General features: G+C 71.6%; 39 protein-coding genes and 1 pseudogene. 12 read left to right on the top strand and 28 right to left on the bottom strand.

Annotated features, from left to right (window positions below):
- Positions 1–803: pseudogene (locus tag ABZ887_RS46820) on the bottom strand (cytochrome P450); the annotation flags it as partial.
- 244 nt (positions 804–1,047) lie between these two features.
- Positions 1,048–1,449 (bottom strand): carboxymuconolactone decarboxylase family protein, encoded by a 402-nt coding sequence (locus ABZ887_RS46815; RefSeq protein WP_361305033.1) that lies wholly within the window; start codon positions 1,447–1,449, stop codon positions 1,048–1,050.
- A gap of 178 nt (positions 1,450–1,627) precedes the next feature.
- Here ABZ887_RS46815 and ABZ887_RS46810 point away from each other — a divergent pair, with 178 nt between their 5' ends.
- Entirely contained in the window at positions 1,628–2,491 is an 864-nt protein-coding gene (locus ABZ887_RS46810; protein WP_361305031.1) for an NAD(P)-dependent oxidoreductase, read from the top strand.
- Positions 2,492–2,577: 86 nt separating this feature from the next.
- Here the strand turns inward: ABZ887_RS46810 and ABZ887_RS46805 are convergent, their stop codons facing one another.
- From ABZ887_RS46805 to ABZ887_RS46795, 3 genes are all read right to left on the bottom strand, one after another.
- Positions 2,578–4,188 carry an FAD-dependent oxidoreductase gene (locus ABZ887_RS46805; protein ID WP_361305029.1) on the bottom strand — a complete coding sequence of 537 codons (1,611 nt, stop codon included), beginning with the start codon at positions 4,186–4,188 and terminating at the stop codon, positions 2,578–2,580.
- Between the two features lie 285 nt (positions 4,189–4,473).
- Complete coding sequence (locus tag ABZ887_RS46800) at positions 4,474–5,319, bottom strand: mycofactocin-coupled SDR family oxidoreductase (RefSeq protein WP_361305027.1); 846 nt, start codon at positions 5,317–5,319, stop codon at positions 4,474–4,476.
- Positions 5,319–7,166 carry an NAD(P)/FAD-dependent oxidoreductase gene (locus ABZ887_RS46795; protein ID WP_361305025.1) on the bottom strand — a complete coding sequence of 616 codons (1,848 nt, stop codon included), beginning with the start codon at positions 7,164–7,166 and terminating at the stop codon, positions 5,319–5,321. Before ABZ887_RS46795 ends, ABZ887_RS46800 begins: the two co-directional genes overlap by 1 nt.
- A gap of 264 nt (positions 7,167–7,430) precedes the next feature.
- Here ABZ887_RS46795 and ABZ887_RS46790 point away from each other — a divergent pair, with 264 nt between their 5' ends.
- Together ABZ887_RS46790 and ABZ887_RS46785 are read left to right on the top strand one after the other, a co-directional pair.
- Positions 7,431–8,447, top strand: a complete 1,017-nt coding sequence (locus ABZ887_RS46790) for an LLM class flavin-dependent oxidoreductase (RefSeq protein ID WP_361305023.1) — start codon at positions 7,431–7,433, stop codon at positions 8,445–8,447.
- 48 nt (positions 8,448–8,495) lie between these two features.
- Positions 8,496–8,750 (top strand): NifU family protein, encoded by a 255-nt coding sequence (locus ABZ887_RS46785; RefSeq protein WP_361305021.1) that lies wholly within the window; start codon positions 8,496–8,498, stop codon positions 8,748–8,750.
- A gap of 73 nt (positions 8,751–8,823) precedes the next feature.
- Here the strand turns inward: ABZ887_RS46785 and ABZ887_RS46780 are convergent, their stop codons facing one another.
- The 7 genes from ABZ887_RS46780 to ABZ887_RS46750 all read right to left on the bottom strand — a co-directional run bounded on the left by ABZ887_RS46780 (position 8,824) and on the right by ABZ887_RS46750 (position 15,457).
- Entirely contained in the window at positions 8,824–9,387 is a 564-nt protein-coding gene (locus ABZ887_RS46780) for a flavin reductase family protein (RefSeq protein ID WP_361305019.1), read from the bottom strand.
- A gap of 30 nt (positions 9,388–9,417) precedes the next feature.
- On the bottom strand, positions 9,418–10,599 hold the full coding sequence (locus ABZ887_RS46775) for a hydroxylase (RefSeq protein WP_361305017.1): 1,182 nt from the start codon (positions 10,597–10,599) through the stop codon (positions 9,418–9,420).
- Between the two features lie 124 nt (positions 10,600–10,723).
- On the bottom strand, positions 10,724–11,638 hold the full coding sequence (locus ABZ887_RS46770) for an alpha/beta fold hydrolase (RefSeq protein ID WP_361305015.1): 915 nt from the start codon (positions 11,636–11,638) through the stop codon (positions 10,724–10,726).
- Positions 11,639–11,832: 194 nt separating this feature from the next.
- A complete protein-coding gene (locus ABZ887_RS46765; protein ID WP_361305013.1) occupies positions 11,833–12,657 on the bottom strand; it encodes an IclR family transcriptional regulator in 825 nt (274 codons plus the stop codon).
- A 134-nt stretch (positions 12,658–12,791) separates the two neighbouring features.
- A complete protein-coding gene (locus ABZ887_RS46760) occupies positions 12,792–13,562 on the bottom strand; it encodes an SDR family oxidoreductase (RefSeq protein WP_361305011.1) in 771 nt (256 codons plus the stop codon).
- Positions 13,563–13,571: 9 nt separating this feature from the next.
- Positions 13,572–14,363: an SDR family NAD(P)-dependent oxidoreductase gene (locus tag ABZ887_RS46755; RefSeq protein ID WP_361305009.1), complete on the bottom strand. Its 792-nt coding sequence runs from the start codon at positions 14,361–14,363 to the stop codon at positions 13,572–13,574.
- A 74-nt stretch (positions 14,364–14,437) separates the two neighbouring features.
- Positions 14,438–15,457 carry a GDSL-type esterase/lipase family protein gene (locus ABZ887_RS46750; protein WP_361305008.1) on the bottom strand — a complete coding sequence of 340 codons (1,020 nt, stop codon included), beginning with the start codon at positions 15,455–15,457 and terminating at the stop codon, positions 14,438–14,440.
- A gap of 264 nt (positions 15,458–15,721) precedes the next feature.
- Here ABZ887_RS46750 and ABZ887_RS46745 point away from each other — a divergent pair, with 264 nt between their 5' ends.
- On the top strand, positions 15,722–16,504 hold the full coding sequence (locus tag ABZ887_RS46745) for an SDR family oxidoreductase (protein WP_361305006.1): 783 nt from the start codon (positions 15,722–15,724) through the stop codon (positions 16,502–16,504).
- Positions 16,505–16,818: 314 nt separating this feature from the next.
- Here the strand turns inward: ABZ887_RS46745 and trxA are convergent, their stop codons facing one another.
- From trxA to ABZ887_RS46715, 6 genes are all read right to left on the bottom strand, one after another.
- Complete coding sequence (gene trxA, locus ABZ887_RS46740; RefSeq protein WP_361305004.1) at positions 16,819–17,145, bottom strand: thioredoxin; 327 nt, start codon at positions 17,143–17,145, stop codon at positions 16,819–16,821.
- A gap of 34 nt (positions 17,146–17,179) precedes the next feature.
- Positions 17,180–18,883, bottom strand: a complete 1,704-nt coding sequence (locus ABZ887_RS46735) for a hypothetical protein (RefSeq protein WP_361305002.1) — start codon at positions 18,881–18,883, stop codon at positions 17,180–17,182.
- A gap of 18 nt (positions 18,884–18,901) precedes the next feature.
- Positions 18,902–20,287, bottom strand: coding sequence for an MFS transporter (locus ABZ887_RS46730; protein ID WP_361305000.1), 1,386 nt, complete (start codon positions 20,285–20,287; stop codon positions 18,902–18,904).
- A 60-nt stretch (positions 20,288–20,347) separates the two neighbouring features.
- On the bottom strand, positions 20,348–21,283 hold the full coding sequence (locus ABZ887_RS46725) for an alcohol dehydrogenase catalytic domain-containing protein (protein WP_361304998.1): 936 nt from the start codon (positions 21,281–21,283) through the stop codon (positions 20,348–20,350).
- Between the two features lie 13 nt (positions 21,284–21,296).
- Positions 21,297–23,234, bottom strand: coding sequence for an NAD(P)/FAD-dependent oxidoreductase (locus ABZ887_RS46720; RefSeq protein ID WP_361304996.1), 1,938 nt, complete (start codon positions 23,232–23,234; stop codon positions 21,297–21,299).
- A gap of 376 nt (positions 23,235–23,610) precedes the next feature.
- Positions 23,611–24,405 carry an FCD domain-containing protein gene (locus ABZ887_RS46715; RefSeq protein ID WP_361304994.1) on the bottom strand — a complete coding sequence of 265 codons (795 nt, stop codon included), beginning with the start codon at positions 24,403–24,405 and terminating at the stop codon, positions 23,611–23,613.
- A gap of 196 nt (positions 24,406–24,601) precedes the next feature.
- Here ABZ887_RS46715 and ABZ887_RS46710 point away from each other — a divergent pair, with 196 nt between their 5' ends.
- The 4 genes from ABZ887_RS46710 to ABZ887_RS46695 all read left to right on the top strand — a co-directional run bounded on the left by ABZ887_RS46710 (position 24,602) and on the right by ABZ887_RS46695 (position 29,153).
- Entirely contained in the window at positions 24,602–25,729 is a 1,128-nt protein-coding gene (locus ABZ887_RS46710) for an acyl-CoA dehydrogenase family protein (protein WP_361304992.1), read from the top strand.
- Positions 25,726–26,913 carry an acyl-CoA dehydrogenase family protein gene (locus tag ABZ887_RS46705; protein ID WP_361304990.1) on the top strand — a complete coding sequence of 396 codons (1,188 nt, stop codon included), beginning with the start codon at positions 25,726–25,728 and terminating at the stop codon, positions 26,911–26,913. Before ABZ887_RS46710 ends, ABZ887_RS46705 begins: the two co-directional genes overlap by 4 nt.
- A 67-nt stretch (positions 26,914–26,980) precedes the next feature.
- Positions 26,981–28,171 carry an acyl-CoA dehydrogenase family protein gene (locus tag ABZ887_RS46700; RefSeq protein ID WP_361304988.1) on the top strand — a complete coding sequence of 397 codons (1,191 nt, stop codon included), beginning with the start codon at positions 26,981–26,983 and terminating at the stop codon, positions 28,169–28,171.
- 52 nt (positions 28,172–28,223) lie between these two features.
- A complete protein-coding gene (locus ABZ887_RS46695) occupies positions 28,224–29,153 on the top strand; it encodes a cyclase family protein (RefSeq protein WP_361305035.1) in 930 nt (309 codons plus the stop codon).
- A gap of 75 nt (positions 29,154–29,228) precedes the next feature.
- On the opposite strand, the gene ABZ887_RS46690 is transcribed toward ABZ887_RS46695, so the two are convergent.
- Both ABZ887_RS46690 and ABZ887_RS46685 read right to left on the bottom strand, forming a co-directional pair.
- Positions 29,229–29,999 (bottom strand): crotonase/enoyl-CoA hydratase family protein, encoded by a 771-nt coding sequence (locus ABZ887_RS46690; RefSeq protein WP_361304986.1) that lies wholly within the window; start codon positions 29,997–29,999, stop codon positions 29,229–29,231.
- Positions 29,996–30,763 (bottom strand): SDR family NAD(P)-dependent oxidoreductase, encoded by a 768-nt coding sequence (locus ABZ887_RS46685; RefSeq protein ID WP_361304984.1) that lies wholly within the window; start codon positions 30,761–30,763, stop codon positions 29,996–29,998. Before ABZ887_RS46685 ends, ABZ887_RS46690 begins: the two co-directional genes overlap by 4 nt.
- Positions 30,764–30,912: 149 nt before the next feature.
- On the opposite strand from ABZ887_RS46685, the gene ABZ887_RS46680 reads away from it, so the two are divergent.
- Positions 30,913–32,481 (top strand): class I adenylate-forming enzyme family protein, encoded by a 1,569-nt coding sequence (locus ABZ887_RS46680; protein WP_361304982.1) that lies wholly within the window; start codon positions 30,913–30,915, stop codon positions 32,479–32,481.
- On the top strand, positions 32,478–33,719 hold the full coding sequence (locus tag ABZ887_RS46675; RefSeq protein WP_361304981.1) for a MaoC family dehydratase N-terminal domain-containing protein: 1,242 nt from the start codon (positions 32,478–32,480) through the stop codon (positions 33,717–33,719). Before ABZ887_RS46680 ends, ABZ887_RS46675 begins: the two co-directional genes overlap by 4 nt.
- 88 nt (positions 33,720–33,807) lie before the next feature.
- Here the strand turns inward: ABZ887_RS46675 and ABZ887_RS46670 are convergent, their stop codons facing one another.
- Positions 33,808–34,611 (bottom strand): enoyl-CoA hydratase/isomerase family protein, encoded by an 804-nt coding sequence (locus ABZ887_RS46670; protein WP_361304979.1) that lies wholly within the window; start codon positions 34,609–34,611, stop codon positions 33,808–33,810.
- A gap of 128 nt (positions 34,612–34,739) precedes the next feature.
- Here ABZ887_RS46670 and ABZ887_RS46665 point away from each other — a divergent pair, with 128 nt between their 5' ends.
- Positions 34,740–35,825, top strand: coding sequence for an acyl-CoA dehydrogenase family protein (locus tag ABZ887_RS46665; RefSeq protein ID WP_361304977.1), 1,086 nt, complete (start codon positions 34,740–34,742; stop codon positions 35,823–35,825).
- Here ABZ887_RS46665 and ABZ887_RS46660 read toward each other — a convergent pair.
- The 4 genes from ABZ887_RS46660 to ABZ887_RS46645 are packed head-to-tail and all read right to left on the bottom strand — an operon-like array spanning position 35,806 to position 40,891.
- Positions 35,806–36,861 carry an LLM class F420-dependent oxidoreductase gene (locus tag ABZ887_RS46660; protein WP_361304975.1) on the bottom strand — a complete coding sequence of 352 codons (1,056 nt, stop codon included), beginning with the start codon at positions 36,859–36,861 and terminating at the stop codon, positions 35,806–35,808. The two genes, ABZ887_RS46665 and ABZ887_RS46660, sit on opposite strands and share 20 nt — an antisense overlap.
- Positions 36,862–36,904: 43 nt before the next feature.
- Positions 36,905–38,584, bottom strand: coding sequence for an AMP-binding protein (locus ABZ887_RS46655; RefSeq protein ID WP_361304973.1), 1,680 nt, complete (start codon positions 38,582–38,584; stop codon positions 36,905–36,907).
- 1 nt (position 38,585) lies between these two features.
- Complete coding sequence (locus ABZ887_RS46650) at positions 38,586–39,734, bottom strand: thiolase family protein (protein ID WP_361304971.1); 1,149 nt, start codon at positions 39,732–39,734, stop codon at positions 38,586–38,588.
- A gap of 59 nt (positions 39,735–39,793) precedes the next feature.
- Positions 39,794–40,891: a CaiB/BaiF CoA-transferase family protein gene (locus ABZ887_RS46645; RefSeq protein ID WP_361304969.1), complete on the bottom strand. Its 1,098-nt coding sequence runs from the start codon at positions 40,889–40,891 to the stop codon at positions 39,794–39,796.
- A 56-nt stretch (positions 40,892–40,947) separates the two neighbouring features.
- Between ABZ887_RS46645 and ABZ887_RS46640 the strand changes: the two genes are divergently transcribed.
- Positions 40,948–42,135, top strand: coding sequence for an acyl-CoA dehydrogenase family protein (locus ABZ887_RS46640; RefSeq protein WP_361304967.1), 1,188 nt, complete (start codon positions 40,948–40,950; stop codon positions 42,133–42,135).
- 90 nt (positions 42,136–42,225) lie between these two features.
- On the opposite strand, the gene ABZ887_RS46635 is transcribed toward ABZ887_RS46640, so the two are convergent.
- The 3 genes from ABZ887_RS46635 to ABZ887_RS46625 all read right to left on the bottom strand — a co-directional run bounded on the left by ABZ887_RS46635 (position 42,226) and on the right by ABZ887_RS46625 (position 44,775).
- The gene (locus tag ABZ887_RS46635) at positions 42,226–43,167 is read right to left on the bottom strand and encodes an SDR family NAD(P)-dependent oxidoreductase (RefSeq protein ID WP_361304965.1); all 942 of its coding nucleotides are present in this window, start codon (positions 43,165–43,167) and stop codon (positions 42,226–42,228) included.
- Between the two features lie 204 nt (positions 43,168–43,371).
- Positions 43,372–43,566, bottom strand: coding sequence for a ferredoxin (locus tag ABZ887_RS46630; RefSeq protein WP_361304963.1), 195 nt, complete (start codon positions 43,564–43,566; stop codon positions 43,372–43,374).
- A gap of 21 nt (positions 43,567–43,587) precedes the next feature.
- Positions 43,588–44,775, bottom strand: a complete 1,188-nt coding sequence (locus ABZ887_RS46625; protein WP_361304961.1) for an FAD-dependent oxidoreductase — start codon at positions 44,773–44,775, stop codon at positions 43,588–43,590.
- Between the last annotated feature and the right edge of the window lie 334 nt (positions 44,776–45,109).

Here is a 45,109-nt window from a genome sequence, read left to right as displayed (position 1 = left end):
GGGTTCTCCAGGAGGACCGCGGTACCGAGGGTGATCATGTTGGCGCTGGTGTCGTGACCGGCGACCAGCAGGATGTGCCCGAGCGGAGCCGCCTCGGACATGGCGAGATCGCCCGCCTTGACGCGCTCGGCGAGGTCGGACAGCACGTCCTCGCCGGGGTTGTCCATCTTGGCCTCGATCAGCCCCGCGATGTACTCGCGCAGCACCCGGGTCGTCTCCGCCGCCTTCTCAGCGCTCTCGAACCGCGCGTTGGTGACGCCGGCGTGCTCCTGGAAGAAGCCGTGGTCCTCGTACGGGACGCCGAGCAGGGCGCAGATCATCAGCGACGGCAGGGGCAGCGACAGCGCCTCGTTCAGATCGGTCGGGTTCGGGCCCGCCAGCATCCTGTCGATGAGGTCGTCGGTGATCTGCTGGATCTCCGGGCGCAGCTTCTCCATCCGGTGCCGGGTGAAGGAACTCGTCAGCATCCGGCGCCAGCGCTGGTGCTCCGTGCCGTCGGTGTTGTTGATCGACGGCTGCATCTCGGCCGCGTGCGCCTTCATCGCCGCGGTGGTGTGCGGGTAACCGGCCCCCCCGATGTTGGCACTGAGCCGCGGATCGGCCAGCAGCTGCCGCTGCGCGGCGTGGGTCGTGGCCACCCAGGGGGTGCTGCCGTCCCAGGTCTCGACCCGGCGGACGGACTTGCCCGAGTCATGCAGCGCGAGCAGGCCCGGAGGCGGCGCGAAGGGGCACTCCGCCGCTCGCGGCGACGGGTACTTCGGAATCTCCTCGGCCACGTCGACGCCGGTCGTGTTCTCAGCCATGTCCGCACTCCTCTTTCTTGACTTCGTCATCAGACGGCGATGGTCCACGCGCGTTCGTCATGACGTCGGCGGAACTGCCCGCCTCGCCCTGCCGCGGTAGACGGCGGCTGCCCCAGGACGGCCTTCGAAAGTCATGCGCGGTTCCTGGCCCACGGCACGGCGATGTGCACGGCATGAATCTTACGTCGACCGATCGGTACAATCAATGGCGCCGCCCCTTTCCCGCCAGTCCCTTGCGCACCTCCTACCTGCCCGCTTCCTTTTCCTTCTCGTGATCCGCGATGGCGTCCTCGATGCCCCGGTCCACGGCGGTCGCATTGCCCCAGCCCGTGTAGTAGGCGAGTTGCAGGACCCCTTCGCGCAGTTCCCCGGGGGTCAGTTCGCCGTTGCGCAGCGCACCGAGGGCCTGGATGCGGACGAGGTCGGCCCGCCCCAGCGCGGCGGTCGCCCCGATCACCAGCAGCCTCCGGTCCCGGATCGCGAGACCCGGCCGGGACCAGACGTCGCCGAAGAGATGCTCCACCGTCTCGCGGTGGTACGGCTGCGTGCGCTCGACCGGGTAGTACGTGGCGGAGAAGCCCTCTCCGTACACGTCGTCCATGCTGTCCTTGCCACGGCCCCAGCGGTCGCCCTCGTCCGTCGCCACTGCTCCCACCTCCGGTCCACTGGCCCTCCGGTCCGCTCCGTGGGGCCGTCGCCCCGGAAGCTAGCCGAGGGGCGCCGCAGCATCCCAGTACCTGTCTCGCTGGCAGGGACAGCCGATCCGGCCGGCGGCCGGCGCCGACTACCGTGCCCTGCACACCACGGGTGAAGGAGGGGCCGAGTTGAGAGCCCAGTCGGATACATCACACAGGGACACCGTCGCCGTGGGCGTGATCGGCCTGGGGATGATCGGCGGCGGCGTGGCACGCAACATCGCCGCCGCGGGCCTGCCCCTGGCGGCCTACGACATCCGTCCCGACGCCGCCGACGGGCTCGACGGCGTGCAAGCGCCCCTCGGCTGCCCGGCCGACGTCGCGCGTGCCAGTGACGTCGTGCTGATCTCGGTGGTCGACGCCGGGCAGGTCCGGGAGGTGCTGGCGGGCGAGCGCGGACTGCTCAGCACCGGCAAGCGGGGACTGGTCGTCCTGCTGCTGTCCACGGTGGCGCTCTCAGCCGTGCGGGAGTTCGCCGCACTGTGCGCCCGGCGGGGAGCGACGCTGCTGGACGCCGGGGTGACGCAGGCGGGCGACGGAATGCTCGTCTCCATGGTCGGCGGGCCCGCCGACGTCGTCGAACGGGTGCGGCCCGTGCTGGACGCCTTCTCCACGGCCGTCGTGCACTGCGGCCAGGTCGGCTCCGGCATGGTGACCAAGATCGCCCGCAATGTGGTGACGTACGCGAGCTGGGCGGTCGTACGCGAGGCGACGGGCATGGCGGTCCGGGCCGGTGTCGAGCCCGAGCGGCTGATCGAGGTGCTGGACAAGGCCGTCACGGGTGGTACCGACCCGCTGTTCCTGCTCCGGGATCATCTCGACGCGCAGGGCGTCATCCGGCGCCAGGCGGCCTACATCGAGGCCCTCGCGCAGAAGGATCTGGCCGCGGCCCAGGAACTGGGAAGGGAGATCGGCATCGGCACCCCGGTCGTCGACACGGTGCGCCCCTGGATGTCCGCCGTACTCGAAGGGCGGTACGGAGCCCCTTCCTGACGAAGGGGCTCCGTCGAGTGGCGCTCGGGCCGTAGGCCGCGACCCCGCACGGGTCGCGGCTTCCGGCCTTCCGGTGTGCCGGGCGGTCAGGCCGCCCCCGGTCCGGCTTCGACGATGTCCAGCACGGCTCGGTAGGAGAAGGCCAGGCTGCTGCCGATCGGGGTGCCGGCACCCGGGTACGCCCGGCCCGACATGGCCGCGGCGGTGTTCCCGGCCGCGTAGAGCCCCGGAATCACTCCGCCGTCCGCCCGCAGGACGCGCGCGTTCTCGTCCGTCTTCAGCCCGCCCTTGGTCCCGATGTCCGAGAGGACGATCGTCGCCGCGTAGAAGGGCCCGGTGCCGATCGGCAGGAGCAGCTGATTGGCCAGGCCCGGCGTGTTCTTCGCCATGTAGTTCATCACGGGTCCGGCGGGGAAGCCCACGATGTGGCAGCACATCTGGTCCCAGGGGCTCTCGCCCCGGTGGAACTGTTCGTCCACCCCGCTGTCGGCGTAGCCGTTGAACTCCTCGACGGTCTTGCGCAGCGCCTCGTACGGCACCCCGATCAGCTCGGCCAGCTCTTCCAGGGTGTCCGCCTTCTTCAGCGCGCCCGACTCGAACCACGCCGGGTTGGGCGGCTGCTCGGGATCGCCGCCGAAGCTGTCGCGGTCGAGCATCCGCTGGTCGAACACCCAGTGACAGGGGATGTGGGAGACGCCGGTGGAGGAGTGCAGCCGCACCATCTCGTGGCCGGCCTGGTCGTAAGGGCGGGTCTCGTTCATGAAGCGCTCGCCGGCGCCGTTGACCCAGATTCCGCCGCGGGTTCCCGAGTGGAACACCGGCAGCCCGTCCGGCTGGACGAGGCCCGGCGCGTACCAGGCCTCGTCGAGCAGGTCGGTGGCCGCGCCCACCGCCGTGCCCGCCAGGAGCGCGTCCCCGGTGTTGGCCGGACAGCCGTTCGACCAGGTGCCGTCGAGCGGCACGGGGTGGTGCTTCGCGCGGAGTTCCGCGTTGCGTTCGAAGCCGCCGGCGGCGAGAAGCACACCGCGCCCGGCGCGGAAGGTGATCTCCTCGTCCCCGCTCGTCGCCGTGACACCGACGACCCGGTCTCCTTCCAGCACCAGGCTCTCCAGCCGGGTGTCGAGCCGGAGCGTGCCGTTCCCCGTCTCCAGGAAGGCCGCCAGGGCCCGGCCGATGAGGGCACGGCCGCCGCCGAGCACCTCGCCGCGCTCGACGCCCCAGCGTTCCCTGGGAATGCTGCCCCGGACCAGCTCGGCCCGGTCGCCGAGGTCCGCGACCGGGACGTCCGGCGGGAAGATCGTCCGTCCCGCGAGCGTGGCGCCCGGTGCCGACGCGAAGTAGTCGGGGACGGGTGCGTGGACGAACGACTGGAACCAGGGGTTCTGCTCCAGTTCGTCGATCAGCCTGGGACCCGCGTCCAGATAGGCGTCCTGCAGGTGTTCGCGGCTGTCGTCCGCCACCACGCTGCGCAGATAGCTCCGGGCGTCCTCCGGTGACGCCTCGACGCCGGCCCGGCGCAGCGGCGCCGACCCCGGGTACCAGATGCCCGCGCCGGAGTACGCGGTCGTACCGCCGACGCGGTCCGTCTTCTCGATCAGGAGAGTCCGCAGGCCCCGCGACGCCGCGACATAGGCGCCGATCAGCCCGCCTCCCCCCGACCCCACCACGACGACGTCGTAGGTCTCCCCACCAGCCATCACTGTCCTCCTCGTGTGCTGCTCTCAGGGGTCGCGCACCGGGCACCCGTCCCAGGGCACCCGGAGCGCCGGTGACCGTCCCTTGTCACCACGCCCGGCGGAACACGGCCGGGAGCATGACGTCCCACGGTTCGTACGCCGCGCGACGGAGACCGTGCGACCGAAGTCGCCGGTGCGGCCCGGCAAGCCTCCGGGCGCGGCCATGTGCACAGTGTGGTGGCGGCCTCATCGGCCAGGTTGGCCGAATCCCGTTCACCGGTACGGAAGCTGCGGGCCCGCGCGGTGTCAGCGGTTGGTACGGCCCAGGTCCACCGGCAGCTGGACCCCGGTGATGTGGCGTGCCTCGTCCGACGCGAGCCAGACCACCGCCGCCGCGATGTCCTCGGCCTGGCTGACCTGGTCGGGCAGCACGCCCTGGAAGAAGGCGCTCAGCTCCGGATCGTTCTCCAGGACCGGGCGGATCCCGGGCACGAGCTTGGTGTCGACGCCGTGCGGGTGCACGGTGTTCACCCTGATCCGGTACGAACCCAGTTCGTTGGCCAGGGTTTTGGCGAGCCCGGTGACACCGTGCTTGGCCGCCACGTAGTCGGCCAGCAACGGCAGTCCGCGCAGCCCGGCGACCGAGCTGGTGAAGACGATGGCGCCACCCGTGGCCTGCTCGATCATCAGCGGCACGGCGGCCTTCACGGTGTGGAAGGCGCCGGTCAGGTTGATGTCGAGGGTGGCCCGCCAGTGGTCCAGCGGGATCTCCCAGGTACGGGCGAAGGTGGTCATGCCCGCGTTGGCCACCACCACGTCCAGCCGCCCCAGTTCACGGACGCTCGCGGTCAGGGCCGACTGCAGGGCGGGGAAGTCCCGGGTGTCCGCCTTGTGGGTCAGGATGCGGCGACCGAGCTTCTCGACCAGCCGGGCCGTCTCCGCCAGGTCCTCGACGGTCGCTCCCGGGTACTCCGTGGTGGGCAGGTCCTCGCAGATGTCCAGGGCGATGATGTCGGCGCCCTCGGCGGCGAAGCGCACCGCCTCGGCGCGGCCCTGACCGCGTGCCGCTCCGGTGACGAAGACGACCTTTCCCTCGAAACGGCGGGCGGTCGGCTCACCCGGCACGGGTGCCTCGGGAACACTGGCGGTCATCACTTGTCTCCTTCGTCGGTGGCCGACTGCGTCGTCGAGGCCGGTTCCGGTGCGGGGGTGAGGTTGAGCCCGGCGAGGTCACCGCTCTGCCGCCACTGCTCCAGCATGCTGAAGTAGGCGGTGGACGTGCCGGGGTAGTTGACGTTCTTCCGGGGCCGGCCCTCGGGGTCGCCCTCGTTGTTCCAACGGCCCGGTGTGCAGTCCTTGAGGAAGGTGCCGCCGCCCAGGAGGGCGAGGCCGGAGCCTTCCACGACGTGCTGGACGTAGGACTCCTCGTCCTGCCGGACGACGTCCGCGATCACCCCGCGGCGCTCGAACTCCCCGACGCAGGCGGCGACATGCTGCGCGGTCTCGTCCAGGGTGTGGCAGAAGTTGATCGCGGCGGTGCCCTGGGTGTAGTTCGGCGGGAGGATGAAGAAGTTGGGGAAGCCGCTCGTCATGACGCCGTGGAAGGTCTCCGGTCCGCCCTGCCACTTCTGCGAGAGGCTGACGCCGGCGCGGCCGGTCACGTCGAAGCCCACCCGGTCGACGTAGGCGGAGTCCTGGTCGAAGCCGGTCGCCAGGACGAGGCAGTCCACCGGGTACTCGACACCGGCGACCTCGACCCCGCGCGGGGTGATCCGTCGCACTCCCTGCCCCTGCGTGTCGACCAGCCGTACGTTGGGCCGGTTGAAGGCCGGCAGGTACTCGTCGTGGAAGCAGGGGCGCTTGCACTGGTAGCGGTAGTACGGCTTGAGGGCCTCGGCCGTCGCCGGGTCATGGACCGTCGCGTCGATCCGGGCCCGGATGTTCTCCATGTGCCCGAGGTCGGTCAGCTCCCGCTTCTCCGCGGCCTCCTCGGGGCTCAGGTCGCCGTAGGAGTCGCTGCTCAGCAGCGCGTGGTAGAAGACGGTCCAGCCGTCTCCCACCAGGTCCTCGGTGATCTGCTCGCCGTTGGTGACCCGGGTGAAGTTCTCCCGCCGCCGCTTCGTCCAGCCGGGTTTCTGGCTGCGCGCCCACTCCAGGTCGGTCTCCGCGTTGTTGCGGACGGCGACCGTGGACGGGGTCCGCTGGAAGAGAAGGAGTTCGCGGGCCGACTCGGCGAGCGGTGCCACGATCTGGACGGCGGTGGCGCCGGTGCCGATGACGCCCACCGTCTTGTCGCCCAGCTTGGTCAGCGGGCTGGACGCGTCGCCGCCGGTGTAGTCGTAGTCCCACCGCGAGGTGTGGAACAGCTTGCCCCGGAAGGTTTCGATGCCCTCGATCGCCGGCAGCTTCAGCGAGGTGAAGGAACCGTGCGCCACCACCACGTAGCGGGCCTGGAACGCGTCGCCGCGGTCGGTGCGCACGGTCCACCTCGCGGTGTCCTCCTGCCAGGTCAGCCCGGTCACCGACGTATGGAAGAGCGCGTGGTCGTAGAGGTTGAAGTGCCGGGCCAGCCGCTGGGCGTGGGCGAGGATCTCGGGGCCGTACGAGTAGCGGCGCCGGGGGATGTAGTCCACTTCCTCCAGCATCGGGAGATAGACGTACGACTCGACGTCGCACATGGCTCCCGGGTACCGGTTCCAGTACCAGACGCCGCCGACGTCGCCGGCCTTCTCGACGATGCGGATACGGTCGAGTCCGGCCTTCCGTAGATGCGCGGCGGCGAGAAGGCCGCCGAATCCGCCTCCCACCACCATCACGTCGACCGTGTCGTGCAGCGGCTCGCGCGGCACGACGTCCGTGAAGGGGTCCTCGACCAACTCCTTGTGTTCCGCGAGGTCCAGGATCTCCCGGCGCGAGGGATCGAGGCGCTTGTCCCGCTCGGCTCGGTACTTGGCACGCGCCCGATCGAGATCCGTGGGTGCGGCCGAGGTCTGCGTCATCCCTGTTTCTCCGTCCTGGGAGAGCTACGGCAGCACGGCGACGGCGTACTGCGGCAGATGGCCGGGCCTTGGCGTCCGACATGGGCGGCCGAGGCCCGGACGTCCCGTGGTCCGACTCGACGGCCTTCCGGCCAACTGGAAGCCGATTTTATAAGAACAGCTAAATCATGTGAAGGTATCGGCCCTCTTGAATCAGCTAACTCAATGCTACGATTATGGGAGTCCAGCCGTGCCCTGCACGGACTTCCGGGAGGATCGGACCACATGACCGAGTTCGGTATGCCCTGGCCGGGAGCCGAGGCCGGCGCGGCGGCCGAGGCCGCGGGCGCGACCGCGTTCTGCACCGGCGAGTTCGCCGACCACGACGCCTATGTCACCGTCGCCCAGATGGCGGCCGCGACCCGCGACGCGCTGGTCGGCCCGGCCATCGCCTACGGCTTCTCGCGCAGCCCGTTCGCCCACGCCACGGCGATCCGCACCCTGTGGAACCAGGCGCCCGGACGCGTCTTCGCCGGCCTGGGCTCGGGCGCGTTCGCCATCAACCGCGACTGGTGCGGCGTGCCGGCCGACCGCCCCGTGGAGCGGATGTCCGAGCTGGTGACGGCCGTACGTGCGTGGCTGCACGCAGAGAACGGTGAACGCGTCCGTTTCGAGGGCGAGTTCTACCGGATCGACGCGAAGGTCCAGGCGCCGGTGCTCGGCCGGATCGACGTACCGGTGCTGCTGGCCGGGTTCCAGCGCCGGATGGCGGCCGCGGCCGGCCGCACCGCCGACGGCGTCATCGGCCACGGGCTCTTCACCGACCGCTGGTGGGACGACGTGGTCCGGCCGGCCGTCGACGCGGGCTTCCGCGAGAGCGGACGGGAGCGGCGGCCCCTGGAGCACGGCTGGCTGCTGACCGCGATCGACGACGACGATCCCGAGCGTGCCGTCACCGACATGCGCCGGATGATCGCCTTCTACCTGACGGTACGGACCTACGACGCGTTCGCCGCGCACCACGGCTGGACCTCCCAGGTCGACAAGATCAGGGAGGCGTTCGCCGACGGCAGGATGGACGACATGGCGCGGGCCGTGACGGACGACATGGTCGACGCCGTCGCACTGTGCGGGACCACGTCCGACGCCGTCGCCGCCCTTCGCCGGCGCCGCGGCTCCCTCGCCCGCGACGTCGCCTACTTCGCACCGCCGTCGTTCCTGGTCAGCGAGCGCCGCCGGCAGGCCTACGCCCGTGCCAGCCTGGCCCTGCTCCCCGAGCTGGCATCCGACGAAGCACCCTGAGGAAGACCCGCCCCTCGCCACGCACACCCACACCAGAGGAGACCTGCCATGCCCCAGGCCCAGGAAGTCGTCCAGGAAGTACTCGCGCTGCTGGAGCCGATGGTCGCTCCCGACGGTGGTTCCATCCGGCTCGCGGAGTTCGCGCCCGAGCAGTCCCGGCTGACCGTGGACTACTCCCGTGGCCACAACGACGCCTGCTCCACCTGTGTGCTCGACGGTGACTCGCTCAAGGCGTTCATCGAGGAGGGGCTGCATACCCGGGGCATCGAGCTCTCGGAGGTGACGGTCCGGGAACCGAGCTGATGCCCCCGCACCACGGGCGGGGCGCGGTGGTCGACCCACCGCGCCCCGCCCGTTTCGTGCGCCGCCCCGGCCGCTACCAGCCGACGAGCCGGTCCAGCAGGACCGACGTGCTGGAGAAGTAGTCGCCGTAGCCGCCGCGGAAGAACAGCAGCGGCGTCTTGACCGACTCGGACCGCAGGGCGTGGACCCGGCCCACGGCGAGAAAGTGGTCGCCGATCTCCACGACCTCCACCAGCTCACAGTCGATCCAGGCCACCACACCGTCCAGGACCGGGTTGCCGAGCGGCGACCGCCCCCAGCCGATTCCGTCGAACCGGTCGGCCCCCCGCGCCGCCATCGCCCGGCACAGCGCCTCCTGGTCGGAGGCCAGGGCGTTGACGCAGTACCGGCCGGCGTCGCGGATCTTCGGGAAGGTCCGCGAGGAGCGGTCCGCCAGGAACGCCACCAGGGGCGGGTCCAGCGAGACCGACGTGAACGACCCGACGATCATCGCCTCGGGCGGCCCCTCCGGCATCGCCGCGGTGATGGCCACCACGCTCGTCGGGAAGTTCCCCAGCACCTGCCGGAAGTAGGTCCTGTCCTCGGGGGATTCCGGGGAACCCGCGGAAGAGGGACTCGGTGCGCCCTCGGCGTGCATGTGCTTCCTCCTCACCCTCTGGGCCCCGACTCAGAGCATCACGCGCAGCTGCGGGGGCAGGTCGATCCCCATCTGCGCCAGCGAGTTCGCGTGGTAGGCCACACCGGGCACATGGATCATGTGGGCGAGGCCCACATGCGCGTCCCGCCAGTAGCGCTGGAGCGGGTTGCCCCGCCGGATCACGTTCCCGCCGGACCTGGTGAAGATCTCGTCGAGCGCGGACACCGCCCGCCAGGCGCAGCGCACCTGGTTGCGCCGGATGTCGGAGCGCTCCTCGATCGTGACCGTCTCCCCGGCCGCCACCCGGTCGTAGACCCGGCTGATGCCGTCGATCAGCTGCACGCGCGAGGCGGCGATCTCCGCTGCCGCCTCACCCGCCGCGTAGAGCACGTACGGGTCGTCGCGGACCTGGACGCCGGTCACCGCCACCCGCTCGCGCTGCTGCGCCAGGTGGAGGTCCAGGGCTCCCTCGCAGATGCCGATGACGGCGGAGGTGATCCCGAGCGGGAACATCGAGGTGAACGGCAGCCGGTAGAGGGCCTCGTCGACGCCGTTGCCCACGGCCGCCTCCCCCGCCGAGACCTCGTCCTGGCCGACGGTCCGGTAGGCGGGGACGAAGGCGCCGTCGACCACGACGTCCTTGCTGCCGGTGCCGCACAGCCCGATCACGTCCCAGGAGTCGTCGATGATCTCGTACGACGACCTGGGCAGGATCACGTGCAGGACGTTCGGCGGGGACGCCGGCCGGCCCTTGCCGTCGCCGACGAGCGCGCCGAGGAAGACCCAGTCGGCGTGGTCGGTGCCCGAGGAGAAGGGCCAGCGCCCGGACAGGACGTACCCTCCGTCCACCGGCTCGGCGATCCCGTTCGGCATGTAGGGGGAGGCGATCCAGGTCTCCTGGTTCTCGCCCCACACCTCCTGCGCCACCCTGGGGTCCATCTGCGCGGCCTCCCAGGGGTGGACGCCGACGACCCCGCACACCCAGCCCGCGGCACCGTCATGGCGGGCCACGGCCATGACGGCCTCGGCGAAGTCCCGTGGATGGGCCGCGTAGCCCCCGAACTTGACGGGCTGCAGCAGGCGCAGCACCCCGGCGGAGCGCAGCAGACCGACCGTCTCGTCGCTCAGCTTGCCCAACTTCTCGTTCCCGGCGGCCAGTTCCGCCAGCTTCGGACCGTACTGCTCGACTCGCTCGACGACCTCATGCGCCATGCCCCGTACCGTCCACTTCCTCGTAGGCCGCCTCCCGACGGCGGCGTGGAATATTCCTCATTGTCATCAACTGCGCTGTTCGCGCGTGGCCCGGTCCCGTTGGGCGGGACATCGCGGCCGCGGCTCACGGCATGGCCGTGTCCGAGGTCTTGCGGGTGAGGAACTCCAGCACCACGCGTTCGAACTCGGTCTTCCGCTCGACCTGCGCCCAGTGGCCGCAGCGCGCGAAGGTGTGCAGTTCGACGTCCGGGAGCGTCCGGTTGGCGAAGTGCGCCTGGTCGTAGGGGAGCATGCGGTCGTCGCGTCCCCACAGCAGCAGGGTCGGAGTGGTGAAGGTCGCGGCCTTCGTCCACAACGGCGTGTACTTCTGGCGCAGGCCGGGGTTGAACATCGAGCCGATGATCGCCCTGGTCCTGTCGATCACGCCCTCCTGGAGAGCGTTGTGCATGCGCTCGTCGATGAGTTCGTCGGTGATCAGGCGGGGGTCGGAGACCATGGTGCGCACCCAGGCGGTCATGCGCTCGCGGGTCGGGTCGTCGAGGAACTCGAAGAGCCGGACGAACCCCTCACTCGGTTCGGCGCCGAACAGTCCCACGGACAGTCCGCCGGATCCCATGAGCGCCAGCTTGCGGACCCGCTCCGGGTGCAGGGCCGCGAGCTCGGCCGCGACCGCGCCGCCCATCGAGTTGCCGACGAACAGCGCCGACTCGATGCCCAGGTCGTCCATGAGCCGGCTGATCCAGCGGGCCGCGGTCACCGGGTACACCTCGTCGAGCGATGGCAGGCCGGAGCCTCCGAAGCCCGGAAGGTCGGGCATGACCGTGCGGAACCGCTCGGCGAAGACGGGCAGGTTGTAGCGGAAGTTCGACCAGGCGCTGACGCCGGGGCCCGAACCGTGCAGCATGATCAGCGGCTCGCCCTCGCCCGCCTCGTGGTAGGCGAAGGTGAGCCCGTCGACGTCCTTGGTGACCCTGGTCGACTCGAAGGTGAGGGTCGTCGACCGACCCTGGGTACCGGGACCGTTTCCGGCTTCGGGCATGACTGCGCTCCTCGTGACGGCGGCTCGATGTGTGCGACAGGTCCCCCGTGACGGGCGCGCGACCGCGGCCGGCCGACCCCCGGCGGACAGAACACCCCGAGGGGCGTCAGGACTTCGGGTTCCGCGGGGCCGGTGGGATGTCGTCGAGCGGTCGTGGCGGAGGCGTGTTCCGCACCGCTTCGTCCGTCACCCGCTCATCGTCCCGCATCCGCCACTCCGACGGACGCCATCTGCCCGCTGAGCGGGACAGAGGTGATCAGCGGGCGGGGGCGGGGCCTGGCGGTCACCGTCAGGCGCCGGGAGATCTCGGCGGCGATCCACTTGACCCGGAACTTCAGCTCGTCGGCGCGGACACGCTCCTTGGGACCGCACACCGAGATGCCGGCGATCGCCTGGTCCATGACGAGGACCGGTGCGGCCACGCACGCCACCGTGGAGACGGCCTCGCCGGTCTCCGTGGCGTATCCGGTGGCCCGGATCCGGGCGAGGGCGGACTCCAGGGCCTGTGCCGTGGCGATGCTCGCGTCCGTACGACGGCACAGACCGCTCCACAGGTACTCGTCCACCACGTCCTTGGGGGAGTGCGCGAGGATCGCCTTGCCCACGGCCGTACAGTGGGCCGGGAGGCGGCCGCCGATCCGGGACGGCAGGGTGCTGGCGAACGCTCCGCCGACCCGCTCCAGGTAGACCACGTCCTGCTGGTTGAGCACCGCCAGGTGCACCACGTGGCCGGTGGCCGTGCACAGTTCCTGCAGCAGCGGCCTGGCCGCCTCGCTCATCCGGGTACGGTGCACGACCAGGCTGCCGATCTCGAACATGCGCAGCCCGAGCCGGTATTCGTTGTCGTACCTGCTCAGCAGGCGGGCGTTGACCAGCTGCTGGAGGATGCGGTGCACGGAGGAGCGCGGCAGACCGCTGCGGGCGCTGATCTGGCCCAGGTTGAGCGGCCCCGTGGACCGTTCGAAGACACCCAGGATCGTGACGACCCTGTCGACCATGCTGGACGGGGACTCGGACACTGCGACCTCCTGAGCATCCCTGGACGGCGGGCCGTTCGGTACGGTCGCCGTCCAACGGGTTCCTCTTCGAAAAGACTTCGTCGGCTCTGCTTCGAGGATCACTACGCGCTCTGCGGGGACGTCGCCACCGCTGGTCAGACTGGTAACTCCCGGTAGGGACCGGCGAGATGACCGCCGTCGGCGGTGAACTGGGCCCCGGTGCAGTAGGAGGACTCGTCCGAGGCGAGGAAGAGGGCCATGGCCGCGATCTCCTCCGGCCGGCCCATCCGGGTCAGCGGCTGCCGCCCCACGGTGCGGGCCAGCCGGGCGGAGCGCGCCTCGCCGATGGAACGGACGAGCGGGGTGTCGATGATCCCGGGGTGCAGCGAGTTGACCCGGATGCCCAGGGGGCCGAGGTCGATGGCCAGCGACCGGGTGAGGCCGGTCAGCGCGTGCTTGGACGCGACGTAGCTCGCCATCGAGCCGACGCCGGTCAGTCCGTCGATCGAGGACACGTTGACCACCGACGCCCCCGGTGCTTCGCGCAGCAGCGGAAGCATGGCGCGGATGCCGTAGAAGGCTCCGTGCACGTTGACATCGAAGAGCCGGAGGTGGTCCTCGATGTCGAGTTCGTCGATCCGGCCGAGCCGGGCGGGCGCGATGCCGGCGTTGTTGACCAGGATGTCCAGGCACCCGAAGCGCTCGCGCACGGTGCCGGCGGCGGCGTCCCAGTCCGCGGTGGAGGTGACGTCGAGGTGGAGGTAGAGTCCGGCCGCCGATCGCGCGGTGGCCTCGCCGAGGTCGTCCAGGACGTCGGTGACGATCACCTCGGCACCCTCCCGGGCGAACAGGGCGGCCTCGCAGGCGCCCTGGCCGCGGGCGGCTCCGCTGATCAGAGCCGCCTTGTCCCGCAGTCTTCCTGTCATGGTCGCCTCTCAGGCCATCGAAGCTCCGCCGTTGACGCGGATCACGTGTCCGGTGACGAAGCGGCTCGCTTCGGACGCCAGATAGAGGACCGCGTAGGCCGAGTCGAGCGACTCGGCGACCGTGCCAAGGGGCGAGGAGGAGGCCATCCTGCTCGCGAGTTCGTCGAACCGGTCCTGCTGGAAGCGGCCGGAGTCGTCGACATGTCGCTGCCGGGTGATGCCGGTGTCCGTCCAGCCGGGGGCGACACCGTTGACCCGGATGCCCCGGGGCCCCAGTTCGAGGGCGAAGGTCCGGGTCAGGGCCTCGCCGCCCTTCTTGGTCGCGGCGTACGAGCCGGTGCCGGCGGTGGCGAAGTCGATGATGGTGGAGAGCGTGTTGACGATGGCGGACCCCGGTCGCATGACGCGGGCGACGGCCTGGCAGCCGTAGAGCACGCTCTTCAGGTTCACCGCCAGGACCCGGTCGAACTCCTCCGGCGGGACCTCGGTGAGCGGGCGGCGGATCATGATGCCCGCGTTGTTGACGAGGACGTCCAGCTGTCCGAGTCCGGAGACGGTCTCGTCGACCAGAGCGGTCACGGCGTGCGGGTCGGCCACGTCGACCTGGCGTGCCACGGCCTCCCCGTCGGCCTCCTTGATGCCGGCCACGGTCTCCTCGGCGCCCGCCAGGTCGAGGTCGGCGACGACGACGCGGGCGCCGGCCGCGGCGAGCACCTCCGCACCCGCCCGTCCGATGCCGCTCCCGGCACCGGTGACCACCGCCACCTTGCCGTCCAGCCGGAACACGGTCGACAGATCCATCTCGCTCCTCCCCCGCCGCGGTACGGCGGTGCTGAGTTCGTACGGGCTGTGCCCGGCGGGGTTCGACCGGCTCGTCATGCCGCCCCCGCCGCCACCGGTCCGGCGTCCAGGCCCAGCCCCTCGGCGACCTGCGCCGTCACCCCCTCGGCAAGGGCCCGGTGTCCGTCGTCGCCCGGGTGGATGCCGTCCACGAGCAGTCCGGCCGGCACGAGGTCCCGGCCCGGGACGAGGGTCACCCGGACGTCCCCGCTGGTCTGCGCGAACCGGCGAACCGCGTCCTCCAGTGCCTCGCGCAGATCGGCGAGAGTGGCCCCGAAACGGTTGGGGACGTCCTCCCCGTCCGGCCGGACGATGGGGCTCACCACGACGATCGGCGCCTCGGGCAGCCCTGCGCGTACGGCGGTGAGGTAGAGCCGCATCGTCTCGGCGATCCGGGCCGGGCTGGTCGGCAGTGACGTGTACGCGTTGGTGCCCCAGGCCAGCGCGACGGCGTCGGCCCCGGAGGCGGCCACCACGTCGGCGGTGGGGAGCTCGCCGCGGGCGGCCCCCGCGAAGCCCAGGTTGACCAGGTCGAGCCCGAGGGCGTCGGCGATCCGGGAGGGCCAGGCGAGACCGGGTTCCGTGACCGACCAGCCCTGGGTGATGGAGTCGCCGTACACCACCCACCGGGGACCTCTGGGCGCCGGTTCCGGTCGCCGGTCTCCCGCGAGCCCGACGACCGCGACCCCGGTGTACTCGGGCAGGTACACGCGCACGACCTGGTCCGGATCCCGCTCCGGCAGCGTCACGCGCACCACTCCGCCGTCGGCCGGGAGCGGGAACCGCCTCGGCGGGCTGTCCGGTACCCGCACCACGAAGGCCTCGGGCAGCGTGGGAGCCGGCACGGTGGTCCGCTCCCCCACCGCCACGGTCAGCTCGACCGTCGACACCGGGCCGGTGAAGGCGAGGTGCAGACCGGCGGGCACCCGGGCGGCCCGCACGGTGTCGGCCGTCAGCTTCGCGCATGCGGCGGCCGGCAGCCGCGAGCCTTCGTCGGTCCACGACAGGCCGGGCAGGACACCACGGAGAAAGCGTTCCGGCTGAACCCGGATCATACGGGGATCACCTCTCATTCGGGCAGCGGAGACGGTTTCGTGCGACGGCACGAGCGCGGCGTCCCGCTTCCTCGGTCCCTGGGCTTCGAGCGAGGGCTTCGAGCCGGGGCTTCGGCCAGGGCGTTGAACGCTTCCCTGCAATTCATCTAACTTACTTAACGGATATCGCTATATTAACGAGGTGGCTCCATCCGGCGTCAAGGAACGTGTCAGCACCTTCCGGAGCGCTTCTGCGGACGTCCCCTCGCCAGCCAGGGAGGCACGATGGGCAGCATCACGGAACCCACGCCCGAGTACCGCGATCTGATCGATCTGACGGGGCGGCACGTTCTCGTACTCGGCGGAGGTCTGGGCATCGGCCGGCAGACCTGCCTCGCCGCGGCCGGCGTCGGCGCCAAGGTGTCCGTGGTCGACGTGGACCACGTCCGCGCGAAGGCGGTCGCCGAGGAGGTCGGCGGGCTGGCACTGTCCGGTGACGCGACGGACCGGGCGGACGTCGAACGGTTGGTCGGCGAGGCGGTGGCACGCTTCGGCCCGGTGCACGGCCTGGCCGACATCATCGGCATCTCCGACAACGGTCCGCTCAGCGAGGTGACCGACGAGCTCTGGCAGCGCGGCCTGGACCTGAATCTCCGCCATGTCTTCCTCGCCCTGCAGATCGGCGCGCGGGCGATGACGGAGGGCGGCTCGATGGTGTTCGTGGGCTCGGTGTCGGGGCTGCGCTCCGCCCCCAACCACGCCGTCTACGGGGCGGCGAAGGCCGGTCTCGCCAACCTCGTCAGCACGGCCGCCCTCGAACTCGGCCCGGACATCCGGGTGAACGTCGTCGCCCCCGGGCAGACGGCGACCCCGCGGGTGGCCGAGCGGCACCCCGAGCCGGACTACTACGAGAAGGCCGCCCAGCAGGTGCCGCTGGGGCGGGTGGGCCGGACGAGCGACATCGCCTCGGCCATCCTGTTCTTCCTCACCGACCTCTCGGGCTGGGTCACCGGGCAGACGCTGGTGGTCGACGGCGGCGCGGGGCGGAAGTTCGCCTACCGGCTCTGAGCACAGGACGGCGTTCCCGGGACCGGCGGCACATGGCCCTCCCGGCCCGGGGGCGGCGGCCGGACCCGACCGCCGTCCCGTGACGGCCCGACCGGCCGCCGTCACCGCACGGGCGCGTTCGCCGCCCGTCAGGGCGCCGCCCGCAAGGGCACAGCAGGGCCCCGTACGGTCGAGACGTTCGCGGGCATCGGGCGGGGCCACCGGGCCGGAGCATCACCGGACTCGGGAAGCGCATACAGGATCCGGGATCACCGCGGACGCGGCGGGACCGGGCGCGGGCCCGGGACACCGGATCCGCGCCCCCCGCCCCCGCGTCACAGATGGTCGGCGATGGCCTTTTCGAGAACCGTGCGCGGCTTGGCCCCGACCAGCGTGGTGACCAGCTCCCCGCCGGAGAAGAGCAGGAACGCGGGGATCGAGGAGACGCCGAACCTGCGCGCCGTCTCCGGGCTCTCGTCCAGATTGACCTTCACGATGTCGAGGTTTCCCTCGTGCGCCTCGGCCATGGTGTCCAGGATCGGGCTCATGATCCGGCACGGGCCGCACCACGGCGCCCAGAAGTCCACGAGCACCGGCCGGCCGGCCCCCTGGACGACGTCGTCGAAGTCGTCGTCGGTGACCGCGCGAACGGCTGCCGTCATGACCTCACCCTCCTCTCCCCGCGTCGCCGCGGGACTAGCCGACAGCGATGATCTTCTCGGTGATCGGCGTGGTCATGGTGCCGAAGACGAACTCCTTGGGCGTGCCGTGCCCGGCGACGGCGATGTTGATCGCGGCCGGGTCGTTGAACGCCTGGACCGACTGGCTGCGCTGCTCCTCGGGCGTGAGCTGGAACATCCACTCCCACTCGGGCCGCACCAGGCCGCGCTCCCGGAAGTCGATGAAGGGCGCGATGACGTCGGCGATCCGCGGCCGCATGTTGTGCAGCAGGAACCGCTTCACCGCGTCCTTGCTCAGCCCGGCGTCCGAGAACTTCTTCGCCGTCTCCGGCGGCAGCAGGTAGAACAGCCCGTCCTCGTTGCCCTGGAGACCGGCCAGCGTGCTGGTCATGAACCCGACCTGGGTGAGCGTGGGAGTACGCGCGGCGATGGAGCGGATACGGCGGTCGGCCGGCCCGTGGTTGGAACCGAGATCCCATTCCCCGACCGTGTGCACCACCGTCACCGTGCTGTCGTCCGGACGCAGGCCCTGGCCGACCTGGAAGGGCTCCCAGGGGCTTTCGTCCTCGTTCTCCCCGAACACCTGGATGTTCTTGCGCACCGTGCCGATGGTGTCGAGGTCCATGCGGCCGGGGATCCAGGCGCCGAGGTTGCGCAGGGTCAGGGCGACCGCCCGGCCGATGCGGATGTTGACCCGGTTGTTGAGCCCGGGGCCGAGCGGGCTGCGCCCGCTGTTGATGCCGAGCTTCTTCACCAGGGGGCCGTTGACGAGGATCACGGGGGCGAAGGCCCCGGTCGACATCAGGACCGAGAGGTTCATCGGCGGCGGGCAGGCGGCGATCGCCTTGAGCGCGGCGATCACGACGGGCAGTTCCTCCGGACGGCAGCCGGCCATCGCGGCGTTGACCGCGATCCGCTCCACGGTTCCGTTGCTGTGCAGCGGCGGGACGGTGAGGATCAGTTCGTCCCGCGGCCGCCCCTGGGCCTCGATGATCGCTTCCACCTTCGCCCGGGTCGGTGCGTGCAGCGGCAGGCCGTCACCGAAGTCCTTTTCCAGGTAGTACGTGTTGAAGGCGTCCACGGCCGCCACCGCGTCGGCGCCGTGGAAGGTGAACGACTCCTGCCACTCCTCCGTGTCCGCCGGCTCCGCCGCCTCGGCCTGCGCGTCCGCGGGCGACTCGGTGAGCGCCTTGATGATGTCGTCCGTGAGCGGGAGGGTCTGCTCGGCCGCCTGTTCCGCCGTGAGCGCGGTGAAGACCCGGGGCACGACCACGTACCGCAGGCCCGGCACCCCGAACACCTTGGCGCTGGTGTCCGTGTCCCGCTCGAAGCCCCGGGCCACGATCGTGACCTGCGGGACACCGGCCTTCTCCGCCTGCGCACCGTCGTGGATCAGCCACGAGGTGCAGGCACCGCAGTCCGCGGTGGCACCGATGAGGGCGTCGCTCTCCTCGATGGCCCGCCGCAGCAGCTCGGGCTCGAAGCGGATGGATCCGGGGTAGAGACGGATCTTGAGATCCGGGTACTTCTCCTTGATCTTCTCCGCCACCGCCTGCAGCGCGACCTCGGCGTTGGGCTTGCTGTTGGAGAGCAGCCCCAGCACCTTCCCGTTCAGCGTGTCCAGTCGCGGGGCGATGGGCGACCCCGCGGAATCCTGCTTGTCCGCGGTCGGATTGACCACCTCGACGGTGATCCGTTCTACGCCGGCTTGGATCGTCACGGCTCTCTCCTCAACAGTTCAGTTATCTGTATCAGTTATACGATTACTCATGCTGTCGCCGTCAATACCCCGGTCCGACACAGCTGGTCGCGGGCTCCTCGACGTCAGCAGCGACATCACCGTGACCCCGACGACCGCGGCGGCGACCACCAGCCAGCCGGCCGCTCTCGGACCGGCGGACTGCGTCAGCCGGGCGGCCAGGTACGGCGTCAGACCACCGCCCGCGACGGCGCCGACGTTGTAGGCGAACGACGCCGACGTGTAGCGGACCCGGGTCGGGAAGGCCTGGGTGAGGGTGACGTACATCGCGGGGGCCGCCGCGTAACTGAACGCGAGCGAAAGCACGTACAGAGCCCCTGCTCCGACGAGCGCCCAGGCGCCCCCGGAGGCCACCCCGCGCATGCCGTACAGCAGCGGGAAGACCAGTGCGGCCGAGCCGCCGCAGCCGAGCAGCATCGCCGACCGGCGCCCGAACCGGTCGGTCCACCAGCCACCCACGAGGAACCCGCAGGCGCCGAGGAACAGGCATGCCGCCGAGAGCCAGTACACCCTCATGGCCGGCACGCCGAGGACGGAGAGCAGGTAGACGCTCATGTAGTTGACCAGGACGCCGAGCATCATGGTGACGACCAGGTTGAGCACCGCCGCGACCGTGATCATGCGCCAGTGGCCGCGCAGCGCGGCGCGCACGGGCGAGCGTTCGACCGACTCGGTGGCGGCCAGTGACCGGAACTCCGGCGAGTCCTCGACCCGGAGCCGGTAGAGAACCACGGCGAGGGTCATCGCCGCCGACAGGAGCGGCGGGACCCGCCAGCCCCAGTGCTCCATCTCCCGTGAGCCGAGAACCGTCACCAGGATGGCGACCACGGCCGGTGCGACCGCCACGCCGAGGCTCGACCCCAGGGGTATCAGCGCCTGGAAGCGTCCGCTTCTGCGGCCGCCGTCGGACTCGGAGACCAGCGTGGCAGCTCCCCCGATCTCGCCGCCTGCGCAGAATCCCTGCACCATGCGCACGACCACGAGCAGGACGGGGGCGGCGACCCCGGCCGTCCCGTAGGTCGGCAGCAGCCCCATGACCGTCGTGGCGCCTCCCATGCCGATGACGGTGACCAGCAGGGCGGAGCGCCGACCGTGCCGGTCACCGAAACGGCCGAAGAAGAGCGCGCCGAGCGGACGGGCGAGGTACCCCACTCCGTAGACGCCCAGTGAGGTGAGCACGCCCGTGGCCCGGTCGCCCGCCGGGAAGAAGAGCGGGGCCATGTAGACGATCAGGAAGCCGTAGCAGGTGAAGTCGTAGAACTCGATGAAGGTCCCGAGCATGCTCGCGATCCCCACCCGCGCGGCGTTCGCTCGGCCGCCTGCGGAATCGCTCAGCACGGGTGGGGTGGGGATGGCTTTCGACATCTTCGTCTCCGCCCGACGGTGTGGGTGTCTGGGTGAGCGGGAGGATGGGCCCCCTGGAGGTCACGGATGTACGACGACCTTGAAGGTCCCCGGCGGTCTGGCGGCGGCGACCTCGAAGGCGCGGCCGGCCTCCTCGATGCCGAACCGGTGACTGATCAGGGTCCGGGCGATCTCGGGCCGGTCGGCCAGCAGCCGGGCGGCATGTGTGAACTCCCGTGTCCCCGTCGCGTCCTGCGCGTATCCCATCGACGGAACCAGGCGGACCTCCTTGAGGAACGCGGCCATGTACGGCCAGGTGACATCGGGCGGATAGACCCCGACCGTGGCCACCGTGCCGAACGGCCGCGCCAGTTCGACGGCACGGGACAGTCCGCTCTCGCTGCCGCTCGCCTCGATGACCACGTCGTACAGACCCGACGGGCGGGTCATGCCGAGGCGTTCGCCCGCCTCGGCCTGGTACGGGTGTCTGGCCACGAGGGCCACCTCGGGTGCCCCCATCCGCTGTGCCGCGGCGGCGGCCAGCATGCCGATGGTGCCGGCCCCCACCACCGCGACCCGGGTGCCGGGGCCGGCCTCGCCCTGGCGGCAGGCGTGCCAGGAGACGGCGCCCGGTTCGACGAGTGCCGCGTCCTCCAGGGGCAGCCCGGCCGGCAGCGGTACGAGTGCCGAGGACGGCGCCAGGTAGCGCTCCGCCATCCCGCCCGGTGCCGTCATCCCCACGATGTCCTGGCCCGCCCGCCGGCACATGTTGTGCCGGCCGGCAGCGCACCACTCGCAGGTACCGCACCGGGCGATGGCCTCCACGGCCACCGGTGTGCCGTCCGCCGCCGTCCCGGCGATCTCGTGCCCGGCGATCTGTATACTTCCGCGTCTCAGGTATCGCAGGTCGGAGCCGCAGATCCCCACGGCGGCCACCCGGACCAGCTCACCTTCTCCGACGAGTTCCTCGGCCTCCACGACCTCGACGCCCGGAGGCGAGCAGCGCACGGCTCTCACAGCGACCCACCCCTCACGCGAAGTCGTAGTCCTCGGGACGGAACCTCGCCAGCAGCTCGTGGTACTCCTCCAGCCGCCAGGGCACGTTGACCTGCTGCCGGCCGAACTCGTTCACGTAGTAGTTGCGGTCCTTGGATCCGGGGTCGTACCAGATGAGGGAGAGCATCGCCTCGTCCAGCCGGCGGTTGTACTCCTCGAAGACCTCCTCACGCACGGACAGGTAGTGGTGGCCACCCTCGATCAGGGCGATCAGGCCCTCGGCCGTGTAGCGCGCCCAGGTCTCCATCCACACGATCAACGAGCCGGACCGGTTCTGCGAGTTGGGTCCGTACATGATGAACAGGTTCGGGAACCGCGGCACCGTGATGCTGAGGTAGGCGCGGGGGCCGCCGCCCGCGGGGTCGTTCCAGCGCTCCTCCAGGGTCTCCCCGTCCAGGCCCTGGTACCGGGTGGGCCACAGGTACTTCTGGGTGGCGAAGCCGGTGGCGGTGAAGACGAGGTCGTAGGAGCGTTCCTTCCCGTCGGTGGTCCGGATGCCCGTCGGGGTGAACCGCTCGACGGACTCCGTGACCAGCTCGACGTTGTCCTCCAGCAGCGAGGCGTACCAGTTGTTGTCGACGATGAGCCGGCGGGCCATGGGCGCGTGCCGCGGGATGAGCTTCTCCCACAGGTCGGGCCGGTCGCCCAGTTTGGACTTCACGTACTTGGTCAGGCTCTCCCGGTAGCCGTCATTCGCCTCGTTGACGAGGCCGCCCGCGGCCTGCCACTGCGGGTCGGGTTCCTGGAGGACCTGGCCGCCGAGGCGGAGGGTCGCGATGGAGTAGCAGTACCAGTTCCAGTAGTAGGGCATGGTGTCCAGGAGCCAGCGGGTCTCCGGGGGAATGGGTTCGCCGTAGCGGTCCCGCGGACTGATCCACTGCGGGGTGCGCTGGAAGACGCCGACGCTCCGCGCCCGCTCGCGCACGGACGACATCATCTGCACACCGGTCGAGCCGTTGCCGATGATCGCGACGTCACGGCCGTCGAGCACTTCCTGGCCGGTGCACTCGGCGGTGTGCACGATCTCGCCCCGGAACTCCTCGATGCCCGGGACGTCGAGGCGCTTGGGCGTGGCGAACAGGCCGCTCGCACTCACCACCGCGTTGGCTTCGAGCTTCTGCGCCCGGCCGTCGATCACGACGTCGAGCGACCAGCGGCCGGTCCCGGCGTCGAAGACGGCCTCCTTGACGTCGCTGTCGAAGCTGATGTGCTCGAAGACGCCGTACTTCTTGGCCACGTGCTGGAGGTACTCGCGCACCTCGCCGGCCCGCGCGAAGTACTCGGTCCACGGGTAGTTCTTCTCGAAGAAGAACTGGTAGAGGAAGTTGGTGGTGTCCACCCGGACGTCGGGATACGCGTTGATGCTCCAGGTGCCGCCCAGCTCCGGGCGCCGCTCGTAGACCGTGTACGGGATACCGAGGTGCTCCAGCTGGACGGCGACGGCGATGCCACCGAAACCGGCGCCGATGACCGCCACATGGAAGCCCTCCGGAACGGACGGCCTGCCGCGCGTCCACTGGGCGAGCCGGGGGTGCTCGTCGAAAGCGGCGAGGTCGCGCCGGTAGACCCAGTCCCGGTCGGTGAGCTGCTCGTTGCGGAACGCCTCGTACATGCGGCGCAGTTCGGTGTCGTCCGGCACCTTCTCGGTGAAGCCGGACGGCTTGTGGAGCAGGAACTCCTTCACCCGGGCTCGCAGTTCCGGTACGGCCTCCTCGGCCACGACGGTCTGGTTGAGCGCGCCGCCGTACATGGGGGTCGTCCTGAGCTTCATTTCGAGCAGGGATTCGTCCTGGGTGGCCTGGTACAGCGCGAGCCTCAGCGCGTTCAGATCCGCGTCGTCCAACGCGCGGTCGATGAACGCCTCGTCCACCTGCGGTGGCGTTCCCGTCGCGAGCCTGCCGTTCTCGGTCATGCGGCTCCTTCCCTGCCGGTACGCCCGTGGTGGCGGGCGATCGACATCGAGGTTATTCAGTTAACTTAATAGCCTCATGGAGTCGGATTCAAGACGGAGCGGGGAAGACGACGGGGACGCCTGCGCGAGTGATCCGGCACGGGTCACCGAGGAGTCGCGTCGACTCGGTGCCGCAAAAGGGCCGGTGCGGCGAGATGGCAGAGCCGTTCCGCCGGGACGACGAGCGTCAGCCGGCCGACCGGATTCGATGCCGGAGGAGATCCTGGGGGCGCACCTCGCGGCCCCCACGTCCCGCTGAGCGGGACGGAAGTCGGCGGAGCCGACGCTTGCCGGCGGAGACTGGGACAGCGTCGTGAACGTGCTCCGGCGACCGGGGTCAGGCGAAGAGTTCCACCACGGGCTTGTTGTGCAGGTCGTCCTTGAGGAGGTAGGTGCCCGCGACCTTCATGTGGTTGCGCCAGTGCCGCTCGGCGCCCTCGGCGTCCCGGGCTTCGAGGAGCGTCACCAGGCGCTTGTAGCCCTTGATCGCGCGCTGGAAACGCTCGGGCGACTCGTTCTTGTCGAAGTTGCGCGCGACACGCAGTTCGAGATGGGTCGCGACGATCTCCTGGAGCACCGCACCCTGAACCGCCAGAGTACGGTTGCCGCACCGATCCATGATCAGCTCGTGGAACCGGTACGTGAGCCGCGACCACAGGGCCGGGTCGGGCACGGCGTCGTCCTTCGCCTCCACCGCGGACCGCAGTTCCGCGACGACCGCTTCGAGGTCGGCGAGGTCCTGCTTGGTGCGCCGCTTGGCCAGCATGCGCGCACACGCGGGCTCGGCGATCATGCGGGCCTCGTACACGTCGTCGACGGTGGTGCCCTGCATCTGCAGGAGCAGGCCGACATGGCGGGCGGCCACGGAGAAGTCCGGGGCCATGACCTGAGCGCCGCCCCGGCTTCCGCGGCGGACGCTGATGAGCATCTCGGCCTCGAGGATGCGGAACGCCTCACGCAGGGTGGGCCGCGAGACCCCGAACTGCTCCATGAGCTGGATCTCGGGCGGCAGGGTCTCGCCGGGCGTCAGCTCGCCCTGGACGATACGGCGGCGCAGCTGTGCGGCGATCAGCTCCGCCGTCTTGGGCGCGCGGACCGTCTGACCGATGTGCGGACCCACTGTGGCACTCATGGCAATGAGTGTACTTGATTAGCGAGTCTCATCACCTGGGTCGTGCCGAGGCCGCCCGGTCACCGGTCACCCCGCTCAGGCCCTCCCGCTGACCGGGACGGGCCACCCCCCATTACCTCACAATCAGTTTACTGATTAACCCCATACCGCTAAGGTCAAGATGCGTGAAGGTAACAATGATGCCGGTGGGCACGCGATGAGCCTCAGTCTCGACGAGGACCAGGAGGAACTGCGCCGGCTGGTGCGCAGGTTCCTCGACGACAAGGCCGTGATGCACCGGCCACCGCCTTCCGGCATCGGCCCGGAGGAGTACGACGGGGACGTCTGGCGGCAGCTCTCCGGCCAGCTGGGGCTCACCGGTCTGACCGTGCCCGAGCGGTACGGGGGCGCCGGTCTGGGCCCCGCCGAACTGGGCGTCGTGCTGGAGGAGATGGGCCGTACGCTCTGCCCGAGCCCGTTCTTCGCCACGGTGGCGCTGGCCGGGCAGACCCTCGCGCGGTGCGGTGACGTCCCGGCGCAGGAGCGCTGGCTGCCGGGCATCGCCTCGGGAGACCTCACCGCCACGCTGGCGACGGCCGAGGCGGACGGCGGATGGGAGGCGCCCGTCCGCACCAGCGCGACCGAACAGCCCGGCGGCGGCTGGTCGCTGAGCGGTACGAAGAGCTATGTGGTCGACGGGCACACCGCCGATCTGCTGCTGGTGACCGCGCGGTGCCCCGACGGCGTCGGCGTCTTCGCCGTCCCGGGCACCGCGCCCGGCCTGACCCGTACGGCCCTGGACGCCCTCGACCCGACCCGGCCGCTGGCCCGGATCCGTCTCGACGCCACCCCGGCGACCAGGATCGGCTCCGGCGACGCCTCGCAGGAGCTCGCCGCGGTGCACGACCTGGTCCGGGCGGCGGTCGCGGCCGAGCAGGTCGGCGGAGCGGCGGCCTGTCTCGACATGGCGGTCGCCCACGCCAGGACGCGGGAGCAGTTCGGGCGTCCGATCGGCTCCTTCCAGGCCGTCAAGCACAAGTGCGCGCAGCTCCTCGTCGAGGTGGAGTGTGCCCGGTCGGCGGCCAGGTTCGCCGGATCCGCGGTGGGCACGCCGGGTACCGAGGCGGCGATCGCGGCCGGTGTGGCCCGCGCCTACTGCTCGGAGACCTTCACCCACGCGGCCAAGGAGAACATCCAGATCCACGGCGGGATCGGCTTCACCTGGGAGCACCGCGCTCACCTCTATCTGCGCCGGGCCAAGTCGTCCGAGCTGTTGTTCGGCACGCCGCGTGAGGAACGCGCCCGGCTCGCCCGGCTCACCACCGCAGGAGGAACCCGCCCATGACGACGGCTGCCGCGCGCCCGCAGAGCCGCGAGTCGCTCGATGCCTTCCGCACCCGGCTGCGGGACTTCCTGGCCGGTCACGGACCCGGGCGGCGCCCCCGCGACCCCGAGGAGCGGTTCGCCTGGACCCGTGCCTGGCAGGCCGCCCTCTTCGACCACGGTTTCGCCGGACCCGGCTGGCCGACGGAGTACGGCGGTATGGACCTGCCGTTCGCCCACCAGGTGGTGTACCAGGAGGAGCTGGCCCGCGCCCGGGTACCCGGACCGGTCGGCACGGGCCTGGGGATCGCCGCGCCGACGATCATCAAGTTCGGCACCGAGGAACAGAAGCGGCGCTGGCTGCCCGCCATGCTGCGCGGCGACACCGTCTGGGCGCAGGGCTACTCCGAGCCGGAGGCCGGCTCCGACCTGCCGGGCCTGCGCACCACCGCACGCCGTGAGGGCGACACGTACGTGGTGAACGGGCAGAAGGTGTGGACCAGTCATGCCGCCCGCGCGGACGTGTTCTTCACCCTCGTGCGCACCGGCACCCGCGAGTCCCGGCAGCGCGGGATCAGCTACCTGATCGTCGACGCCCACGCGCCGGGCGTGGAGGTGCGGCCGCTGCGCGACCTCACCGGGGGCCACCTGTTCGCGGAGGTGTTCTTCGACGACGTCCGCGTGCCCGTCGCCGACCGGGTCGGGGAGGAGAACGGGGGCTGGCCGCTGGTCCGTACGAGCCTCGGCCACGAGCGCGCGGCCGGGGCCATGATCCAGGCCGCGACCTACCGCCGCGTCCTCACCGAGCTGGAGCAGCTCCTCGCCGAGCGGGGAGCGCTGGACGACACGGACGTGCGGGACCGGATCGCCGACTTCGAGATCCGGGTGCGGATCATGCACTACAACGGGCAGCGGACGATCTCGGACATCCTCGCCCACGGCGAGCCGGGTCCGGTCTCCTCCGTGTCCCGGCTGCACATCACCGCCTTCGAGCAGGACATCCACGAGTTCGCCGTCGACGTGCTGGGCCCGGCGGGCCTGCTGGGGCCCGGCTCCGAGGAGGCGGTGCAGCGCGGCAGGTGGCTGTACGGCTTCCTGCGCACCCGGGCCTCGACGATCGGCGCGGGCACCGCCGAGATCCAGCGCAACACCCTCGCCGAACAGGTTCTCGGGCTCCCTCGCGATCCCGGGATGCCCTCGGTGTGAGAGTCCGACCGGGTGACCCGCGCCTCCCGCGCCGAGGTGCCGGCACCCGACTTCGACAGGAGAAGCAATGAGGCTCGACACCGACGCCGGACTCGACGCCTTCCGCACCGAGGTGCGGGCGTTCATCCGCACCCGTGCGCCGGGCACCAGGACACACGCGGGCGTACGGGCCCCCGCCGCCGCCCTCGTACCCGAGTTGAGGCGCTGGATCGGCCTGTTGCACGAGGCCGGCTACCTCGGCAGGTCGTGGCCGACGGAGTACGGCGGTCTCGCCGATCCGCGCCCGGCGTACGCGTTCGTCGTCGCCGAGGAGCTGGCGCGCGCCCGGGTCTGGGGGCAGGTCGGTGCCGGTGCGCTGGCCTCCGGAGCGCTGCTGGCCCACGGTTGCGAGGCGCAGAAGCGGCACTTCCTTCCTCGCCTGCGGTCCGGAGCGGACCTGTGGTGCCAGTTGTTCAGCGAGCCGGAGGCGGGCAGCGATCTGGCGGGGCTGCGCACCCGGGCGCGCCGGGAGGGCGACGACTTCGTCGTCGACGGGCAGAAGGTGTGGACGACCAACGCCCAGTACGCCGACGTCGGCTACCTGCTGGCGCGGACCGATCCCGCGGCCCGCAGGACCCGGGGCATCACCGCGTTCGCGCTGGACATGCGCACCCCGGGAGTGGAGATCCGGCCGCTGAGGGAGATCACCGGCACCGCCGACTTCAACGAGGTCTTCCTGGACGGTGTGCGCATCCCCGCGGACCGGGTGATCGGCGAGGTCGGCGACGGCTGGCGGGTCGCCGGCGCCAGTCTGGCCCAGGAGCGGGGTTCGGTCGCCGCGCGCAGCGCCGAGCTGCTCGGCGACCTCGACGGCATTCTCGATCTGGCCGCCGGGCCCGGCCCGGAGGGAGAGCCCGCCCTCCGGGACGGCGCCACCCGTGCCCGGCTGGGGCGACTGGCCACCCGGACGCAGGTCGCCGACCTGATGAGCAAGGACGTGCAGTCCCGGATGGCGGCCGGCACCGACGAGCCCGCCGACCCCGCGATGGTGAAGATCTTCTTCAGCGAGACCAACCTGGACGCCGTCGACCTCGGCGTCCGGTTGCAGGGGCTCGACGGGCTCCTGGCCGAGGGCGACGAACGTGCCGTGGCCGGGGGCTACTGGCAGGACGCCCTGCTCTACTCCCGCGCCTACACCATCGCGGGCGGCGCCAACGAGGTGCTGCGCAACACCGTCGCGGAGCGGGCCCTGGGGCTGCCCCGGGAACCCCGTCCCTGATCCACCGAAGATCCACCGAGAGATCCAGAGCGCAGGAGAGGCGGAAACCGTGCTGAGCGTCGCCGAGTTCGACACCTTGGCCGAGCGGGTCAACAACTGGAAGCGCTGGGGCGCCGACGACCAGCTCGGCACCCTCAACTTCATCACCCCCGAGGTCGTCAGGAAGGCGACGGCCTCGGTGGTCACGGGCGAGTCGTTCTCCCTCGCCATGCCGCTCTCGCTGGACGGCCCGCAGCAGTCCGGCACGAGCGTCCCGGGACGCATCAACCCGGTCCGGACCATGCTCGCGATCAACACGCCGATGTCCGCGTCCCCGGACTCGGTGGCGTACAGCGACGACATCGTGGTGACGCCCACCCAGGCCGGCACGCACTGGGACGCCCTGTCGCACTGCAGCCACCGCGGCGTCATGTACAACGGCACGCCGGCGGACACGATCGACGCCTCCGGGGCGACCAGACTCGGCATCGAGGCGGCCGGCACGATCGTGTCGCGCGGCATCCTGCTGGACGTGGCCCGGCACCAGGGCGTCGACCGGCTGCCCGGCCGGTTCCCGGTGACACGCGCGGTCCTGGAGGCCGTGGAGGAGGCCCAGGGCACGCCGGTGGAGGAGGGCGACATCGTCCTCGTCCGGACCGGGCAGGTGACGCACTTCCTCGCGGGCGACGTGCCGTCCTATCGGCGGCCGGTGCCCGCGCTCGACTACGACGCCCCGCTTTTCCTGCACGAGCGGGGCGCGGCCGCGGCCGCGATCGACAACATGCCGATGGAGCTGCTGCCCTCGAACGTCGAGGACGTCATGCTCCCCGTCCACATCCTCTGCCTGGTGATGATGGGCATGATCCAGGGGCAGAACTGGGTGCTCGAAGACCTCGCGGCCGCCTGCGCCCAGGACCGGCGCTACACCTTCCTGCTGAACGCGACGCCGGAGCGGTTCCTGCGGAGCACCGGCGGGATGGTGAACCCCGTGGCGATCCGCTGACGGCGGGAGGCCGGTGCGGCGGCGAGTACGCGGTGACGCCGCACCGGCCCGGATCCGTCCTCGGACGGCGTCCCGCTAACTCCCCGTCCATACGGGGTCTCTGCGTTCCACGAAGGCCAGGGCCCCTTCCTTCGCGTCGTCCGAGGCGAACACCGCATCGGAGAACGGCGCCTGCCGCAGCCACACCTCGTCCTGCGACCAGTCGGACGCGGCGCTCGCCACCTCCTTCGCGCACCGGACGGCCAGGGGCGCGTTCCCGGCGATTCGTCCGGCGAGGTCCAGGGCCGCCCCCCGTGCCTGCCCTCCCGGCACGACGCGGTTGACGAGCCCCAGCCGCTCGGCCCGGGCCGCGTCGACGGGGTCGCCGGTGAGCAGCAGTTCCATCGCGACCGACCGCGGCAGACGCTGCGGCAGCCGGATCATGCCGCCGCCGCGGGCGACCAGGCCCCGGCGGACCTCGGGCAGTCCGAACCGAGCCCCCTCGGCGGCCACCACCATGTCGCAGGCCAGGGCCAGTTCGAAGCCGCCGCCGAGCGCCCAGCCCTCGACGGCGGCGATGATCGGTTTCTTCGGGGGGGCCTCGACGAGCCCGCCGAAACCACGGCCCGGCAGGGCAGGCCGTTCCCCCTGTGCGAACCGCTTGAGGTCCATGCCCGCGCAGAAGGTGCCGCCGGCGCCGGTCAGCACGGCGACGGACAGGTCGGGTGAGCCGTCGAGGAGGTCGACGGCCTCCGCGACGACGTGCGCGGCCGCCAGGGTCATCGCGTTCTTCTGCGCGGGTCTGTTGAGGGTGATCACCAGGATCCGGTCGTGCCGGTCGACCAGGACCTCCGGTTCGGCGCTCATCGCGGGCCCATGCGCAACGCGCCGTCGAGCCGGATGGTCTCCCCGTTGAGGTAGGGGTTGCGCACCAGGGTCAGGGCCAGGTCGGCGTAGTCCTCGGGGTTGCCGAGCCGCTTGGGGTGGGGAATGGTCTCGGCGATGCTCTGGCGGATGTCCTCGCGGAGCCTGGCCAGCATCGGGGTGTCGAAGGTGCCGGGCGCGATGGTGTTGACCCGGATCGCCCAGCTGGCGAGGTCTCGGGCGGCCACCAGCGTCATGGCGTGCACCCCGCCCTTGGAGGCGGCGTACGAGGTCTGGCCGATCTGGCCTTCGAAGGCCGCCGCGGAGGCCGTGAGCACGATCGCGCCGCGGTCGCCGTCCTCGACGGTGTTGCCCGCCATGGCGGCGGCGGCCAGCCGCAGGACGTTGTAACTGCCGACCAGGTTGACCTCCAGGACCTGCCGGTAGCTGTCCAGTGTGGCGGGGGCTCCCGACTTGTCGAGGATGCGCAGCCGGTCGCCGCCGCGGCCCGCGCAGTGCACGACGGCCCGCAGGTTGCCACTCTCCTGGGCGGCTTCGAGGGGGGCCCGCAGACTCGCCTCGTCGGTGATGTCGGCCGGCACGAACCGCACTGCGCCCCCTATCGCGGCGGCGGTCTCGGCACCGGGCGAGCCGGGCAGGTCGGTGATGACCACCTTCGCCCCCGCCTCGGCGAACGCCGCCGCGGTCGCGGCCCCGAGGCCTGAGGCACCGCCGGTGACGAGGGCGGTGATCGCGTCTAGTCGCATGGTTCTCCTGGAGTCGGGCCGGCTGCGGACCGGCGCATCGGCGGGCAGGGCGCCCGACGATCCCGCGCCCCTTGGCCCCACCCGGACAGCATCGGTACAATCAAATAACTAATTTACCTCAAAGGCCCGCCTCTCCGTAGAAGGGTGCCATGACGAAACAGGCCCGCTCGCTTCCCGCCGGGCGCAGCTTGCCCCCGCTCTCGAACTGGCTCCGCCACGTGCTGGACGTCGAGCCGACCGCGACGGCACTGACTTTCGCGGAGTCGGAATTTCCGTGGTCGTACTTCGCCGACGCCGCCCGCGACCTGGACACGCTGCTGCGTGACCATCCCAGCGCCCGACGGGTCGGCCTCGTGCTGCGCAACCGGCCCGGCCAGATGGCCGCACTGATCGCCACGATCGCCACCGGCCGGCAGGTCGTGACCCTCAGCCCGCATGTGGGCGACACAGGTCTCGGCGACGACATCCGCGCACTGCGCCCGGACGTCGTCATCGCCGACGACGAGGACTGGAGCCGCGACTCCGTGCGCGCCGCCGCCGAGGACACGCGAGCCCTCGCCCTGGTCGTGTCGACGGAGTCGGGGCTGCGGCGCCACCCGGTGTCCTGGACACCCGAACCGGCCGGGCTCCCCGTCGACGACGTGGCCGTGGTGATGATGACCAGCGGCACCACGGGCAAGCCCAAACGCGTCTCCCTGAGCTATCCGCAGCTCACCGCCGCCTTCGAGGCCGCCGGCACGGTCCTCGACGACAGCGCGGGGCCACGCCTGCGCCGGGGTTACGTCATCCTCTGGTCGTCCCTCGCCCACATCAGCGGGCTCTACTTCGCGATCGCCCATGCCGTGGACGGACGGTCCGTCGCACTGCTGGAGCGCTTCCAGGTCGAGGAGTGGGCCGGGCTGGTGCGTCGGCACCGGCCCCGTCAGCTACGACTGCCGCCCACCGCCATCCGCATGGTGCTGCGCGCGGAGCTGCCGGCCGACACCTTCAGCAGCGTGCGCGCGATCGGCTCGGGGACCGCACCTCTGCCGCCGGAACTGGCCGAGGAGTTCGAGGCTCGGTACGGAGTGCCGATCCTGCCCACCTACGGCGCCACCGAGTTCGCCGGCGCCATCGCGGGCTGGTCGCTCGCCGACCACCGCCAGTGGGCCGCCGCCAAGCGCGGCAGCGTGGGCCGCGCCCACCCCGGGATCGAACTGCGTGTCGTCGACCACGCGGCCGAGGAGGAGGTGCAGGCGCCCGGCGGTATCGGGCTCCTGGAGGTCCGCGGCCCGCAACTGTCCACCGCAAACGGCGACTGGCTGCGCACCAACGACCTGGCCTCGGTGGACGAGGACGGGTTCCTCTTCATCCACGGCCGGGCGGACGACGCGATCAACCGCGGCGGCTTCAAGATCCCGCCGAGTGTGATCGAGGACGCACTGCACCTGCATCCGGCCGTCAGCGACGCGACCGCCGTCGCACTCGCCGACGAACGGCTGGGCGAAGTGCCCGTCGCGGCAGTCACGTTGTGCGGACAGGCCAGCGAAAGCGAACTGCTCGACCATCTCGCGGCGCGGCTGACGCGGTACCAGATGCCGGTGGAACTACTGATCCTGGAACAGCTGCCGCGGACCCCCTCGCTCAAGGTCGACCGCCCGCGCCTCCGGGAACTCTTCGGCGCCATCAGCACGCCGCCGGGACAAACGTCCATCTCACGTACAGAGGAGCGAAGTTGACCACGTTGACGGACCGACCGGACTACGGTCTGCTCACCGACGAGGCCGTCGAGCGCTCGCGCCGCCGCATCGGCGTCCCGCAGCGCCGGCTGCCGCCGCACAACCTGGAGGTGACGGCCGACGGCCTACGCCACTTCGCTCTCGGCTACGGCGACGACAACCCTCTGTGGTGCGACCCCGCGCACGGCCCGGACACCCGCTGGCAGGGCACGATCGCACCGCCCAACTTCCTCTACACCATGGGCGAGAACGCGGTGGAGCAGGACGACCGGGCCAAGGCGATCCTCAAAGGCGACCCGTTCGCCGGGCTCGGCGCCTACCAGGCCGTCATGGAGTTCGAGTACTACCGCCCGCTGCGCCTCGGCGACCGCTGCTCCTGCCTGCGGACCCAGGTCGGCGTGCAGGTCAAGACGAGTTCCTTCGGCGGCCGCGCCGCCCACGTGACCAACGACTTCCTGTTCGCCGACGGCGCCGGACAGGTGGTCGCCGTGCAGCGCGGCACCTGGATCCACACCGAGCGGCACACCGGCAGGAAGCGCGCGGGCGAGAAGCAGTCGCGGGACTTCCCGCCGTACACCGAGGAGGAGCTGGCGGAGATCGACGCCGCGTACGACGCCGAGTCCCGGCGCGGGGCGCGCACCCGCTACTTCGAGGACGTCAGCGTCGGTGACGAACTCCAGCCCCGGGTCAAGGGCCCGCTCACCGTGACCGACGTCGTGGTCTGGCACGTCGGCTGGGGCATGCAGCTGACCCCGCCGGGAGCCTTCGCGGTCGCCCGGCGGGTCCGCCGCAAGGCCCCCGGCCTCTACCCGCCCAACGCCAGGAACATCCCGGACACCGTGCAGCGGCTGCACTGGGAGCCCGAACGCGCGCACGAGCTGGGCATCCCCATGAGCTACGACTACGGCGGCATGCGCGAGACCTGGCTGACGCACGCGCTCACGGACTGGATGGGCGACGACGGCTGGCTCTTCAGGCTCCGCTGCGAACACCGCAAGTTCAACTACATCGGGGACACCACCTGGGTCCGCGGCACGGTGGTGGACAAGGTGGTGGTCGACGGCCGCAACGAGGTGCACATCGACATCTCGTGCCACAACCAGCGCGGCGAGGTCTCCACACCGGGACGGGCGGTGGTCCTGCTGCCGGACCGGCGGTCACCGGTCCGGCTGCCGGATCCCCCGGCGGACAGCCTCGGCGATCTGCTCGACCTGGAGATCGCACGGTTCGCGGACTGACCGGACCGGCCGGTCCTACCGGACCGGCCGGGGTGACCGGGCCGACCGGGCCGGCCAAGCTCGGCAGCCTGGAACGTAGCCGTGCCCGTCAGCGCAGCGTCCACCTCGGCTTGACGAAGTTCTCCCGCGAGACCTGCGGCTTGCCGAGGGGGTTGCCGATCGTGGTGTAGTGCCAGCCGAGCGCCTGGGCCGTCTCACGGTCCAGGCCGTGCGTCTCCCAGATCGCCCGCACAGTGCCCTGCACGGCCTCCGGGGGCTTGGCCGCGATGATGCGGGCCAGTTCGTCGGCCCGGCCCCACAACTGCGTGTAGGGCACCAGTTCGGACACCAGCCCGATCTCCCGCGCACGGGCCGCCGACATCCGCTCGTCCAGCCCGAGCAGCGCCCACCGCAGCGCCTCGCCCAGCGGGATGCGGCGGGCCAGCCCGATGGGCTCCAGCGCGGACGTCATGCCGTAGCTCACGTGAGGATCGAAGAAGGTGGCGTCATCGGCGCCGATGACGATGTCGCAGTCGTTCAGCCAGTAGAAGGCGCCGCCCGCGACCATGCCGTGCACCGCGGCGACGACGGGCTTCCAGACCCTGTTCTGCTTGGGGCTGAGGCCCCGCCCGGGGTCGTCCCGGCTCCACACGTTGTCGGCGAGATGGATCCGGTCGGTCACGTCGGTGCCGGTACAGAAGGCCCGCTCGCCCGCCGCCCGCAGCACCACCGCGTGGACGTCGTCGTCGGTGCGCACCCGCTCCCAGAGGACCCGGAACTCGTCCACCATGACCTGGTTGAACGCGTTGAGCTTGTCCGGACGGTTGAGGGTCACCGTGGCGACGTGGCCCTCCACCTCGTACAGCACGGTCTCGTAGCCGTGCGCGGCACCGCCGGCCTGCTGATCCGACATGATCGCTCCTCTCCCCCACCAGCTTCGCGGCCCACGGGCTTCTCCCGAGCCGACATCCCAGATAGCTTAATCATTGCACTCAATCCCAGACCAGTGATCGCAGCTGGAGCCCCAGGAAGGAACGGTCGATGGTCGACTTCGAACTCTCCGAGGAACAGGACGCGCTGCGCGAGATATCGCGTGATCTCCTGACCTCGGACTGCCCGCCGGGGACCGTCCGGGCGGTCGTGGAAGCGGGGCGGGACGTCGACGACAAGCTGTGGGAGCGGGGGGTGCGGATGGGCTGGACGGGGCTGGCCTCCCCCGAGGACTCGGGCGGCGCCGGGCAGGGGCTGGTGGAACTCTGCCTGGTCGCCGAGGAACTCGGGCGCGCCGCGGCGCCGGGCCCTTTCCCGGAGACGGCACTGGCGTCCTGGGCCGCGGCCCGCGGCGGCACCGCCCCGCTCGCGTCGGAACTCGCCGAGGGACGGCGGAAGGCCGCCTTCGTGCACCAGGCCTCCCTGGCCGTACGACGGTCGGGGCGGTCCTTCGTGATCTCGGGCCGGGCAGCCGCCGTCCACGCCGCCGGCTGCGCCGACCTGCTGCTGGTGGCGGTCACCGGGGACGAGCCGTGCGTCCTGCTGGTGCCGGCGTCGGACGTCCGCACCGAACGGCGTACCACCCTGGACCTGACCCGGTCCTGGTACGACGTCCTGTTCGACGAGGTGACCGTGGCCGGCGACGGGATACTGGCCGCCGACCCGGCCGAGGCGCGCCGCTGGGTGGACGCGATGGCGGTCCTGACGGCCGCGGACGCGCTGGGAGCCGGGGAGCGGCTGCTGGAGATGACGGTCGGCCATGTGACCGTACGCGAGCAGTTCGGGCGGCCGCTGGGCAGCTTCCAGGCGGTGAAGCACAAGGCGGCCGACATGCTGATCGCGCTGCGCGGCGTGCGGGCGGCCACCTACTACGCGGCGCTGGCCTTCGACGCGGAGCGCGACGACGCGACGACGGCGGCCTCCGTGGCCAAGGCCTTCGCGAGCGAGAGCCTCCCCGAGATCGCCGGGGAGGCCCTTCAGTCGCACGGCGGGATCGGCTTCACCTGGGAGCACGACCTGCATCTGTACCTGCGGCGGGCGACGGTGGACGCGCTGGTGCACGGCACCGCCGCCCACCATCACGAACGGGTGCTCGCGCACCTCGAACGCGCGCGTCTCACCCGGCGAGCCGCTTGAGCAGGGCCAGGTCGGCGACCCGCCGGTCGTGGGTGTCCGCGACCGGCGAGGCGTTCAGGCCCGTCACCCCGCTCTCGCGGTAGGCGGCCACCCGTTCCGCCACCAGGCCGGGAGGTCCCACCAGAGCGACCCTGTCGACCAGTTCGCCGGGGACCGCGGCGGCCGCCTCGGCCTTCCGGCCCGTCCGGTACAGCTCCTCGATCCGGGCCGCCGGCTCCGCGAAGCCGTACCGGCCCACGAGGTCGTTGTAGAAGTTCCTGCCGCGGGCGCCCATGCCGCCGACGTACAGGGCGATGTACTCCCGCACCCGCTGCCGGCCCGCCGCGAGTTCCGCCTCGTCCTCGCTGACCAGGACCTTCACGTCGGCGATGATCCGGAGCGTCGGCAGCCCGTCCGGACGCCTGGCCCGGCCGGCCTCCAGCGAAGGCCCGAACACCTCCTTGGCGGACTCGGGGAGAAACAGCGTCGGCTGCCAGCCCTCGCAGAGTTCGGCCGCCGTCTCCACGCTCTTGGCGCCCAGCGCGGCCAGCACGATCGGGATGTCGGGCCGCACCGGGTGGTTGATCAGCCGCAGGGGCCGGCCGGCGTGCCCGGTACCGCCGCGCTCGGCGGTCAGCGGCAGCTGGAAGTGCCGGCCCTCGTGGCTCAGGGGTTCGCGCCGCCAGACCGTCCGGCAGATCTCGACCACTTCCCGGATCCGGGCCAGCGGCGCGGTGTACGGCAGCCCGTGGAAGCCCTCCACCACCTGCGGCCCGGATGCCCCGAGGCCCAGCTCGAACCGGCCCTCCGACACGAAGTCGAGCCCGGCGGCGGTCATCGCGAGCAGCGCGGGGGTGCGCGAGTACGCGTTGAGGATGCCGGAGGCGATGCGCATCCGCTCCGTACGGGCGGCGAGATAGCCGAGCTGGCTCACCGAGTCGAAGGTGTAGGCCTCGGGCAGCACGACCGAGTCCACCCCGGCCGCCTCGAAGTCGGCGAGCCCCCGGGCGGCTTCGGCGAAGCCGCCCGAGTAGCTCATGAGCAGTCCCACATCCATGGGGAACCCTCCTCTCCCGGCCGGGCCGTGGCCGTGCGCCGGTTCACGGACGGCCGCCTTCGACGGCCTCGCCCGCGGCCGCGCGCAGCCGGTCGCGCAGCTCGAACTTGCGGACCTTGCCCGAGGGCGCCCTCGGCAGCTCGGGCACGACCTCGATGCGCTCCGGGGCCTTCTGGGGGGCGACCCGGTGGCGCGCGAACAGCTCGCGGACCTCCTCGACGTCCAGGGTGCCGCCGTCGAGGACCACGAACGCGGCCACCCGCTCCCCGTAGCGCGGGTCGGGTTCGGCGACCACCGCAGCGTGCCGGACCCGGGGATGGGTGGCCAGGATGTCCTCGACCTCCTTGGAGGCGATGTTCTCCCCTCCCCGGATGATGATGTCCTTGATGCGGTCGGTGATGGTCAGGTGGCCGTCCTCGTCGAGCCGTCCGACGTCGCCGGTACGGAACCAGCCGCCCGGCGCGAACGCCGAGGCGTCGTAGGCCGGATCGCGGTAGCCGACGAACTGGCTGGGCCCGCGGGTCAGCACCTCGCCCTCCGATCCCAGCGGCACCGGTCGCAGGTTCTCGTCGACGATCCGTACCTCGTCGCCGAACCGCACCAGTCCGTCGGTCTGCGACCGCTGGCGGGCGGAGGCGTCCAGCGGGGAGGTCGCGCAGCGGGGGTGCTCGGTGCTGCCGTAGGCCCGCGCGACGACGATGCCCGCGGCGTCGGCCCTGGCGACCAGCGCGGGCGGCACGTTGGCGGCGCCGATCTGCACGAACCGCAGGCTGGAGATGTCCCGGCCGTGTTCCTCGGCGGCCTTGAGTATCGCCTCCACGTGCAGCGGTGTGCCACTGGTGATGGTGCAGCGGAACGACTCGACGAGTTCCACCGCGCGGCGGGGCTGCCAGCGGTCCATGTGCACGGTGTCGGTGCCGCCGACGATCCCGCTGCACGCGGCCAGCAGCCCCGCGACATGGCCCGAGGGCCAGGGTATGAGGCGGGTGTCGTCCGGGCCGGCCTCGTTCATCAGGTCGCCCTTGCGCAGTTCGTGCAGCAGGGTGTTGTGCGTGTGCTGCACGCCTTTGGGGACCCCGGTCGTGCCCGAGGTGTAGATCACCGCGCAGACGTCGTCGGCGTGCACGCCCGCGGGCGACGGCACCTCTTCCGTCCCGGCGAGGAACGTGTTCCAGGGGACGGCGTCCGGCGCCGTCCGCTCGCCGATCATCACGACGTGTTCGAGGTCCGGACCCGTGTCGAGGCGGGCCAGCCGGTCGACGAAGTCGATGGCCCGCCAGGCGTCGGGCAGGATCAGCACCTTCGCCCGGGAGTCGCGGAGGATGCCGCCGACCTCGGCCGCGCCGTAGATGTGGGTGATGGGCAGGACGACCGCCCCGGCCAGCCATGCCCCGAAGTACGAGACCACCAGCTCCAGGCGGTTGGGCACCTGGACGGCGACCACGTCACCGGGCCGCACCCCCAGCCGGCGCAGTCCGGCCGCCGCCCGGCGGCCGAGCGCGAGCACGTCCGCCAGCGTCACCGTGGTCGTCTCCGACTCCGTGGCGAACACGAATCGGGTTCCGGGTACGCGCCGGCCGGCGTCCTCCAGCGCCTCGGCCATGGTCCGCGAGGAGTAGTGGCCCTCCCGGTACCAGCGGTCCCGCAACAGCGCGCGGTCACGCCCCAGTTGCTCGGGTGTCACGCCCACTGCCGTCCCCTCCGCGGTCGGTGTCGCGCCCATGTCAGCCAGCCAGTTCGAAGACGGTGGCGTTGGCGGTGCCGCCGCCCTCGCACATGGTCTGCAGCCCGAACCGGATACCTTCGCGGCGCATGTGGTGCAGCAGCCGGGTGGCGAGGATGGCACCGGAGGCACCGAGCGGGTGTCCCACGGCGATGGCCCCGCCGAGCGGGTTGACCCGGTCGGGGTCGGCCTTGAGCTCGGTCTGCCAGGCGAGGGGTACGGGTGCGAAGGCCTCGTTGACCTCGAAGGCGCCGATGTCGTCGATCGTCAGGCCCGCCCGGTCGAGGACCTTGCGGGTGGCCGGGATGGGGGCGGTCAGCATCATCACGGGGTCGTCTCCGACGACGGCGCCCGCCCGGATCGTCGCCAGCGGCCGCAGGCCGTGCGCGCGGGCCAGGTCGGCCGTCGTGATGAGCAGGGCGGCGGCGCCGTCGGAGATCTGCGACGCGTTGCCCGCGTGGATGACGCCGTCCTCCTCGAACGAAGGCTTCAGTTTCGCCAGAGTGGCGGGCGAGGTGCCGCGGCGCAGCCCCTCGTCCTGGGTCAGGTCCGGCGCGGCCGGCACGGTGACCAGCTGGCCGTCGAAGACGCGGGCGTCGATGGCGGCCGCCGCCAGCTCGTGGGAACGGGAGGCGTACTCGTCGAGCCGTTGCCGGCTCAGCCCCCACTTGCGGGCGATCATCTCCGCGCCGGTGCCCTGCTCCAGCCGATCGGTCCCGTAGCGGTCCAGTACGGTCCGGCCGTAGGGCAGGCCGGTCTGGCGGGCGGCGCCGAGCGGGACCCTGGACATGGTCTCGACGCCGCCCGCGACCACCCAGTCGTAGGCGCCCGCGACGACGGCGTGCACCGCGGACTCGATGGCCTGCTGGCTGGATCCGCAGGCCCGGTTGAAGGTGACACCCGGAATGCTCTCGGGCCAGCCGGCCGCGAGGGTGGTGAACCGGGCGATGTTGCTGGACTGGTCTCCCAGCTGCGTGACGCAGCCCCACATCACGTCCTCGACGTACTCCGGCGGGATCCCCGTCCGGTCCACCAGTGCGCGTAGGACCACCGCGGACAGGTCCACGGGATGGACCTCGCTCAGTGATCCGTTGCGCTTCCCGATGGGGGTGCGAACCGCGTCCACGATCACTGCCTGACGTGCCGTCATCTCTCCTCGCTCCCACTTCAAGGTTCCGCCGCCCGGCTGCAGTCGCACGGGCGGTCGGGTCAGGTGTCGGTGCCGTGCTCCGTCGGCCCCCACCGGGTGAGGGCCTCCGCCGCCGGCGTGGTCGCTCCCCCGGCCGGCCGGGCGCGCGCCGACGGCCCGCCGCCCAGGGTCGGCCGCCATCCCGGCCGGCCGTCCGGGGCGGGCACCAGGGCCCCTCGGGCGCGCAGGTGCGGGTGCCCGGCCGCCTCGGCGAGGTTCAGTACCGGGGTCAGGCAGGCGTCGGTGCCCGCGGCGGCGGCCGCCCATTCGTCCCGGGTGCGCCGGAGCAGGGCCGCGGCCATGTCCCGGCGCAGCTCGGGCCAGCGGGCGGGGTCCTCACGCACGCCGTTCCAGGCGGGGTCGAGTCCGAGCAGCTCGGCCAGCGCGGCGAAGAACGGTGCCTCCAGGGCGCCGACCGCGACGTGGCCGCCGTCGGCGCAGGCATAGACGTCGTAGTAGGGCGCCCCGGTGTCCAGGCGGTTGGTGCCGGCGACATCCGACCAGGTGCCCCGGGACCGGTACTCGTGCAGCATCGCGGTGAGGTAGGTCGTGCCGTCCACGATGGCCACGTCGAGCACCCGGCCCAGGCCGGTCCGCGCGCGCTCGTGCAGCGCGGCCAGGACCGACATCACCAGGTACATGCCGCCCGCGCCGAAGTCGCCGAGCAGGTTGGCGGTCGGGGTGGGCGCCTCGCCGTGGCGGGCGGCGTGGTGCAGCGCACCGGTGATCGCAATGTAGTTGATGTCGTGCCCGGCGGTGGGCGCGAGCGGGCCGCGCTGTCCCCAGCCGGTCATCCGGGCGTAGACCAGCCCGGGGTTGCGGTCGCGGACGTCGTCCGGCCCCAGCCCGAGGCGCTCCATGACACCGGGGCGGAAGCCCTCGACCAGGACGTCGCAGTTCTCGGCGAGCCGCAACGCCTGCCCACGGCCCTCGGCCGACTTCACGTCGAGCTCGACGACGGGACGATTCTCCACCAGCGCGGGCCGGACGGCTCCCGGCCGGGCCACGGCCAGGACGTCGGCGCCCAGATCGGCCAGCAGCATGCCGGCGAACGGCCCTGGACCGAGGCCGAGGAACTCCAGGACCCGCAGCCCGCCGAGGGGTGGAACCGGTGACATCGGTCCTCCTATGATGACTCGACGCCATAGGGTATATCAGTTAGCGGATTTAGATAATGACCCGGGAGCAGCCGATGCCGTACACCTTCTACGAGGACGATCACGCAGCCTTCCGCCGGACCGTGCGCAGCCTGGTGGAACGTTCGGTGGTGCCGTATCTGGAGGAGTGGGAGGAGGCGCGCCTCGTCGACCGCTCCGTGTGGAAGGCCGCGGCGTCGGCGGGCGTGCTGGGGCTGCGCATTCCCGAGCGGTTCGGCGGGGCGGGTTCGGCCGACTACCGCTTCCGCTGCGTGATCCAGGAGGAGCTGGCCGAGGTGGGGGCGGCCGCGCTGGCCTCCGGTTTCAGCATCAACGAGGACATCGTCGGCTCGTACCTGGTCCGGTTCGGGACCGAGGAGCAGCAGAGCCGCTGGCTGCCGGGGATGGCGGCGGGCGAGGTGGTCACCTCGATCGCGATGACCGAGCCGGGCGGCGGCAGCGACCTGCGGGGCATCCGCACCGCGGCCCGGCGGGACGGCTCCGACTGGGTGCTGAACGGCGCCAAGACCTTCATCACCAGCGGCTCCAGCTCGGACCTGGTGATCGTGGCCGCCCGCACCGGGGAGGCGTCCGGCCGGGCCCGGCTCTCCCTGTTCCTGGTGCCGTCGGCGGCACCGGGATTCCAACGAGGTCCCAAGCTCAAGAAGCTGGGGCTGCACGCCCAGGACACCGCGGAGCTGTACTTCGACGACCTGCGGCTGCCCGCCGGGGCGCTGCTCGGCGAGGAGGGGTCGGGCTTCGGCCAGCTCACCGCCCAGCTCCCGCTGGAGCGGCTGTCCATCGCCTGGCGTGCGGTGACTGCGGCGGAGGCGGCCGTACGCTGGACGCTGGAGTACACCCGGGAGCGGCAGGTGTTCGGGCGGCGGCTCGTCGACTTCCAGAACACCCGGTTCCGGCTCGCCGAGCTGACGACGGAGGTCGAGGTGACGCGCGGCTATCTGGAGCGCTGCATCCTCGACCTCAACGAGGGCACGTTCGACGCCGTCACCGGCGCCAAGGCCAAGTGGTGGGCCACCGAACTCCAGAACCGGGTGGTCGCCGCCTGCCTCCAGCTGCACGGCGGCTACGGCTACATGGACGAGTACCGGATCTCGCGCGCGTACGCGGACGCGCGGGTGCAGACCATCGTCGGGGGAACCACCGAGATCATGAAGGAGATCATCGGCCGCGACCTGGCGGGGCCGAGGCCGGCCGGGAAGGCATGAGGAAGAGGGGGCGCCCGCGCCACCCAAGCGGGGCTCCCCCTCTCACTCCGCGCGCCCCGCGAGGGGACACACGTCCGGTGGCCACGAGGCCTACGAGGCCTCGGTGCCGGGCTTCTCGCTGAACTGGTGCCCGAGGAACGCGCCCGTCCAGGCCATCAGGTCGGACGGGACGTAGTAGCCCTTCTCGTCGTTGATGGCGTCCCAGTTCCCGGCGACGTCCTCGACGGTGGGGAGCCCGCCCTCGTACACGAAGCCCGGCGTGGAGCCGATGAAGAAGCGCGCGAACCGGCCCGCGCCCGCCGCGTAGATCTCGCCGTTGACCGGGCAGTCCTCGTGCGCGAGGTAGGCGACCATGGGGGACACCGCCTCCGAGGTCATGCCTGCCTGCTGGGCGGCGGCGTCGGCCGCGGCCTCGTCCTCGATGCCGCCCATCCGGGTCAGCGCGGCCGGGGCGATCACGTTCACCTTGATGCCGTGGGGCTCACCGGCCAGCCGCGCGCTGCGGGCCAGACCGATGACCCCGCCCTTGGCCGCGGCGTAGGAGAGGTTGTTGTCGAGCCCGAAGAAGCCGGCGGAGGTCGTCAGCACGACCCGTCCGTAGCCCTGCTCGACGAAGTGCGGCCAGGCGGCCTTCATGGTGTTGAAGGAACCCAGCAGGTGTACGGCGAGATGGCGTTCGAGGTTGTCCAGGTCGACCTCCGGCAGCCCCGCCCACCGGATGATGCCGGCGTTGTTCACGACGATGTCGATCCGGCCGAAGGCCTCCAGCGCGGAGTCGACGATGGCCTTGCCGCCCGCCTCCGTGGAGACGTCATGGGTGTCGGCGACGGCCTCGCCGCCGGCCGCCACGATCGCGTCGGCCACCTTCTGCGCCGGACCGGCGTCCGTGCCCTCGCCCGCCATCGATCCGCCGAGGTCGTTGACGACGACCTTGGCCCCCCGCTCGGCCAGCAGCCGGGCATGGGCCCGGCCGATCCCCCGGCCCGCCCCCGTGACGACGGCCACCCGTCCTTCGAAGCTCAACTGGTCCATCGACGACTCCTGTCGTACTGCGCTTGTCCCGTGAAGCGCCGGTGGAGGAGCACCGGCCCCCGGCTCTGACGAACTGTCACATGTGGTGCGCCCGCCGCCGTCCGGCGGCGGGAGACTCGGTGGCACGGGCTCCGTGCCAGGTGTGGGGAGACCGCCGGAGCCCCGGACCCCGGCAGTCGCCGCCTTCGTCACGAAGGCGGGCGGTCACTCCTCGATGCGGATGGCGAGCGCGGGGCACACGGCGGCCGCGTTGCGGACGTCGTCCGCCAGCTCGGGGCCCGGGGTCTCGTTCAGCAGCACGACGATGCCGTCCTCGTCCCGCTGGTCGAAGACGTCCGGGGCGGCGGCGACACACTGCCCGGCGGCGCAGCACTTCTCTTCGTCGATGACAACTTTCATGGCACTTCTCCTGGGTGGGGTTCAGGTGGTGGAAACCGGGATGTGAAGGCCGTCGACGACCTCCTGGCGGCGCAGCCGCGTCTGCTTGGGCATGTTCCAGCCGAGGACACCGGTCACGGCGCCGTCGACGGTGTACCGGGCGACGAACCGCCGGGCGGCCACCTCGCCCTCGACGATCTCCGCCTCGGCGTCGGCCGGCAGCATGCCGTGCACCTGGAGCTTGGCGTCGAACTGGTCGGTCCAGAAATACGGCACCGGCGCGTAGGGCCGGTCGTCGCCGAGGATCGCCGCGGCGACGGCCGCCGCCTGCTCGGTGGCGTTCGTACGGTTCTCCAGCCGGACCAGGCGGCCGTAGCCCTCGTGGTGGAACCGGGCCACGTCGCCGACCGCGTAGATCCCGTCGGCCGCGCGGCAACGGGAGTCGCACACCACGCCGTTGTCAAGGGTGAGTCCGCTGTCCGCCAGCCACTGCGTCGCCGGCACCGCGCCGATCGTGACGACCACGACCTCGGCCGGCAGGGTCTCCCCCGTGCTCAGCTCGACTCCGGTGACCCGGCCGTCCTGGCTGGTCAGCCCCGCGCAGCCCGCGCCCAGCCGCAGCCGTACGCCGCGCTCGCGGTGCAGGTCGCCCAGCAGCCCGGACACCATCGGGCCCACCTGCAGGGCCATCGGCGCGTCGAGCGGACCGGTGAGGGTCACGTCCACACCGAGCGTGCACGCGGTGGCGGCGATCTCGGACCCGAGCACGCCCTCTCCGACCACGACCAGGCGCACTCCCGGCCGCAGCTCCTCCTTCAGGGCCAGGGCGTCCTCGAGGCTGCGCAGGACGTACACGCCCGCCAGACCGTCCTGCCCGGGCAGCATGCGGGCCCGCACGCCCGTGGCGATCACGACCGCGTCCGCGGACAGTTCACGCCCCGCCGCCGTCCGCACGGTGCGGGTGGCCACGTCGAGGCCGACGGCTTCCTCACCGAGCACGAACTGGGCGTCGAGCCCCGAGAGGACCTCGTCCGTCCGCAGCGCCGCCCGTTCCGCCTCCCACGCGCCGGAGAGGACCTGCTTGGACAGGGGCGGCCGGTCGTAGGGCGCGTGCGGCTCGTCGCCGATCACGACGACCTCGCCGGAGTACCCCTTGCGCCTCACGGCCTCCACGGTGGTCAGCCCGGACGCCGAGGCGCCCACCACCAGGAGCCGCGCGGGGGCGGTCATGCGCCCGCTCCGGCGACCACCGCCCGGGCCGGCAGCCGTCGGCCGCCGTCCGGGAAACCCTGCTCGATCCTCATACCGTCACTCCGATGCAGCTTCGCGCAGTCTTGCCACGTAACTTATACTTACCGGTCGAAACAATGAAACAGAGCGGACCGGTCCGCGGGACCGCCCGCGTGGGGCGGCCGGCCGGGCCTCGCGCGCCGCGTCGGCGCCACCGCGCGGATCCGGTCCCGGGGGGGGGGGGGGGGGGCCCCGGCGCGGGAGGGGACCCCCCCCCCGGGGGGGGGGGGGGTGGGCGGGGGCGGGAACCCCCGCCCCCCCCGCCCGGGGGGGC

Source organism: Streptomyces sp. NPDC047061 (assembly GCF_040643955.1).
GTDB lineage: Bacteria > Actinomycetota > Actinomycetes > Streptomycetales > Streptomycetaceae > Streptomyces.
The sequence above is the reverse complement of the archived record's forward strand: the minus strand, read 5'-3'. Positions and strand labels throughout refer to the sequence as shown.

Coding starts and splice junctions, on each gene's coding strand:
- ABZ887_RS46795 (WP_361305025.1), bottom strand. CDS start 7,166: ATGACGCAGACCTCGGCCGCACCCACGGATCTCGATCGGGCGCGTGCC.
- ABZ887_RS46780 (WP_361305019.1), bottom strand. CDS start 9,387: ATGCACGCCGAGGGCGCACCGAGTCCCTCTTCCGCGGGTTCCCCGGAA.
- ABZ887_RS46775 (WP_361305017.1), bottom strand. CDS start 10,599: ATGGCGCATGAGGTCGTCGAGCGAGTCGAGCAGTACGGTCCGAAGCTG.
- ABZ887_RS46785 (WP_361305021.1), top strand. CDS start 8,496: ATGCCCCAGGCCCAGGAAGTCGTCCAGGAAGTACTCGCGCTGCTGGAG.
- trxA (WP_361305004.1), bottom strand. CDS start 17,145: ATGACGGCAGCCGTTCGCGCGGTCACCGACGACGACTTCGACGACGTC.
- ABZ887_RS46685 (WP_361304984.1), bottom strand. CDS start 30,763: ATGCGACTAGACGCGATCACCGCCCTCGTCACCGGCGGTGCCTCAGGC.
- ABZ887_RS46645 (WP_361304969.1), bottom strand. CDS start 40,891: ATGTCACCGGTTCCACCCCTCGGCGGGCTGCGGGTCCTGGAGTTCCTC.
- ABZ887_RS46690 (WP_361304986.1), bottom strand. CDS start 29,999: ATGAGCGCCGAACCGGAGGTCCTGGTCGACCGGCACGACCGGATCCTG.
- ABZ887_RS46745 (WP_361305006.1), top strand. CDS start 15,722: ATGGGCAGCATCACGGAACCCACGCCCGAGTACCGCGATCTGATCGAT.
- ABZ887_RS46715 (WP_361304994.1), bottom strand. CDS start 24,405: ATGAGTGCCACAGTGGGTCCGCACATCGGTCAGACGGTCCGCGCGCCC.
- ABZ887_RS46665 (WP_361304977.1), top strand. CDS start 34,740: ATGGTCGACTTCGAACTCTCCGAGGAACAGGACGCGCTGCGCGAGATA.
- ABZ887_RS46655 (WP_361304973.1), bottom strand. CDS start 38,584: ATGGGCGCGACACCGACCGCGGAGGGGACGGCAGTGGGCGTGACACCC.
- ABZ887_RS46660 (WP_361304975.1), bottom strand. CDS start 36,861: ATGGATGTGGGACTGCTCATGAGCTACTCGGGCGGCTTCGCCGAAGCC.
- ABZ887_RS46750 (WP_361305008.1), bottom strand. CDS start 15,457: ATGATCCGGGTTCAGCCGGAACGCTTTCTCCGTGGTGTCCTGCCCGGC.
- ABZ887_RS46630 (WP_361304963.1), bottom strand. CDS start 43,566: ATGAAAGTTGTCATCGACGAAGAGAAGTGCTGCGCCGCCGGGCAGTGT.
- ABZ887_RS46700 (WP_361304988.1), top strand. CDS start 26,981: ATGAGGCTCGACACCGACGCCGGACTCGACGCCTTCCGCACCGAGGTG.
- ABZ887_RS46680 (WP_361304982.1), top strand. CDS start 30,913: ATGACGAAACAGGCCCGCTCGCTTCCCGCCGGGCGCAGCTTGCCCCCG.
- ABZ887_RS46770 (WP_361305015.1), bottom strand. CDS start 11,638: ATGCCCGAAGCCGGAAACGGTCCCGGTACCCAGGGTCGGTCGACGACC.
- ABZ887_RS46805 (WP_361305029.1), bottom strand. CDS start 4,188: ATGGCTGGTGGGGAGACCTACGACGTCGTCGTGGTGGGGTCGGGGGGA.
- ABZ887_RS46790 (WP_361305023.1), top strand. CDS start 7,431: ATGACCGAGTTCGGTATGCCCTGGCCGGGAGCCGAGGCCGGCGCGGCG.
- ABZ887_RS46705 (WP_361304990.1), top strand. CDS start 25,726: ATGACGACGGCTGCCGCGCGCCCGCAGAGCCGCGAGTCGCTCGATGCC.
- ABZ887_RS46760 (WP_361305011.1), bottom strand. CDS start 13,562: ATGACAGGAAGACTGCGGGACAAGGCGGCTCTGATCAGCGGAGCCGCC.
- ABZ887_RS46635 (WP_361304965.1), bottom strand. CDS start 43,167: ATGGACCAGTTGAGCTTCGAAGGACGGGTGGCCGTCGTCACGGGGGCG.
- ABZ887_RS46625 (WP_361304961.1), bottom strand. CDS start 44,775: ATGACCGCCCCCGCGCGGCTCCTGGTGGTGGGCGCCTCGGCGTCCGGG.
- ABZ887_RS46720 (WP_361304996.1), bottom strand. CDS start 23,234: ATGACCGAGAACGGCAGGCTCGCGACGGGAACGCCACCGCAGGTGGAC.
- ABZ887_RS46670 (WP_361304979.1), bottom strand. CDS start 34,611: ATGTCGGATCAGCAGGCCGGCGGTGCCGCGCACGGCTACGAGACCGTG.
- ABZ887_RS46755 (WP_361305009.1), bottom strand. CDS start 14,363: ATGGATCTGTCGACCGTGTTCCGGCTGGACGGCAAGGTGGCGGTGGTC.
- ABZ887_RS46730 (WP_361305000.1), bottom strand. CDS start 20,287: ATGTCGAAAGCCATCCCCACCCCACCCGTGCTGAGCGATTCCGCAGGC.
- ABZ887_RS46650 (WP_361304971.1), bottom strand. CDS start 39,734: ATGACGGCACGTCAGGCAGTGATCGTGGACGCGGTTCGCACCCCCATC.
- ABZ887_RS46800 (WP_361305027.1), bottom strand. CDS start 5,319: ATGACCGCCAGTGTTCCCGAGGCACCCGTGCCGGGTGAGCCGACCGCC.
- ABZ887_RS46640 (WP_361304967.1), top strand. CDS start 40,948: ATGACCCGGGAGCAGCCGATGCCGTACACCTTCTACGAGGACGATCAC.
- ABZ887_RS46710 (WP_361304992.1), top strand. CDS start 24,602: ATGAGCCTCAGTCTCGACGAGGACCAGGAGGAACTGCGCCGGCTGGTG.